Annotated in this window: 66 protein-coding genes and 1 pseudogene (2 of these 67 running past the window's edge); 34 read left to right on the plus strand and 33 right to left on the minus strand. The window is 66.0% G+C overall.

Features of this window, described 5'->3' with window-relative positions; translation table 11 throughout:
• On the minus strand, positions 1 to 172 hold the beginning of the coding sequence (locus IQ458_RS11920) for a serine hydrolase domain-containing protein (protein ID WP_203322938.1). Its footprint begins 1283 nt before the window's first position; 172 of the gene's 1455 nt are visible here — the first part of the coding sequence; the start codon lies at positions 170 to 172; its stop codon lies beyond the left edge, outside the window.
• A gap of 100 nt (positions 173 to 272) precedes the next feature.
• Entirely contained in the window at positions 273 to 1043 is a 771-nt protein-coding gene (locus IQ458_RS11925; RefSeq protein ID WP_183637938.1) for a hypothetical protein, read from the minus strand.
• A 230-nt stretch (positions 1044 to 1273) separates the two neighbouring features.
• Here IQ458_RS11925 and IQ458_RS11930 point away from each other — a divergent pair, with 230 nt between their 5' ends.
• Positions 1274 to 2068 carry a winged helix-turn-helix domain-containing protein gene (locus IQ458_RS11930; RefSeq protein ID WP_203322939.1) on the plus strand — a complete coding sequence of 265 codons (795 nt, stop codon included), beginning with the start codon at positions 1274 to 1276 and terminating at the stop codon, positions 2066 to 2068.
• Positions 2069 to 2169: 101 nt separating this feature from the next.
• Here the strand turns inward: IQ458_RS11930 and IQ458_RS11935 are convergent, their stop codons facing one another.
• Together IQ458_RS11935 and arr are read right to left on the minus strand one after the other, a co-directional pair.
• Positions 2170 to 2619, minus strand: coding sequence for a hypothetical protein (locus IQ458_RS11935; protein ID WP_203322940.1), 450 nt, complete (start codon positions 2617 to 2619; stop codon positions 2170 to 2172).
• Between the two features lie 95 nt (positions 2620 to 2714).
• Positions 2715 to 3116 carry an NAD(+)--rifampin ADP-ribosyltransferase gene (arr, locus tag IQ458_RS11940; RefSeq protein WP_203322941.1) on the minus strand — a complete coding sequence of 134 codons (402 nt, stop codon included), beginning with the start codon at positions 3114 to 3116 and terminating at the stop codon, positions 2715 to 2717.
• Positions 3117 to 3438: 322 nt separating this feature from the next.
• On the opposite strand from arr, the gene IQ458_RS11945 reads away from it, so the two are divergent.
• Positions 3439 to 3921, plus strand: coding sequence for a LuxR family transcriptional regulator (locus tag IQ458_RS11945; protein WP_235996798.1), 483 nt, complete (start codon positions 3439 to 3441; stop codon positions 3919 to 3921).
• 37 nt (positions 3922 to 3958) lie between these two features.
• Here IQ458_RS11945 and IQ458_RS11950 read toward each other — a convergent pair whose 3' ends face one another.
• The 5 genes from IQ458_RS11950 to IQ458_RS11970 all read right to left on the minus strand — a co-directional run bounded on the left by IQ458_RS11950 (position 3959) and on the right by IQ458_RS11970 (position 9041).
• Positions 3959 to 5530: a serine hydrolase domain-containing protein gene (locus IQ458_RS11950; RefSeq protein WP_203322942.1), complete on the minus strand. Its 1572-nt coding sequence runs from the start codon at positions 5528 to 5530 to the stop codon at positions 3959 to 3961.
• Between the two features lie 150 nt (positions 5531 to 5680).
• The gene (locus IQ458_RS11955; protein WP_203322943.1) at positions 5681 to 7213 is read right to left on the minus strand and encodes a M56 family metallopeptidase; all 1533 of its coding nucleotides are present in this window, start codon (positions 7211 to 7213) and stop codon (positions 5681 to 5683) included.
• Positions 7210 to 7602: a BlaI/MecI/CopY family transcriptional regulator gene (locus tag IQ458_RS11960; RefSeq protein ID WP_183637956.1), complete on the minus strand. Its 393-nt coding sequence runs from the start codon at positions 7600 to 7602 to the stop codon at positions 7210 to 7212. The genes IQ458_RS11955 and IQ458_RS11960 overlap by 4 nt, the downstream gene beginning before the upstream one ends.
• 97 nt (positions 7603 to 7699) lie before the next feature.
• Positions 7700 to 8104, minus strand: coding sequence for a VOC family protein (locus IQ458_RS11965; protein ID WP_203322944.1), 405 nt, complete (start codon positions 8102 to 8104; stop codon positions 7700 to 7702).
• Between the two features lie 544 nt (positions 8105 to 8648).
• Entirely contained in the window at positions 8649 to 9041 is a 393-nt protein-coding gene (locus IQ458_RS11970) for a GFA family protein (RefSeq protein ID WP_203322945.1), read from the minus strand.
• Positions 9042 to 9218: 177 nt separating this feature from the next.
• On the opposite strand from IQ458_RS11970, the gene IQ458_RS11975 reads away from it, so the two are divergent.
• From IQ458_RS11975 to IQ458_RS11985, 3 genes are all read left to right on the plus strand, one after another.
• Entirely contained in the window at positions 9219 to 10310 is a 1092-nt protein-coding gene (locus IQ458_RS11975; protein WP_203322946.1) for an alpha/beta hydrolase family protein, read from the plus strand.
• 42 nt (positions 10311 to 10352) lie between these two features.
• Positions 10353 to 10763, plus strand: a complete 411-nt coding sequence (locus IQ458_RS11980; protein ID WP_183637971.1) for a Na+:solute symporter — start codon at positions 10353 to 10355, stop codon at positions 10761 to 10763.
• A 130-nt stretch (positions 10764 to 10893) separates the two neighbouring features.
• On the plus strand, positions 10894 to 11376 hold the full coding sequence (locus IQ458_RS11985; RefSeq protein ID WP_183637974.1) for a hypothetical protein: 483 nt from the start codon (positions 10894 to 10896) through the stop codon (positions 11374 to 11376).
• Between the two features lie 116 nt (positions 11377 to 11492).
• Here IQ458_RS11985 and IQ458_RS11990 read toward each other — a convergent pair whose 3' ends face one another.
• Positions 11493 to 12362 carry a type II toxin-antitoxin system RelE/ParE family toxin gene (locus IQ458_RS11990; protein WP_183637977.1) on the minus strand — a complete coding sequence of 290 codons (870 nt, stop codon included), beginning with the start codon at positions 12360 to 12362 and terminating at the stop codon, positions 11493 to 11495.
• Positions 12363 to 12642: 280 nt separating this feature from the next.
• On the opposite strand from IQ458_RS11990, the gene IQ458_RS19600 reads away from it, so the two are divergent.
• Entirely contained in the window at positions 12643 to 13254 is a 612-nt protein-coding gene (locus IQ458_RS19600) for a DUF1294 domain-containing protein (protein ID WP_235996799.1), read from the plus strand.
• Between the two features lie 84 nt (positions 13255 to 13338).
• On the plus strand, positions 13339 to 14079 hold the full coding sequence (locus tag IQ458_RS12005) for a hypothetical protein (protein ID WP_203322947.1): 741 nt from the start codon (positions 13339 to 13341) through the stop codon (positions 14077 to 14079).
• A gap of 146 nt (positions 14080 to 14225) precedes the next feature.
• Here the strand turns inward: IQ458_RS12005 and IQ458_RS12010 are convergent, their stop codons facing one another.
• On the minus strand, positions 14226 to 15122 hold the full coding sequence (locus IQ458_RS12010; protein ID WP_203322948.1) for an SDR family oxidoreductase: 897 nt from the start codon (positions 15120 to 15122) through the stop codon (positions 14226 to 14228).
• Positions 15123 to 15148: 26 nt separating this feature from the next.
• A complete protein-coding gene (locus IQ458_RS12015) occupies positions 15149 to 15892 on the minus strand; it encodes an SDR family oxidoreductase (protein ID WP_183637989.1) in 744 nt (247 codons plus the stop codon).
• Between the two features lie 106 nt (positions 15893 to 15998).
• Between IQ458_RS12015 and IQ458_RS12020 the strand changes: the two genes are divergently transcribed.
• From IQ458_RS12020 to IQ458_RS12040, 5 genes are all read left to right on the plus strand, one after another.
• Entirely contained in the window at positions 15999 to 16892 is an 894-nt protein-coding gene (locus IQ458_RS12020) for a LysR family transcriptional regulator (protein WP_203322949.1), read from the plus strand.
• A gap of 110 nt (positions 16893 to 17002) precedes the next feature.
• Positions 17003 to 17299 (plus strand): autorepressor SdpR family transcription factor, encoded by a 297-nt coding sequence (locus tag IQ458_RS12025; protein ID WP_183637996.1) that lies wholly within the window; start codon positions 17003 to 17005, stop codon positions 17297 to 17299.
• On the plus strand, positions 17296 to 17670 hold the full coding sequence (locus tag IQ458_RS12030; protein ID WP_183637998.1) for an SdpI family protein: 375 nt from the start codon (positions 17296 to 17298) through the stop codon (positions 17668 to 17670). Before IQ458_RS12025 ends, IQ458_RS12030 begins: the two co-directional genes overlap by 4 nt.
• Positions 17671 to 17716: 46 nt before the next feature.
• Positions 17717 to 18082 (plus strand): cupin domain-containing protein, encoded by a 366-nt coding sequence (locus IQ458_RS12035; protein WP_203322950.1) that lies wholly within the window; start codon positions 17717 to 17719, stop codon positions 18080 to 18082.
• A gap of 115 nt (positions 18083 to 18197) precedes the next feature.
• The gene (locus tag IQ458_RS12040) at positions 18198 to 18692 is read left to right on the plus strand and encodes an SRPBCC family protein (protein WP_203322951.1); all 495 of its coding nucleotides are present in this window, start codon (positions 18198 to 18200) and stop codon (positions 18690 to 18692) included.
• A 39-nt stretch (positions 18693 to 18731) separates the two neighbouring features.
• On the opposite strand, the gene IQ458_RS12045 is transcribed toward IQ458_RS12040, so the two are convergent.
• Genes IQ458_RS12045 through IQ458_RS12055 form a run of 3 tightly spaced genes read right to left on the minus strand, consistent with a single transcriptional unit; the run spans position 18732 to position 21927 of the window.
• The gene (locus IQ458_RS12045) at positions 18732 to 19298 is read right to left on the minus strand and encodes a gluconate 2-dehydrogenase subunit 3 family protein (protein ID WP_203322952.1); all 567 of its coding nucleotides are present in this window, start codon (positions 19296 to 19298) and stop codon (positions 18732 to 18734) included.
• On the minus strand, positions 19295 to 20977 hold the full coding sequence (locus IQ458_RS12050; RefSeq protein WP_203322953.1) for a GMC oxidoreductase: 1683 nt from the start codon (positions 20975 to 20977) through the stop codon (positions 19295 to 19297). Before IQ458_RS12050 ends, IQ458_RS12045 begins: the two co-directional genes overlap by 4 nt.
• Positions 20978 to 20979: 2 nt before the next feature.
• Complete coding sequence (locus IQ458_RS12055; RefSeq protein ID WP_203322954.1) at positions 20980 to 21927, minus strand: 3-keto-disaccharide hydrolase; 948 nt, start codon at positions 21925 to 21927, stop codon at positions 20980 to 20982.
• A 407-nt stretch (positions 21928 to 22334) separates the two neighbouring features.
• On the opposite strand from IQ458_RS12055, the gene IQ458_RS12060 reads away from it, so the two are divergent.
• A complete protein-coding gene (locus IQ458_RS12060; RefSeq protein ID WP_183638016.1) occupies positions 22335 to 22661 on the plus strand; it encodes a YciI family protein in 327 nt (108 codons plus the stop codon).
• A 42-nt stretch (positions 22662 to 22703) separates the two neighbouring features.
• Here the strand turns inward: IQ458_RS12060 and IQ458_RS12065 are convergent, their stop codons facing one another.
• Positions 22704 to 23519 carry a S1 family peptidase gene (locus IQ458_RS12065; RefSeq protein ID WP_203322955.1) on the minus strand — a complete coding sequence of 272 codons (816 nt, stop codon included), beginning with the start codon at positions 23517 to 23519 and terminating at the stop codon, positions 22704 to 22706.
• Positions 23520 to 23847: 328 nt separating this feature from the next.
• Between IQ458_RS12065 and IQ458_RS12070 the strand changes: the two genes are divergently transcribed.
• From IQ458_RS12070 to IQ458_RS12080, 3 genes are read left to right on the plus strand one after another with little or no spacing between them, the layout of a single operon-like run.
• Positions 23848 to 24999, plus strand: coding sequence for an SPFH domain-containing protein (locus IQ458_RS12070; RefSeq protein WP_183638023.1), 1152 nt, complete (start codon positions 23848 to 23850; stop codon positions 24997 to 24999).
• A gap of 21 nt (positions 25000 to 25020) precedes the next feature.
• Entirely contained in the window at positions 25021 to 26337 is a 1317-nt protein-coding gene (locus IQ458_RS12075; RefSeq protein ID WP_203322956.1) for a TFIIB-type zinc ribbon-containing protein, read from the plus strand.
• The gene (locus IQ458_RS12080; protein WP_183638028.1) at positions 26334 to 26585 is read left to right on the plus strand and encodes a hypothetical protein; all 252 of its coding nucleotides are present in this window, start codon (positions 26334 to 26336) and stop codon (positions 26583 to 26585) included. Before IQ458_RS12075 ends, IQ458_RS12080 begins: the two co-directional genes overlap by 4 nt.
• Before the next feature lie 12 nt (positions 26586 to 26597).
• On the opposite strand, the gene IQ458_RS12085 is transcribed toward IQ458_RS12080, so the two are convergent.
• Positions 26598 to 27524 carry an SDR family oxidoreductase gene (locus tag IQ458_RS12085; protein WP_203322957.1) on the minus strand — a complete coding sequence of 309 codons (927 nt, stop codon included), beginning with the start codon at positions 27522 to 27524 and terminating at the stop codon, positions 26598 to 26600.
• Between the two features lie 69 nt (positions 27525 to 27593).
• On the minus strand, positions 27594 to 28427 hold the full coding sequence (locus tag IQ458_RS12090; RefSeq protein ID WP_203322958.1) for an alpha/beta fold hydrolase: 834 nt from the start codon (positions 28425 to 28427) through the stop codon (positions 27594 to 27596).
• Between the two features lie 202 nt (positions 28428 to 28629).
• Here IQ458_RS12090 and IQ458_RS12095 point away from each other — a divergent pair, with 202 nt between their 5' ends.
• Both IQ458_RS12095 and IQ458_RS12100 read left to right on the plus strand, forming a co-directional pair.
• A complete protein-coding gene (locus IQ458_RS12095) occupies positions 28630 to 29070 on the plus strand; it encodes a MerR family transcriptional regulator (RefSeq protein WP_203322959.1) in 441 nt (146 codons plus the stop codon).
• Between the two features lie 150 nt (positions 29071 to 29220).
• A complete protein-coding gene (locus tag IQ458_RS12100; RefSeq protein ID WP_203322960.1) occupies positions 29221 to 29904 on the plus strand; it encodes a type 1 glutamine amidotransferase domain-containing protein in 684 nt (227 codons plus the stop codon).
• 30 nt (positions 29905 to 29934) lie between these two features.
• Here the strand turns inward: IQ458_RS12100 and IQ458_RS12105 are convergent, their stop codons facing one another.
• Positions 29935 to 30231: a hypothetical protein gene (locus tag IQ458_RS12105; protein WP_203322961.1), complete on the minus strand. Its 297-nt coding sequence runs from the start codon at positions 30229 to 30231 to the stop codon at positions 29935 to 29937.
• 187 nt (positions 30232 to 30418) lie between these two features.
• Here IQ458_RS12105 and IQ458_RS12110 point away from each other — a divergent pair, with 187 nt between their 5' ends.
• The 4 genes from IQ458_RS12110 to IQ458_RS12125 are packed head-to-tail and all read left to right on the plus strand — an operon-like array spanning position 30419 to position 31923.
• Complete coding sequence (locus tag IQ458_RS12110; protein ID WP_183638041.1) at positions 30419 to 31081, plus strand: class I SAM-dependent methyltransferase; 663 nt, start codon at positions 30419 to 30421, stop codon at positions 31079 to 31081.
• On the plus strand, positions 31078 to 31398 hold the full coding sequence (locus IQ458_RS12115; protein WP_183638045.1) for a YkgJ family cysteine cluster protein: 321 nt from the start codon (positions 31078 to 31080) through the stop codon (positions 31396 to 31398). The genes IQ458_RS12110 and IQ458_RS12115 overlap by 4 nt, the downstream gene beginning before the upstream one ends.
• Before the next feature lie 9 nt (positions 31399 to 31407).
• A complete protein-coding gene (locus IQ458_RS12120) occupies positions 31408 to 31674 on the plus strand; it encodes a hypothetical protein (protein WP_203322962.1) in 267 nt (88 codons plus the stop codon).
• 18 nt (positions 31675 to 31692) lie between these two features.
• The gene (locus IQ458_RS12125) at positions 31693 to 31923 is read left to right on the plus strand and encodes a hypothetical protein (protein WP_203322999.1); all 231 of its coding nucleotides are present in this window, start codon (positions 31693 to 31695) and stop codon (positions 31921 to 31923) included.
• Between the two features lie 83 nt (positions 31924 to 32006).
• On the opposite strand, the gene IQ458_RS12130 is transcribed toward IQ458_RS12125, so the two are convergent.
• Positions 32007 to 32591, minus strand: coding sequence for a hypothetical protein (locus IQ458_RS12130; RefSeq protein ID WP_235996800.1), 585 nt, complete (start codon positions 32589 to 32591; stop codon positions 32007 to 32009).
• Positions 32592 to 32642: 51 nt separating this feature from the next.
• Between IQ458_RS12130 and IQ458_RS12135 the strand changes: the two genes are divergently transcribed.
• From IQ458_RS12135 to IQ458_RS12155, 5 genes are all read left to right on the plus strand, one after another.
• The gene (locus IQ458_RS12135; protein WP_203322963.1) at positions 32643 to 33044 is read left to right on the plus strand and encodes a winged helix-turn-helix transcriptional regulator; all 402 of its coding nucleotides are present in this window, start codon (positions 32643 to 32645) and stop codon (positions 33042 to 33044) included.
• A 259-nt stretch (positions 33045 to 33303) separates the two neighbouring features.
• Positions 33304 to 34557: a hypothetical protein gene (locus IQ458_RS12140; protein WP_203322964.1), complete on the plus strand. Its 1254-nt coding sequence runs from the start codon at positions 33304 to 33306 to the stop codon at positions 34555 to 34557.
• Positions 34452 to 35171 carry an alpha/beta hydrolase family protein gene (locus tag IQ458_RS12145; protein ID WP_328805167.1) on the plus strand — a complete coding sequence of 240 codons (720 nt, stop codon included), beginning with the start codon at positions 34452 to 34454 and terminating at the stop codon, positions 35169 to 35171. Before IQ458_RS12140 ends, IQ458_RS12145 begins: the two co-directional genes overlap by 106 nt.
• Positions 35168 to 35698, plus strand: a complete 531-nt coding sequence (locus IQ458_RS12150) for a hypothetical protein (protein ID WP_203322966.1) — start codon at positions 35168 to 35170, stop codon at positions 35696 to 35698. Before IQ458_RS12145 ends, IQ458_RS12150 begins: the two co-directional genes overlap by 4 nt.
• Positions 35699 to 35855: 157 nt before the next feature.
• Positions 35856 to 36437 carry a hypothetical protein gene (locus IQ458_RS12155; protein WP_183638060.1) on the plus strand — a complete coding sequence of 194 codons (582 nt, stop codon included), beginning with the start codon at positions 35856 to 35858 and terminating at the stop codon, positions 36435 to 36437.
• 94 nt (positions 36438 to 36531) lie between these two features.
• Here IQ458_RS12155 and IQ458_RS12160 read toward each other — a convergent pair whose 3' ends face one another.
• The 6 genes from IQ458_RS12160 to IQ458_RS12185 form a co-directional block, all read right to left on the minus strand.
• A complete protein-coding gene (locus IQ458_RS12160) occupies positions 36532 to 36846 on the minus strand; it encodes a hypothetical protein (protein WP_203322967.1) in 315 nt (104 codons plus the stop codon).
• Between the two features lie 148 nt (positions 36847 to 36994).
• On the minus strand, positions 36995 to 37396 hold the full coding sequence (locus IQ458_RS12165) for a hypothetical protein (RefSeq protein WP_203322968.1): 402 nt from the start codon (positions 37394 to 37396) through the stop codon (positions 36995 to 36997).
• Positions 37397 to 37428: 32 nt separating this feature from the next.
• Entirely contained in the window at positions 37429 to 37863 is a 435-nt protein-coding gene (locus IQ458_RS12170; RefSeq protein ID WP_203322969.1) for a hypothetical protein, read from the minus strand.
• On the minus strand, positions 37860 to 38468 hold the full coding sequence (locus IQ458_RS12175; RefSeq protein ID WP_183638072.1) for a hypothetical protein: 609 nt from the start codon (positions 38466 to 38468) through the stop codon (positions 37860 to 37862). The genes IQ458_RS12170 and IQ458_RS12175 overlap by 4 nt, the downstream gene beginning before the upstream one ends.
• Before the next feature lie 56 nt (positions 38469 to 38524).
• Positions 38525 to 39019 carry a YybH family protein gene (locus IQ458_RS12180; RefSeq protein ID WP_203322970.1) on the minus strand — a complete coding sequence of 165 codons (495 nt, stop codon included), beginning with the start codon at positions 39017 to 39019 and terminating at the stop codon, positions 38525 to 38527.
• A gap of 94 nt (positions 39020 to 39113) precedes the next feature.
• Positions 39114 to 39458 (minus strand): hypothetical protein, encoded by a 345-nt coding sequence (locus IQ458_RS12185; protein WP_203322971.1) that lies wholly within the window; start codon positions 39456 to 39458, stop codon positions 39114 to 39116.
• 466 nt (positions 39459 to 39924) lie between these two features.
• Here IQ458_RS12185 and IQ458_RS12190 point away from each other — a divergent pair, with 466 nt between their 5' ends.
• Complete coding sequence (locus IQ458_RS12190) at positions 39925 to 40140, plus strand: SymE family type I addiction module toxin (RefSeq protein WP_203322972.1); 216 nt, start codon at positions 39925 to 39927, stop codon at positions 40138 to 40140.
• A 45-nt stretch (positions 40141 to 40185) separates the two neighbouring features.
• Here IQ458_RS12190 and rlmKL read toward each other — a convergent pair whose 3' ends face one another.
• The 4 genes from rlmKL to IQ458_RS12210 all read right to left on the minus strand — a co-directional run bounded on the left by rlmKL (position 40186) and on the right by IQ458_RS12210 (position 45250).
• Complete coding sequence (rlmKL, locus tag IQ458_RS12195) at positions 40186 to 42318, minus strand: bifunctional 23S rRNA (guanine(2069)-N(7))-methyltransferase RlmK/23S rRNA (guanine(2445)-N(2))-methyltransferase RlmL (RefSeq protein ID WP_203322973.1); 2133 nt, start codon at positions 42316 to 42318, stop codon at positions 40186 to 40188.
• A gap of 105 nt (positions 42319 to 42423) precedes the next feature.
• The gene (locus IQ458_RS12200) at positions 42424 to 44037 is read right to left on the minus strand and encodes an ABC-F family ATP-binding cassette domain-containing protein (protein WP_203322974.1); all 1614 of its coding nucleotides are present in this window, start codon (positions 44035 to 44037) and stop codon (positions 42424 to 42426) included.
• Between the two features lie 182 nt (positions 44038 to 44219).
• Positions 44220 to 44762, minus strand: coding sequence for a hypothetical protein (locus IQ458_RS12205; protein ID WP_203322975.1), 543 nt, complete (start codon positions 44760 to 44762; stop codon positions 44220 to 44222).
• A complete protein-coding gene (locus tag IQ458_RS12210) occupies positions 44759 to 45250 on the minus strand; it encodes an MOSC domain-containing protein (protein WP_203322976.1) in 492 nt (163 codons plus the stop codon). Before IQ458_RS12210 ends, IQ458_RS12205 begins: the two co-directional genes overlap by 4 nt.
• An 86-nt stretch (positions 45251 to 45336) precedes the next feature.
• Between IQ458_RS12210 and IQ458_RS12215 the strand changes: the two genes are divergently transcribed.
• The 5 genes from IQ458_RS12215 (at position 45337) to IQ458_RS19900 (ending at position 50810) form a co-directional block, all read left to right on the plus strand.
• Positions 45337 to 45903, plus strand: coding sequence for an N-acetylmuramoyl-L-alanine amidase (locus tag IQ458_RS12215; RefSeq protein WP_203322977.1), 567 nt, complete (start codon positions 45337 to 45339; stop codon positions 45901 to 45903).
• Between the two features lie 276 nt (positions 45904 to 46179).
• The gene (gene tesB, locus IQ458_RS12220) at positions 46180 to 47094 is read left to right on the plus strand and encodes an acyl-CoA thioesterase II (RefSeq protein WP_203322978.1); all 915 of its coding nucleotides are present in this window, start codon (positions 46180 to 46182) and stop codon (positions 47092 to 47094) included.
• Positions 47095 to 47100: 6 nt separating this feature from the next.
• Positions 47101 to 47613, plus strand: coding sequence for a pathogenicity-like protein (locus IQ458_RS12225; RefSeq protein ID WP_203322979.1), 513 nt, complete (start codon positions 47101 to 47103; stop codon positions 47611 to 47613).
• Between the two features lie 68 nt (positions 47614 to 47681).
• Positions 47682 to 48935: an RNA polymerase sigma factor gene (locus IQ458_RS12230; RefSeq protein ID WP_203322980.1), complete on the plus strand. Its 1254-nt coding sequence runs from the start codon at positions 47682 to 47684 to the stop codon at positions 48933 to 48935.
• 729 nt (positions 48936 to 49664) lie between these two features.
• Positions 49665 to 50810, plus strand: a complete 1146-nt coding sequence (locus IQ458_RS19900; RefSeq protein WP_203322981.1) for an RNA polymerase sigma factor — start codon at positions 49665 to 49667, stop codon at positions 50808 to 50810.
• A 651-nt stretch (positions 50811 to 51461) separates the two neighbouring features.
• Here IQ458_RS19900 and IQ458_RS19975 read toward each other — a convergent pair.
• The 3 genes and pseudogenes from IQ458_RS19975 to IQ458_RS19780 form a co-directional block, all read right to left on the minus strand.
• A complete protein-coding gene (locus IQ458_RS19975; RefSeq protein ID WP_425504682.1) occupies positions 51462 to 51578 on the minus strand; it encodes a hypothetical protein in 117 nt (38 codons plus the stop codon).
• A pseudogene (locus tag IQ458_RS12240) lies at positions 51564 to 52178 on the minus strand (EF-hand domain-containing protein); the annotation flags it as partial. The gene IQ458_RS19975 and the pseudogene IQ458_RS12240, both read right to left, overlap by 15 nt.
• A 16-nt stretch (positions 52179 to 52194) precedes the next feature.
• Positions 52195 to 52326: a hypothetical protein gene (locus tag IQ458_RS19780; protein WP_255431451.1), complete on the minus strand. Its 132-nt coding sequence runs from the start codon at positions 52324 to 52326 to the stop codon at positions 52195 to 52197.
• 43 nt (positions 52327 to 52369) lie between these two features.
• Between IQ458_RS19780 and IQ458_RS12245 the strand changes: the two genes are divergently transcribed.
• Positions 52370 to 52513 carry the start of a phosphatase PAP2 family protein gene (locus IQ458_RS12245; protein WP_183638116.1) on the plus strand. The gene runs 399 nt beyond the window's last position, so 144 of the gene's 543 nt are visible here — the first part of the coding sequence; the start codon lies at positions 52370 to 52372; the stop codon falls past the right edge of the window.

Below are 52513 nucleotides of genomic sequence, written 5' to 3' on the forward strand. Positions count from 1 at the left end.
TGCCATCATGCGCGACCAGCAATGCCTGGCCGGCGATGCCGTAGCGCTCGCGGTTGAGCGTCATTTGCCGTTCCAGTGAACGGGACAGCGCGTCGTCGTCGCGCGCGAAGGCGGCACCCGGCAACACGGCAACCAGCACGATCAGCATCGCCATCAACCTTTTGCACTTCATTCCGTCGCTCCTGTTGCCGGGCCCCCACCCAACCTCCCCCGCAGGCGGGGGAGGGGCAGTTTTTTGCTTGCCTTGTGATGCATGCGATCTGGCCAGGCGCTCACTGGACGAAGAAGGCGGTGCGCGCCACGCCCGCATTGTTGCTCGGCCCCATCCAGGCGCGCACTTCCAGCTCATGCAGCCCGGGCTGGTCGGCGGGAATGTCCGCGCCGAACAAGCCGCTGTCCGGATCGAACCGGAGCGGATAGCGGCGCGGCGCGCCGCCGTCGACCGTCACATGCAATTCGACCTCGGTGTCGGCCACGCGCCACGGCCCCTGCGCGGAAATCGTGCAGCCGCACAGCATCGTGACCCCCGCCCGCACCGGCACGTTCGTACCGGTCTTGATCCACTGATAGGCGACCGGGCTGGCCAGATCGACAATCAGGCCCGGCAATTCCAGCAGCCAGCCATCGCCCGCGGTCAGGTGGCGGCCCGGCAGGATCCACTGCGTGCTGGTGGCGGTCGTGATGGCCTGCGGTTGGCCGAGCGGCCCGGTCACGCTCGCGGTGACCCGGCGCGGACCATCCAGATCGAGGGTCGTCCGGAACAGCGCCGAATCGGCGGTGGAAACTTTCCCGCCCGGTTTTCTTCCGGCGTCCATGATGAGCCGGGTATCGCCGGTGCTGCCCGATGTCTGGCCCCGGACCAGGATCTCGCCGGTGTCCGCATCGCTCAGGACCACCCGCACCGGCGCGGTGTAGCCGCCGAGGAACTTGGCGCCCCGCGCCAGTACCCGGACTTCCACGTCCGTCCGTTCCGCATGGGCCGGACCGGCCACGCCGGCGCAGACGAGAAGAAGGCACCACGCAACACGGATGGGAAAATGCATGAACAGGCTCCAGGGGAATGTGGAAAGACGACAGCGACGACCGACCGATATCACCGGCAGGCCGGCCGTCAGGGCGGACTCGCAGGGGGAAACCCTTCCCGACCGGATACCGGCGGCGCGGTCCGGAAAAGCCTGGAGCCATCTGGCAGAATCGGCCACTGACATGTCGTGACATCGGCTGACATGTCGTCACCGCAAGGCTTTCGGGCCACGGGAATCAGGAGAAAGCGATGCTGTGCTTCGATGACGTCCGGCTGGACACCACCACCTTGCAGGCGTTCCGGAACGACGTTCCGCTGGATGCGTCGCCGCAGGTGGTGGAAGTCCTGGCCTACCTGATCGAGCACCGGGATCGGATCGTTCCCCGCCAGGAACTGCTCGAACGGTTCTGGCCACGCGCCGGCACCGGCGGCGACGCCGCCCTCAACACCTGCATCCGCCGCATTCGCACCCTGTTGGAAGACGACGCCGAAGCCCCGCGTTACATCCAGACCCGACCTCGCGCGGGCTATCGCTTCATCGCCACGCTGGCCGGCGAAGTCGATGCGCCGGGACCACCGCCGCCGACCGCGGGTACCCCGAACCGGTGGCCGCTGGCCGGCGGCCTGCTCGCCGTGGCGCTGGGCATCGGCGGCGCGCTCTGGGCGCACGCGGCACTATCCCCGCCCCGGCATCGCATCGCCATCGAACCGGTGCAGGGCCTGTGCGAATACGTGCTGTTCCCGAAATTCAATGCCGGCCTGCGCGAAAGCCTGACCGCGCGGCTCAGCCACCACCTGCCCGCGGGCTACAGCGTGGCCGCCGACAGCCAGGAAGCGGATCTGCATGCGCGCGTCAGCGTCCGGCAGACGCCCCGGCGGACCGTCGTGGTGCTGACCCTGGTCGACAAGCGGGACGGTAAGTTGCTGTGGTCGGACGAATTCACCGGCGACACGGACATGGACGACTACGTGCCCTTGCAGCGCTCGCTGGCCGAGCGCATGGCGGCGGGACTGACCGGCGCGCTGGAAAACAAGCGCTCGTGACCGCAACGATGCGGCCGTGATGGCGCATCGCGACACCGGCTGCGGATGGGCGGCCCGCTGACGTCACCGGGAGCGACGACTCCACACCCGCTTCGCCCGCATCATTGCCCGACCATTCGATACTCCCCGGGCGCGCCGAGGACGGCCTGGAACGTCCGCGCCTCCCGCGAGTACGTATGCGTGGTGTCGATGGTCAGCGTGCTGTTGATCAGCATGCTGTGGGTAGGCGCGTTGTTGGTCAGCGCGATCGCCTTGCCCCCGGGGTTGCACGACCAGAATCCGGTCGAGACCTCGACGAACGGCACGCGGGCCGCCACCCGGGCAGGTTGTCCGGGTTCGGGCAAGCTCATCCATTCGATCCACACCCGGCAACTGACATGTTCGAAACCGACGCTTTCGACCACGACGCGGTAGGTTCCCTCCCGGGCGTCGGCTTTCCAATGTCCGCCGGTGATGGTCGTCGCGGGCGTGGTTGCTTCATCGGGCCAGGCCATGGCCGTGGGCGCGGCGAGCAGGAAGATCGCATACAGCAACGCGGTGGACGTCTTCATGATTGACCCGTGCGATCCCGGGATGCGGCCGATGGAACGTCATTACAGCGCCCGGCGCGCCTCGGCACAACGACGGCACCGAAGCGGCACGCGGTTCACTCCTCGATCGCCTCGATGCCCTGCTGGCGCAGGCTCTCCAGATGCGCACGCATCTCCGCTAGCCGCTCGGGGGCATGCCCCTCCCACGCCGCGACCTCGCCGATGACGCGGAAGGGATGCGAAGAACGGTATGAGCGGGTGGGATTGCCGGGAAACCGCTTGTCGGTGAGGTTGGGGTCGTCTTCGATCGGCCCGGTCGGCGCCACAAGGTAGATCCTGCCCGGTCCGTCCCCCACCGCCAGTTCCGCGCCCCAGATCGCCGCGTCCAGGGTGGCGGACAGGTAGACGAACCGGGACGGTCGGCGACTGCCGTAGTTGGAGGCGCGCCCCGGCGCGATCAAATCACCCGCTTTCAGGTCGGCCTTGGTGCCGTGGTAATAGGTTTGCGAATCCGCCATCGCCTTGTTCCGGTGTCCTGCCGTTTCGACAGGGCGGCGATGCTGACGCATGGGCGGGGCCTTGCCGCAAGTCCCCCGCCGTTATATAAATTTGTGGCGGGAGGCGCGTGGCGTCTCCCGTTTTCGTTTTCACCGCCTTGGTTTGGCCCGGTTCTCACTGGGCGACCGGAAAAACCGTCCGGAGGCCGTTCCCGGCCTTCCCGAAGCAGACTCGACCGTGGTCTCGGGCAGAATGTCGCAATCTGCCAATTACATTCAGCCGGGCCGGCGGTACGCTTGCTTCCTTGCGCCCGTACCTCATCCCTCGCCGTCGGAGATTCCCATGAAGTCGATGTTCGCCATCCTGCTGACCGCGGTCGCACTGCACGCCGCGCCAGTCCTCGCCGACTCGCCGGTATCGTCTCCCTTGACCGGAAAGTGGGCGATCGACGTTGCCAAGTTGCCGATGCCTCCGGAAGCGCGGCCGAAGAGCGTGACCCTGGAGTTCAGCACCCAGGCCGACGGCAAGTGGAACACACAGGTCAAGATCGTCAATCCGGATGGCAGCACAATGCACTCCGATGCCACGCTGCCCCTGGACGGTACGCCGGGTCCGGTCACCGGCGACTACTGGGCCGACGTATCGGCGATGAAGATGCCCGCTCCCAACGTGCTGGTGCTGCAACTGGCCTACAAGGGCACGCCCTCCTCCACCCGCATCTACACCGTCACCGGGGACGGCAAGACGCTGACCGAAACCAAGGCCTTCTTCAGCAAGGAAGGCAGCCCGATGCTGCAGACCACGACGTTCAGTCGCATTCCCTGACAGCCTGGCCGGCGGTAGAGAATCAATATCCGCCGCCCTACCGGGTCGGGCTTGCACCCGCGTCCGGCGACATCGGCGGCGTTGCCTGCCGCCGGTAGTACGCGCGAGCGGTGGGAGTTTCCACGCTCAGCGCCCGCACGACGCCATGAGCGTCGCGATGGAAGCGCAGTTCCGCGTCGTAGCGCGCGGCCAGGAAGCGCACCGGCGTCAGCGGCAGCAGCGGCGATGATTCCTCCGGCTCGTCGGCCGGGCCGACCGTGAAGGCACCATCGGCCCGCTTGACTTCCAGCGCGTCGAATTCGAACCGGTCGGCCAATTCACCACGCAGGTCCATCGGAACAGCCGCATCCAGCCGATAGGTGCCGGCGTAATCGGCGTAGGCCGGCGCGCTGGTATCCAACGCGATCATGCGGACCAGCGGCTTCACGCCGTGTCCCAGCGCATCCGACAGCGCATTGCGGATTTCACCGCGCAGTCCCTTGCTGTTCTTGCCATTGGTCAGGATGACGAAGCCATCGCCGGAGTCGAGATAGCCCTCGAACCCGGCGTGGTAGCTGTCGTTGTCGCCATTGTGGAAGAACCGGCGCGTCGCGCCGGTACCGGACAGTTCCGGGCCCAGCCCGCGCGTGCCCGGTGAAACCTCGCTCATCATCTGTATCGCCGTGTCACGCGGCAGGAAGTCGCTCCGGCCCTGATAACTCTTGATCAGCGCGCCGACGAATGCGCCCATCTCGTTGGCGCTGGTCCACAGGCCCGAGGCGGCCTGCTCCGGAAACGCTTCCCAGCCACGCGGCAATGCGGTTGGCCGGCCCTGTTCGTCGTGTGCCTTGGCGATGTTGCCGCGCCGCGCCGGCAGCGGATTCTCGAAGGTGCTGCGGCGCATGCCGATGCGTTCGAAGACCTGCGCCCGCGCCGCTTCGACGAACGACGTGCCGGTCACGTCCTCGATGACCTGCTGCTCGACCATGACACCGCCGCCGGAATAATCGCTCTCCGTACCCGGTTCGCGCTTCAGGCGGACCGGATCGTTCTTGGCGGGCGGGGTGCCGTCGAGGGTCTGCACCAGCGTGGGCAGCTTCTCGCCGGGCAGATAGTCCTGGAATCCGTGCACGGTCAGCCCGGAGGTATGCGACAGCAGCATGCGCATCGTCACCGTGGGATTGCGGATGCCTGGGGCTTCCGGGATCCGCCACGACGTCATGTAGCGATTGACGTCGCGATCCAGATCGATCCTGTCCTGCGCGACCAGTTGCAGCGACGTCGCCGCCGCGACCACCTTGCTGACCGAGCCCACCGAGAACAGCGTGTCCGCATCCACCGCATCCGGGGTGCCGGCTTCGCGCACGCCGAAGCCGGCGGCGTAAACCACCTCGCCATTCCTCAGCACCGCCACCGCCACGCCGGGCACCTTGTAGTGCGCCATGCGCTCCTGCAATGACCAATGCGGCACGGGTTCGCCCGCCTTGAGCAGACTGGGGCGCAGGCCCTGCGCCAGCGCGGTTTTCAGCGGCGCGGTATCGCCATCGGCCGGCGCCTGCGCGCCCGCCATGCCCATCACGCCCGCCAGCATCAGCGCCGACAGCATGCGGACCGATTTCCTGTTCTTCATCTGCAATCCTCCGTTGATGCGTTGATGCGTTGATGCGTGTTGTCGCGCGGGGCTTCAAGCACGGCGCCGCCCGCGTTGCCGCGCGTTTCGCGGCGACGGCGGTTTTTTCTGCATCCATCGGGTGCCCTCCCGCCCGATGTCGCGCGTTCTTCAACCTCCGGCTTTCGCGCCCTGCTCCAGCAGATAGGCACGCACCGCCGGATCGCGGGTCTGGTTCAGCGGTGTGCGCCAGCGTCCCAGCCAGCCGTCGGCTTCCACGCCCAGATTGACGTCGGCACCGCGTTCGACCAGATAGCGGACGGTCGGAAGATGGCCGGCGCGGGCGGCATTGATCAGCGGCGTTTCGTCATAGGTCACCACGCGGTTGACGTCGGCACCGGCGGCGACCAGGCGCTCCACGATTGGCTGCGCGCCCAGGCCCGAAGCCACGATCAACGGATTGCCTTCGCCGAGCGAGGCCCGGTTCGGATCCGCACCGAGTTCCAGCAGCGCATCAACGGTCCCCACATCCCGCGAGCGGACCGCCTGGATCAGCGCCGTGCCTTCGTCGAGCACGCGCGCATCCACGTCGGCGCCCGCCCGGACGAGTTCGCGCGCCATCTCCCGATCCCCGTCGCGGGCGGCGGCGAGCAAGGCAGTGACCTGCGCATCGGGTTTGGCGGCACATCCCCCGGGCACGTCCAGGCGCGGCGTAGCCGCTACCGCCAGGCCGGTGCACGCCGTCAGCAGGGCGACACTGAGCGCCATCGCGCCACGGCGCCGGGCGAAGCCGGCTCCCGCACCGTCCTGGATCAACCCATCGATGCGCTGCGCGAGATGGCCGCGATGCTCGACCATGCCCACTGCAAGCCACTCGCGCTGTTCGCCCAGATCCAGCATGGCCTCGGCGCTGGCCAGCAACGAGTCGGCGTAGTCGGTCGGCGCATCGCAATCCTGCGCGGCGCGCGCATCGCAGGCCATTTCCCGCGCCAGTTCCAGGCGTGCATTGATGGCGCGCAGGAACGGATTCCACCAGAACAAGGCCAGCAGGCCGCGCAAAGCGGCGGCGAGCCAGAGATCGCCACGCCGGATATGCGCGATCTCGTGCCGCAACACGTCGCGCAGCGCGTCCACCGGCAGGCTCTCCACCAGGCCGCACGGAACCAGAATGCGTGGACGAAGCAGCCCGACGACCATCGGCCCGTCGGCGGCGGTGCTGGCGATGCGCGCGTTCCGGGGCAGGGCCACGCCCAGTGTCGCTTCCAGCGCGGGCGCGGGCTGTGTCACGCGGCGCAGGCGGCGCGTTTCCCGCCATCCCTCGAACAATCGCATCCACTGCCATAGCAGGCCGAGCCCCCACGCCAACACCAGCACCGTCGAGAAGGAGCGCGGAACTTCCAGATACATCGTGTCAGGATGTTGTCCCGCCTCGTACACCGCCTCATCCGCGCGCGCGCCTTCTCCCGGCAGCACGACGACGTGCTCGGGTTCGGTGACCCGCGCCGGCAGCGTGGTCGTCCAGTCCGGCAGGAACGATGCGAACGGCAACGCCACCGCCAGCGCGAACACCCCCAGCAGCAGCCATGAGCGGCGTTCGGCACCCAGCGCGCGCAGGCGCATCAGCCACACCGCGACGCCGAACAGCACGATGCTCAACAGCAGGTGCCGGACCGCGAAAGCCAGCACCATCTCGATGATGTTCATTTGCGTCCCTTGGCCCTGGCCTGGTCGACCTTGTCTTGGAGTGCCTTGATTTCCTTGCGGCCGATGCCTTGGTCCTGCAGCAGATGCTGGGCCAACAGGTTCGGCGACCCTTCGAAGAACTGCGACAGCAGATGGTCCAATGCCTGCTGGCGGGCTTCTTCCCGGGTAATCACGGCCCGGTAGATGAAGGCTCGTCCTTCCTGGCGATAGCTGACAAAGCCCTTCTTGCCAAGAATGTTGAACATCGTCAGCACCGTCGTATAGGCCGCTGGCTTCTGCTTGGACAACTCGTCGGCAACTTCGCGGACGGAAGCCTCGCCGCGGTCCCACAACACCTCGAGGATCGCCTGTTCGGATTTCGTCAGCGTGGGCGAAGCGGGTCTGGCCATGCCGAATCTACTTGTTAATTAGTTGGCGGATGGAATCACGGGCCGGGACGGCTGTCAACTAGTTAATTCGTAGATTCCATTGCCCGGCACCGGGCGGTCAGGCGCCCTTGTTCTTCTCATCCCAGGGCATGGGTTCCCACAACTCAACCTTGTTGCCATCGGGATCCATGATCCAGGCGAACTTGCCGTTCTCGTGCGACTCCGGGCCACCCACGATCTGGACATCCGCCGCGCGCAGCTGGGCGAGCAACTCATCGAGGTTGTCGACGCGGTAATTGATCATGAAGGACGATTCGCTGGGACTGAACCACTGGCTGTCCCGCTGGGCGAGATGCCACACCGTCAGTCCACCGTCCTCGGCCTTGTCGTCCGGCCAGCGCAGGACGGCGCCGCCCCAGGACTCCAACGGCATGCCCAGATGTTTCTCGTACCAGGCGGCCAACGCGGCGCTGTCGCCCTTGCACTTCAGGAAGACGCCGCCGATTCCGGTAATCCTTGCCATCTCCGCCCCCAACCCGTTGAGTTGCCGATGCCGAAAACCAGCCCGCGCGGGCGAATGCTCGGTGGGTCGCCGCCGGGAGTCAATGGGCAACCGGCCACCGCACCCAGGGGTTCACCAGGAATTCGTCAACGCGTGTCCTCATTGGCACAGGCCAGGGCACCCGGAGGCATGAATGGCCCGCCATTTTCGGCGACGTCCTTATCGGTGTATACGCCAGGGGAACACAGATGTTGGCATCCCCCGCCGATGTGTTTGGCACCTCCGCCAAGTTCGCACTGGACCAGGCATTTGTCCGATTTCGTGCTGCATCGCAGCGCTGCATGTTTGACCATGCACCAAGTGCCCCGGGGGTAGTCGCTGGCGTTCAGGGACGAAATGTCGCACTCACTGGAATAGAGCGACCCTGGACGGGAAGCGCACCCCATCGTCACCAGTGCGACGACACATATGCCTATCCTGAAACACCAGACGGCCAATCCTCTGCTACGCATCAAAGTACCCCTGGCCCCGAATGAACGATGTCGCGACCCTACACCATGGCGGGCTATTCCTCGAACCTCCCCCCTTCCTCGCGATCCCGCTCGTATCGCTTCCCCAACGGGAACGCCGGCAGCCATGCCTCCCGGCGGACGGTCCAGCACTCGTAGGTCGGCACCAGCTGACCGGGGACGTCCAGCGCGCCCAGATGCAGTTCGATTTCATCACCACTGCGGGCGAACACCGAAGAGCCGCAACGCGGACAGAAATGTCGTCCGGCGTAGTCGCGGGTTTCGCCCTCGATGGTCACCGCCTCCTGCGGGAACATCGCCGCCGCAAAGAACAGCGCGCCATGATGCTTGCGGCAATCCAGGCAATGGCAGATGCCAACCCGATAGGGACGTCCCGACGCCACCAGCCTGACGTCGCCACACAGGCAGCCGGCAGTGAATCGCTCCATGGGCGCATGTCCTCGTATCGGTCGGTCTGCCCTTTTACAACATCGGTGTTCGGTTCGCATGTCCGGGCACGCGGCTTGGCCGAAGCACGATCCGCCACGCTTTTCCGCATTTGCGGTGTAGTGGAACAGACCGGACGGATGCTATGTTCGCCCGGCCGCCAATCCAGGATGGACGCCATGCCCGCAGTTGCACGACTCGCTCTTCTTCTCGGCATCTCCCTGTTCGCACCGCACGCGCTCGCCGGGGCGCCGGTTTCGGAAACCGGCGAACTCCAGGGCGCCCCGTGGCGCATCGATGTTCCGGACAACTGGAACGGCGAACTCATCATGCTGGCGCATGGATTCGAACCCGTCGGAACGCCACGCCCATCCGCCTGGCCCGCGAACGAGGCCACGCCCGCGCTGCTCGGCGCCGGCTACGCCGTGGCGCAAAGCGGTTACCGCACGCAGGGCTGGGCGGTCGCCGACGCGATCGCGGATACCGAACGCCTGCGCCAGCATTTCATCGCCGGGCACCCGGACACCCGGCGCACCTGGATTCTCGGCTACTCGATGGGCGGCGCGATCGCGGTCGCCAGCCTGGAACGGCAGTCCCGCCATTACGACGGCGGGGTCGCGCTGTGCGGCGCCACCCTCCCCGGCGACACGCTGGCCGGCGACTTGCTGACCACGCTGGTGGCCTTCGACTACTTCTTCCCGAAGGCGGAAGGATTGCCCATGGATGGCCTGGCCTCGCTGGCGGCGGCGGCGCTTCCCCAGATGCAGCTCCACCAGGGCATCGCGGCTGCGCTGCAAACGCAGCCGGAAACGGCGCAACGACTGGCCACCCGCATGGAAGTGACACCCGAGGAACTCGCGGGCGTGATCAGCCTGCATGCGCTGGTGTTCCATGACATGGCCAGGCGATACGGCGGCATGCCGGTCGGAAACCAGGACACGGTCTATGCCGGATTCGGCGATGACGCGGCCTTCAACGCCGGCGTGAAGCGCTACCCGGCGGATCCGGCGGTCAGCGCCAGGTTCACCGACGAACTGGCGCTGACCGGCGCGCTGAAGCGACCGCTGGTGATCCAGTTCAATCACCGCGATCCCACCATCGTGCCGCGCATGCAAGGCGTCTATCCGCAGCTGGCGGCCAAGGCGGGTGCGACGCCACTCCTCACGGTGCTGCCGGCGGCGGGCGAAGGACACTGCGGCTTCTCCGACGAGCAGACCGTCGCCGCATTGAAAGTGCTCGCCGGAAAGGCCGATGCGATACCCGCGCGCTGACCTCCCACGGACGGCCCGCGCCGTTCCCGGCGCCGGTGGCTGATGATCGTTTCCCGCAACGCAGCCCGACTGCTCGGCGTCAGCGCGGTAGCCGCCGTGCTCGCGCAACAGGCGTTCAACAGTTTTTCCTGCTACGACCACTCATTGCTCGACTACCTGCGTGCGGTGGGCGTCTTCCTGCTCCTCCCGCTGCTTCCCGCGCTGGTGTCCCTGTTGACCGCCAATCCGTTGCGCGCGGTGGGCGCATGCCTGCTGCTTTCGCCCTGGTTGTGGTTCGCCTACTACACCGACTGCGTCGCCCCCTACGCCGGCGGCGGGGCATCCCTGATCTACGTGGCCGTGCTGTTGTGGGGGACGCCATGCGCGCTGTTGGGCGCATTGATGACCGGCCCGATACTGCGGCTCGCGGGCGTGAAGGTCGCCGCGACCGGCCGCCGCGACGACGAACGGTGACCTGGGGCGTCGCACCCGCGCGTTTTCCCCAGCGACGGCAGCGATAGCGGCCGTTCCCGCGCGCATCGGCCCGTTCCATCCCGCCGCGAGCGCGCGCGGTCCGCGTACGTCCCGCCACATGGAGCGTGTCATGCCACAGATCACCCGCATCGAACTGCACCTGGAAACCGGCGAGCAAAGCGACGCCGGCACCGACGGAGATGTCTATCTCGGCCTGTGCGGTCGCGAGTTCTACATCGATTCGACGAAAGACGATTTCGAAAGAGATTCGTCGCGAACCTACATCTTCGGTGACAAGAACAGCGATCGGAACGTCCAGCACCCGGATCTCAACGATCCCAACTCGCACTATCTAAGGACCGAGAATATGGAGAAATTCCCGGTCTACATCCGCTTCCAGCCTCATGCGGGAAATCCGCGCGCTGATCGTTGGCAACTGGAACGCGCGGACGTCTATCTGAATGGCTCTGAGGTATACGACTGGACCACGTTCGGCATCGTCCGGGGGGTTGGCATCTGGCTGGGCATACATGCGGGTCTGGTGGTACACATGGCCAGGCACATCGATCCGGTGCCGCCCAAGCCGCCGCTCAAGGGCGAACTGGCCTCCTGACTTTTTCGCGTTTCAGCTGGGGAGGCGACGGGCTTGGCCCTCCCTTTCATGCCAACGACGCTGACACCGCGATCCGCGACACCCGGAGCGTGACCCATGACCACGCTCCGGACCTCTCATCGGTAAGGCCCGGGTCCGTTCCAGACCAGTTCGCCCTGTTTGTAGACCTGCATCATGTTGACGGCCTGGCGGGCGTCGCCGATGGCTTTCATTTCCGGTGCGTCCGGATCCAGCGCGCGGCATTTTCCCGAGCCGCGCTTCAGCGCGATCTCCAGCGGGCAAACCATGTAGTAGCGTGTTCCCGGCAGCGGCAGGAATAGTTCCTTCATGCCCTGGTCGGCCCAGGAGCGCAACTGGACTTCGTTGCGCACGTCGTAATAGACCAGATAACCGCCCAGTTCCATGCTGGGTCCGTTGGCCGTCATGTCGCGGCCGCGTCCGTTGCGGATGGCGGGGCTGTTGGTCATCCCGGCGTTCTCCGGCGCGGCGTCTTCCGCCATCAGGCCCGGCGGCCGTCCCGTCCATGTCTCGGGACGGCGGCGGGCCGACGAGGGCGTGCTGGGCGGTTGTGGCTGCGATTGGCTCTGGCGCGAAACCGTGCTGGGGCTACGTCGCGCATCGCGACTGTCGGAGGGCATCCGCGCCTCGGGCGGTACCGGATCGTCGGCCCGGTCGACCAGCCTGGACGGGATGCGCGACGCCGCGGGCGGCGGCGGGATGGGTTCGGGTGGCCGCGCAGGCGGCGGGCTGGGCGGCGCCTGCACGGGCTGGTCGGACTGGTTGGGTTCGCCGATGAAATCCACCCGGACCCGGCTGCCCCCGGCAGCGCTCTGCGGTGCCGTCACCGTGGGCTTGGAGGAATACAGCAGGATGAACAACATCAACAGATGCAGCAGCGCGCTGAACAGCGCGGCGATCCAGGATTGCGAGCGTTCGACCCTGGGATCGGCTACCCAGGTCTCCACGCGCTTCGAGGCGTTGCTCATGCCGCCAGGGGTGCGTGGGGGATGCGGGCCATCATGGGGGAGATCGACAGTACGCGACGTGGGGAGTTCCGCATGGTAACGCGTCAGGGTGCGGCTTCCGATCCGGAACTTGTATAGGTTCCCCACTTTCCCGTCGCCGGTCCGCGTCTCTTCCCCCCAACTCGACGGGCCGGCGCCCGCGCGGCTTGTGAGCCAGCCACCGGAAACATAGGATCGCCCGCATCAGGGGATGGCGCGCCCACCGGCGCCCACGGACAAATCGCGTGGCCGGAGCACTTCCATGAGGTTCGCAGGACGCATCACCGACTGGAACGGCGAACGGGGCTTCGGTTTTGTCGTCCCCCACGGAGGCGGTGACCGCGCCTTCGTTCACGTCAGCGAATTCCAGCGAGGTTCGCGACCGCCGGTGGTTGGCGATCTGATCTCGTACGAAACCAGGAAAGACGCCAAGGGCCGATTGAACGCAAAGACCATCCGTTTTGCCGGCCAGAAGATTGAAGCCCCCGGGAAGCACCGACGCATTCCACGCCTGGGCATCGCCCTGGCGTTCTTCCTTCTGGTGGCGATTTTCACTCTTTTCGGCAAAGTCCCCGTCATGGTTTCGCTAGCCTACCTGGCCGTCAGTCTGGTTTCCTATGTGCTGTATTGCCTCGACAAGGCAGCGGCGGAAAAGGAATATCGCCGGATTCCGGAAACGACTCTCCATTTCGTCGACCTTCTTTTCGGTTGGCCGGGCGGGCTGGTCGCGCAGCAACAATGCCGGCACAAAACCGCGAAGGATTCATTCCAACGCACTTTCTGGCTGACGGTCCTGTTTAATCTCGCAGGTGCGTTCGTGCTGGTCGCGAGCGGCATCGCCCAGCGGCTTTCCAGCGCCTTGCTCGGGGCCTGACAAGGCGCGTATCCGAAGTCGTTCGACGATCCGGCGCGGTTCGTCGTCCGGTATCACGACATCGTCCATCCGACAGCCCGCGACATGAAACCGATCCGCAGATTCAATCTTTACCTGGCTCCCCTGCTGGACTTTCCGACGATACGAAGCGGTCGGGTCATCGACAGGCTGAATCGCGTCGATAGCACGGAGTGCCCTCTGTTCGTCGCCGCGCTGGAGAGCGGCTTCCTGCACGCGATGCCGAAACTGCGCGAGGTTCACCTGACCTTGCTGGCATCGGACCGGGAGGAGGTGGCGGAAGCGCCATCGGAGCGTCGAGGTTCCGCCCGCGTCACGGTTCGTTTCGACGCGACGTCCGTGCTGGACGCAAGCGACGCCGACCTCGGCTGGCGGCTCTACCGGGCCGGCCTGTTGGGCCTGCTCGCGATATGCGATCACGGAATCCCCGATCACGCATCGCGATCCGCGCTCGGCTCCCTCCACGCATCGATCCCGCTTCCCCGGGCGCATCCCTTCCCGACCGCCACGAAGGAGCAATGGGCGCTCTTCCATGCCTACTCCCTTCATTCGGAGGGGAAAGCATCAGGAAGCCTCACCATCGAACTTGCAGCGCCGGAAGGCAGTCCTCCGGGCTACGACTTCCAGCCCGTCTTCGACCAGCTGACCGCCGCACTCGCCGACAGGAAACTCGGTACTTGGGTGGGAGACAGCGGAAACGACATCGAATTCAAATCGAAAGACCTGAACACCGCGCGGGCTTTGGTGGAGGACCTGCTTGCAGGCAGCTTCGCGGGCAGCTTCAAGATTGGTCTGCTGCACGACTAGCGTCCCGCCAATCGGGCGGCTTCGGGCATCGCCGTCGACGGATCGCGTTCGCCGCCGCACGGTATCGGGCCGGGCAGTGCCCGGCCCAGGCCGAATTCGCATCTTGCGGCTTCGGACGTTCCGCGAAGTCGTTCCAACGGGTTCGCTCAACGCGATACCGGCTTCAGCAGATCCTCCATGCCGAGATTCCGGTACATCTCGCGGCGCACGCGGTCACCCACGGCGTTGACCGTTTCCGCGCCGTCCTGCGAGGGATCCACGTGCACGCGGAAGGGGCGTTGCCCGTGCGGCAGGTCGACCACGCGGGCGATGGCCGCCGCCACGTCGTCCACGTTGGCGTCGGCGGGTTCCAGCGCCTTCAGTCCTTCCAGGATCCGCTCGGGCACGCCGGCATAGGGACCGGTGTCGTACTCGGCCGCACGCGCCGCGTCGGCCGGCTTGCCCGAATGGGCGAAGTGGTTGGTGCCGGCGGTATAGGCGCCCGGTACCACGATGGTGGTTTCGATGCCCCAGCGGGACAGTTCGGTCGAGTAGGACACCGCCAGCGAGTCCATCGCCGCCTTGGCGGCGAAGTACGGCGCCAGATAGGGCGGCGTGCCGCCGCGCGTGCTGCTGGAACCCACCCACACCAGCATTCCCCTGCCCTGTGCGCGCAGGTGCGGCAGCGCCGCGCGGTTGACCCGCTGCGTCCCGACCACATTGACGTCATAGAGTTGCAGGTATTGCTCGGGCGAGAACGCTTCGGCCGGTCCCAGCACCATGTGGCCGGCGTTGTGCACCACCCCGTCGAGGCGGCCGGCATCGGCCAGGATGGCACGCACGGCGGCGTCGGCCGAAGCGTCGGACTGCACGTCCAGTTCCAGCGTGCGCAGGTCCACGCCTTTCTCGCGCGCGTACCGCGCCGCCGCTTCCACCTGCGGCGCGTTGCGCCCGGCGGTGTCGCGCATGCTGGCGTACACCGTGTGTCCCCGGTCCGCCAGATGGCGGGCGGTCAGGGCGCCGAAGCCGGACGAAGCGCCGGTCACCAGGATGATCTTGTTCATTGCGAAGTCTCCGGAAGGAAAAGGGTTCAGACCATGCCGCCGTTGGCGCGGATGACCTGGCCGTTGATCCAGCCGCCCTGCGGGCCGGCGAGGAAGGCCACGACCGCGGCGATGTCCGCCGGCGTACCCAGGCGCTCGAGCGGATTCATCTTCGCCAGGCGTTCGATCAGTTCCGGCGACTTGCCTTCCAGGAACAGATCGGTCGCGGTCGGCCCCGGCGCGACCGCATTGACCGTGATCGCGCGCCCGCGCAGTTCCTTGGACAGGATCGCCGTCATGGTTTCCACCGCCGCCTTGGTCGCGGCGTATACGCCGTAGGTTTCCAGCTTGGTACCGACCAGGCTGGTGGACAGGTTGACGATGCGGCCGCCGTCGCGCAGGCGGCGCGCCGCTTCGCGCATGCCGTTGAAGCTGCCCTTGAGGTTGATGGCGATCAGCCGGTCGAACGCGGCATCGTCCACCTGTGCAAGAGTGGCCTGTTCCAGGATGCCGGCGTTGTTGATTAGCGCATCGACGCCGCCGTAGCGGGCCTCGGCCGCATCGAACAGACGCTGCACCGCGACCGGATCGCTGACGTCGGCCTGCAGGGCGATGGCTTCCGCGCCTCCGGCGACGAGGCGGCTCGCCAGCGCCTCGGCGTCGTCGCGCCGGCCGGCGTAGTTGATGACCACCGCATGGCCATCGGCGGCCAGGCGTTCGGAAATGGCGGCGCCGATGCCGCGGGAACCGCCGGTGACGATGGCGACCGGACGGGAGGTTTGCGTGTTCATGGAGGGGGCTCGTTGGACCGCCCGATTGGCGGTGGAGCTACCTTATTGGCGGAGCTGTTCCGGATAATCTGGCAATATCCGCCAACACTATTCGGGAATCCGGACAATGGACCGCTTCGACGCCCTGCGGGTCTTCGTCAGGATCGTGGAACGCCGCAGCTTCACCCGCGCCGCGGAGGATCTGGCGCTGCCCCGCGCCACCGTGACCGACGCCATCAAGGCGCTGGAATCGCGCCTGGGCGTGCGCCTGCTGCAACGGACCACCCGCCAGGTCAGCCTCACCCTGGAAGGGGAAATCTTCTACGCCCGCTGCCTGCGCCTGATCGCCGACATGGAGGACGCGGAAGGCGCCTTCCGTGATACGCGCCCGAAAGGCCCTCTGCGCATCGAAGTGCATGGCACCCTCGCCCGCCATCTGCTGTTTCCACGGCTTCCGGCGTTCCTGGAGGCCTATCCCGACATCGAACTGGATGTCAGCGAAGGCGACCGCTACGTGGACCTGGTGCGCGAAGGCGTCGACTGCGCGGTGCGCGTCGGCGAACTGCGCGACAGCGATCTCGTCGCGCGCCGCCTGACCCTGCTGCCCGAGGCCACCGCCGCCTCGCCGGCCTACTGCGAGCGGCACGGCATGCCGGCCGACGTGGATGCCCTGGAAACCGGCGGCCACGTGATGGTCGGCTTCAAGTCGACCGCCATCGGCGCGCTGTTGCCGCTGGAGTTCCAGCAGGAAGGACGCGTCCGCCACCTCACCCTGCCCACCCGCGTGCGGGTCAGCGGCGCCGAATCCTACGTGGGCGCGGCCTTCGCCGGATTCGGCATCATCCAGGCGCCGCGCTACCGGCTGGACGGCTATTTCGCCACCGGCGCGCTGGTGCCGCTGCTCGAACGTTTCCCGCCGCTGCCCAGCCCGGTCAATATCGTCTACGCGCGCACCCGCCTGCCGTCGCCACGGCTGCGGGCGTTCATCGATTGGGCGAGCGGGGTTTTCGACGCGGGCTGACTCCGCGCCCGAACGCGGAGGCGGCGCCGGCCGAGCGCCATCCCGAACCAGTCGTCGGCTTCCCGGTCTTTCCACTTGACACAATTAGATATTTAGCTAATTGTCGCAACATGAGCCAGGTATTCAGAGCCCTTTCCGATCCCACCCGCCGCCGGGTCCTGCAACTCCTCCGGCAGGGGCCGCTGAGCGCGGGCGAGCTCAGCGACCAGTTCGATGTCTCCAAGCCCACCATGTCGGCGCATTTCGCCGTGTTGAAGGAAGCCGATCTGGTCCACGCGGAAAAGGCCGGCAAATCCGTGATCTACCACCTGAAGCTCTCGGTGCTCGAGGAAGCGCTGCTGGGCTTTGTCCATTCGTTCGGCGTCGGCGCCGGGTCGCCGAAGTCCAAGAAGGAGACGGCACGATGAACAAAGAACTGATTTCGGATCTCGCGTGGGGCGTCGGCATCGTGCTGCTCGCACTCGGCGCCACCTACGCGCGCAAGCTCGGCTACATCGATGGCGAAACCGTCACCCGTCTGGTCATGGGCGCCATCGGCCTGATGGTCGCCTGGTTCGGCAATCGCATGCCCAAACGCTTCGTTCCGGAGGCCTGGGCGCGCCGGGTCACGCGGGTCGGCGGTTGGTCCCTCGCCCTGAGCGGCCTCGTCTACGCCGGACTCTGGGCATTCGCCCCGATCCAGGTCGCGGCGGCGGGCGGTTCGCTGGCCGTGTTGCTGGGAATAGCCGTGACCATCGGCTATTGCCTGTCGCTGCGTGGCAAGACGAAAGCGTCCTAGCCGATACGGCAGAATCGGGGTCCAACTGTCAGGAAGTCAGGTGCATATGTCGGATACCGCAATCAACCTGCGGGACAAGCTGGCCCGGTTCTCGGACCACTGGTCGCCGCGCGTCATCGCCGAGATGAACGACTACCAGTTCAAGCTCGCCAAGGTGCAGGGCGAATTCGTCTGGCACGCCCACGCGGATACGGACGAAGTGTTCATCGTCCTGGACGGTGAAATGACGATCGAGTTCCGGGACAAGGCCGTGCCGCTCGCCGCCGGGGAGATGTACGTCGTCCCCAAGGGCGTCGAACACCGGCCCGTGGCCGCGCGGGAATGCTGCATCATGCTGGTGGAGCCGCGTGGCGTGGTCAACACGGGGGATGCGGGGGGCGCGTATACCGCGCGGAATGATGTGTGGGTTTAGTGCACGCGCGCTATTCGGGCAAGCGCACTTTATTTCGTGGAGGCGACCCTGCGTCGTCGAAACCTTTGCTCCACGCGACCACGGGTAGCGTGCTCTCCAACATTCAGGAGGTCTCATGGACAAGTCACCATCAGGCGGAAAGGCCATAGCGAGAACCGGCATGCTCATCCGCAAACCCGTAGCAGAAGTATTCGCCGCCTTCATCGATCCCCGCATCACCACCCGATTCTGGTTCACCAAGAGCAGCGGTCCGCTCGAAGCGGGCAAGCCGGTGACCTGGGAATGGGAAATGTACGAAGCATCGACCCACGTCGTACCGAAGGTTATTGAGCCCGAACAACGCATCGTCATCGAGTGGGACGGTTACACCGGACGTACGAACGTGGAATGGGAGTTCGTGCCCATGGGGCCGGACGCCACGTTCGTCGGCATCACGGAATCCGGCTGGACCGGGACCAGCGATGAACTGCTGGAACATGCGACCAACGCCACGCAGGGCTTCACCTGGACGCTGGCGGGCCTCAAGGCATGGCTGGAACACGGCGTGGAACTGAACCTGATTGCGGACCGTTTTCCCAACGGTCCCGAGGATCCCTATCCCACCCGCTAGCCTGCGGATGGTCGCTCCGCTATCCGCAAAAGCCCTTGGTTACGCCCACGCCGGCTGCCCCGGCTCCAGCGGCACACAGCCGTCGTAGCGTCCGGGCACCGGGATATAGCGCAGGGCCTGGGTGAGGCCGACTTCGGAATTGAAATAGGTCTGCAGCGCAAGCGCGCGCACGCTGTTGAACCAGTGTTTGTCCCCAGCCTTCTGCGCCGCCGCATCCAGCTCCGTGAGCAGGCGTTCGCGTTCCGCAACGGGCAGCGAGGCGAAACTGCCGCCGCGCTCGCGGCAGGCGGCGCGAAGGTCCTGCAAGCCCGTGGCGACGCGCTGCTGCGCCTCCGGGCTCTCGCAATCGGCCAGCATCAGCACCATCATCGCGCCGACGCCGGCGGCCCTGGCACCGGGAGATGCAGGCGTCGTCGGCAGCAGCGTATCCGCGATGTCCTCCAGCAAGGTCCGGTCGTCCTGCGCCGGGGACGGCGTCGCGGGAGCGGCCTCGGCGTCGCCGGGCATGCCGGCACCCAGCAACAAGCCGGTCGCAGCCAGCGCACTGCCGGCCAGCGCGGTCTTCAACGCCTCGCGGCGGGTGATCTTTTGCTTGGCATCGCTCACAGGTTCTGCCTCCCCAATTCCTCGACGGCGCGGTTCACCGCGCGCGCGGTCAACGCCATGTAGAGCAGCGACGGCGACTGGTTGCCGGTGGAGGTCATGCAGGCGCCGTCGGTGACGAAGACGTTCGGGCACGTGTGCAGCTGGTTCCATTGGTTGAGCATCGATGTGGCCGGATCGCGCCCCATCCGGCAACCGCCCATCTCGTGGATGTCGCGTCCGGGATACCACTGGGTATCCGCGGTTTCGATGTCACGGCAACCGGCGACTTCCATCATCTCCTTCGCCTGCTCGCGCCAGTCGCGGACCATCTTTTCGTCGTTGTCGTCGTACTCCACCGACGTCACCAGTTGCGGGATGCCCCAGGCATCCTTGAGCGTATCGTGCAGGCGGACGTGGTTGCTTTCCTTGGGAACGGTCTCGCCCTGCATGTACATGTAGACCTTCCACTGTCCCGGTCGCGCCTGCGCATCCTTGTAGACACCGCCCATGCGCGCGGACGAAGGCGCGCCACGCTCGCGGAAGGCGCCGGTGAAGGTGGTGTAACCGCCGACGAAATCCATCTCGTGCCGCTTGAGATTGCGGAAGTTGGGGATGATGCATTCCGAAGGACGGCGTCCGTAGTAGTAGCCGTCCTCGAACCCGTCGATCAGACCGCCGCCGTTGGCACGATAGCTCTGGAAGGCCACGTACTTGCCGAGCAGGCCATTGTCGTTGCCCAGTCCGTGCGGAAAGCGCGCGGAGATCGAGTTCAGCAGGATCAGTACGGAGTTCAGCGCGGATGCATTCACGAACACGATGCGCGCGCGGTATTCGGTGATCTCCCCGGTATGCGCATCGACCACCCGCACGCCCGCCGCGCGACCCTTGCGCTCGTCGTGGATGATCGAGTGCACCACCGCATCGGGCCGGATGGTCAGGTTGCCGGTCTTCGCCGCCCACGGCAGCGTGGACGAGTTGGAACTGAAGTAGGCGCCATAGGGGCAGCCGCGCCAGCACATGTTGCGCGACATGCAGGGACCGCGCCCCTGATCCAGATGGATCTGCTCGGGCTTGGTCAGATGCGCCCAGCGGCCCTGCACCACGTAGCGGTCGCCGTAGTGTTTGCGGATGCGTTCGCTGTAGGCCTTCTCGACGCAGTTGAAATCGAACGGCGGCTGGAACTCGCCATCAGGCATCGAATCCAGGCCGTCCAGGTTGCCGGACACGCCGATGAATTTCTCCACGTGCGAATACCACGGCGCGATGTCGTCATAGCCGATCGGCCAGCCGATGCCGTAGCCGTCACGTTCCGGCGCTTCGAAGTCATAGCGGCTCCAGCGCTGGCAGGCGCGTCCCCACATGATCGATTTCCCGCCGACCTGATAACCGCGAATCCAGTCGAACGGCTTTTCCTGCACGTAGGGATGATCGGCGTCTTTGGTGAAGAAGTGCAGCACGTCCTCGGCGGCGATCCGGGAAGCCACCGGGTTCTCTTCCCGGTACTTGCGCGTCAGCGCCCCGCCATGTGGCAGCTCCCACGGCGACAACCACGCGGTCGGATAGTCCTTGATGTGCTCGACGTTGCGGCCGCGTTCCAGCACCAGCGTCTTCAAGCCCTTCTCGCACAATTCCTTGGCAGCCCAGCCGCCGGAGATCCCGGAACCGATGACAATGGCGTCGTAGGTATTGTCGTCGGCCATGCTCACAACGCCGGGGTCAGGGTGATGTTGCGGAACTCGACGGGGCCATGGTCGCCTTGGAGCATCAGCGGACCCGGCGCGCCTTCGTCGCTGTCCAGCGCGCCGCCGGTGATGCCGGGAATCTCGCGATCGCAGATCACGGTCTTGCCATTGACCGCGACGGTAACCTTGCGCCCGACCAGGGTGATATCCAGCGACTGCCATTCGCTGGGCTTCGCGGAAGCATCCTCGCTGGGCGCCAGAAAACCGTAGATGGCGCCGAGGCTGTCGCTGGCCGGCTCGCCGAAGGTGTCGGCGATCTGCACCTCATGGCGTCCGCGCAGGTACACGCCGCTGTTGCTGCCCTTGGGAAAACGCAATTCCACGTGCAGCTTGAAATCGGTGAAGCGCTGTTCGCTGACCAGGTTGGCGCCGGCCTTGGCATTGCGCAGCACGCCGTCTTGCACGGACCATTGCGAGGACTGGCCGATCGCACGCCAGCCTTCCAGCCCCTTGCCGCCGAGCAGACGGATCGGCTGTCCCCAGCGCGGCGGTTCCGCGCGCTGCAACGACGGCGCGCGCACCGCGCTCCAGTCGTGGCGTTTGCCGTCCGGCAATTGCATCGTCCCGGAGAGCTTGCCATCCCGCAGATGTCCCTGGAACGAAAGGTGGTCGTTGCCTCCCTCCCATTGCGGCGGAATGGCGAAGCGCATTTCGCCGTTGTCCGTTTCCACCCGCGCGATCGGTCGCGCGCTGCCGGCCGCGCCGACGAACTGTCCGACCAGCGCACTCGCGCCGGAGCGGCGGATTTCCAGCCAGGAAGGCACGTCGCCGGTGGGCGTATGCACGGTGATGTCCCAGCGTCCAGTCAGCGCGTCGGCGGGATTTTCCGCAGCCGTCGCGGAAACGGCGGACAGGCTCGCGAGCAGACCAAGCGCGAGCAGTGCTGGCGGGGTTCGGCGAGCGGACATGGCGTTCCCGTTTGCTGGCAGAGGCGACCGACTTTAAATGACAGCGCTGGACAACGCTACGTGCCAGGCCGGACATTTCCACGAATCCAGTGCTGGAGAAGGTATCGGATTGGCATCGGGTTTCCCTTCGCAACGCGCCGCCGGAAAGTGGCCTTTCATTTTGTGCGGTGCGAGAAAATCCGTATCCGGCAGGAGGCGCCCTGTTCAGATAAAGGAAGCTTCGTCCGTCAGGGTCCTGCCGGGACCTCGACGCTTTGATGCGACATCGATTCGGGCATCATGCAATCTCCCTCTCGCCAGGCATAACGGTCCGGAATGGGAGCGACCGGCTCTCTCCGGGAGGCGGAAGGCAGCGGAGCAAGCTCCGCTCTACGCGGCGTTGTTTCCCCAGACAAGACGAGGGCACCATGGCGATGTACCTGATTTCCTTTCCCAGCGCGGCGATGGTCGTGCCCGATGACGAAATGCAGGCGGTGGGCCGTGACGCCAATGCCGTGATCGACGAGGCCAAGGCGGCCGGCGTCTACCTCTTCGCCGGCGGCATCGAGGAAAGCGTGTCCCCCGTACTCGTTTCGGCCAACGGCACCTTCGCCGAAGGTGGCTATTCCTGGGCGCCCCCACTCACTGGCGGCTTCACCGTGCTGGAACTGCCTTCGCGCGAGGAGGCCATCGCATGGGCCGCACGTATCGCGAAGGCTTGTCGCTGCGATCAGGAGTTGCGGGTCATTGTTTGAACCGTAAAGCTGGCGCAGCCAAACCGTCCGTTACATCACCGCCTACGGTTGCCCCGACATCACGCCTTCAATCCACTCGCGGTAATGGCTCACGCGGACATTGCAGCTGATCTGCCCGTAGCGTCCCGGCCGTGCCGTCATGACGTGGCCGTGGACGAATTTCCAGGACGCCAGTCCGGCCAACGCCCGTTGGCCCTCGTTCTGGATCAGCACCGGGCCGCCGCTGTCCCCGTTGCCCAGTATGCCCTCCAGGGGCAGGGCCGCCGGCGGTTCGTCGAATTCGTAGCAGAACCAGCGGTCATGCGCGCTGCTGACTTTGTTGAACGCGCGGCGAAGCTCCGTCCGATGGGGACTTTCCGGAGCGTAACCGCTCGCGCCCGTGCCCGTCGCGCCCTTCCCCACGATCTCTACAATCTGGCCGAACTCCTTGCCGTCCTTGTAGAGCGCGACGGGAGCGACGTCCTCGACAGGCTGTTTCAGCTTGATCAGGGCGACGTCGTCGGAATTGGCAAGGAACACCACGATCAACATCGCCTCTCCGGTGGCCGTGGCCTGCTCGATCAGGTCATGCGGCACCGTCTTGTAGCCGGGATGGGTGACGACGCGTTCGACGCTTCTGGGTACGCCGTTGATGACGACCTGCTCCAGTTTTGAATGCGCGGGAATCGTGTGCGCCGCGGTGATGGCCCACTGGGGAGCAATCAATATTCCGTGCCCTTCACCGGGCATGTCGACGAGGGCAGGAAACTCGGAGGCCGGAATCCGGTACTTCGCATCATCGACGTCATGTCGAATGACGATGGCGCCGGCCGTCGATGACGCGATGAGGAGCGCGGTAAGCAACAAGGTTCGGGTCATGTGCAAGGCCGGGGTCGGAGTGCGTTTTCTGGTGAAGCGGGAAGATACTTGAATCCGTTTCCACGTGCCCGATCTGCGTCCCCCTCATGGCGCACGAAGGTCTTCGCGCAATCCCGGGAGAACCGGAGGAGTGTGCACAGGGCTTGCGACCCCTGCATGACAACCAGCGGCACAACAAGCGGCGGCTCACCGGCCTCGCCACTGCCTAACCCGCGCCCCACGCATCCACCCTTGGACCCGCGCAGCAACCTTTCCCGACCCACCGCACTGGTATAGTGCGGCGAGCATAGGGGCACGGTGCCCGTCCACGAACAGAAGGGAGTTGGTCATGGGTCTTGTACAGGCGGTGGCAGGCGCGGTTGGCGGTGTTCTGGCCGACCAGTGGAAGGATTTCTACACCGTGCCGGAAGGATTGCCGGCGACGGCGGCGCTGTTCGCGGCGGTTCCGCGCGGGACCAATGCCGGGCGGGGTTCGAATACCCGCGGCTCCTCCAACATCATCACCAACGGGTCGAAGATCGTCGTGCCCGAGGGCTACGGACTGCTGCTGTTCCAGGACGGCGCGGTGACCGGCTTCGTCGCCGAACCGGGTGGCTATGAATGGCGCTCGGACGACGTGAACTCGCAGTCGATCTTCGCCGGCGACGGCCTGGTGAGCCCGCTGATCAAGCAAAGCTGGGAGCGCTTCAAGTTCGGCGGCCAGCCGGGTTCCCAGCAGGCCGCGTTCTTCGTTTCGCTGAAGGAACTGCCCGACAACCGCTTCGGCACCCAGTCGGAAATCTACTGGGACGACGGCTTCCTCAATACCCAGGTCGGCGCGGTGACGCGCGGTTCCTACACGCTGAAGATCACCGACCCCATCCTGTTCGTGAAGAATTTCGTGCCGGCGCGCTACCTGCAGCCGGGCGAGGTATTCGATTTCACCGACATGGACAACGCCGCCGCCAGCCAGTTGTTCAATGAAGTGGTGGGTTCGCTGGCGCCGGCCTTCAGCCTGTACACGAACGATCCGGCCAAGGGCAATCGCATCACCAAGCTGCAGCAGGACTCGCTGGGCTTCGCCAAAAGCCTGTCGGACGCGGTCGAGCAGGGCTACCAGTGGAGCTCGCAACGCGGGCTGGCGATCGTCAAGACCGCCATCGTTTCGATCGAGTACGACGCCAACACCCGCGAACTGCTCAAGACCGTGCAGCGCGCCGACGCGCTGTCCGGCGGACGCGGCAACTCCAACCTGCAGGCCAGCGTGGCGCAGGGCATCCAGTCGGCCGGCGAGAACGGCGGCGCCGCCGGGCTGGTCGGACTGGGCATGGCGACCGGCATGGTCGGCGGTGTCGGCAGCCTGCAGCAGCCGGTGGCCCCGGCCGCGCCCGCGGCCGAAGACCCGGTGGCCCGGTTGAAGAAGGCCAAGGAGATGCTGGACCTCGGCCTCATCACCCAGGCCGACTACGACGCGCTCAAGGCCAAGGCATTGGGTCTGTAAGCGAGCAGGCGTTCCGCACCCATGTCCGACCCCAAGACCCCGCCGCCGTTGCCGGCGGCGCCCGTGGCCGGCCCCGGCTCGCCGCGGGACGTGCCGCCCCTGCCCGGCCAGTTTCCGGTCGATCCGGCCACCCTGCCCGGCGCCATCCGCGATGAGCTGGAGGCGCCTGATCCGATGACGCTGGACACGTCCGCCGCCGAACTCAAGGACGGCCTGAACCGCTGTCCGAAATGCGGCGCCACCGATGTCCGCCTCAGGCTCGGCACCGACGTGCTGGTTTGCCAGTACTGCCGCCATGAATGGCACGGCGCGCGCGTGGAAGAGGAATTCGGGCTGGGCGAAGGCCTCGACCAACTGCGCGGCACCGTCATCGCCTCGGGCGCGCGGGACATCGAGGCCGACGCCGCCAGCCTGATGAGCTTCAAATGCACCGGCTGCGGCGCCGAGGTCACCGTCAATACCGAAACCACGATGACGGCACGCTGCCACTGGTGCCGTCACGTGTTCGGCGTCAACGAACAGGTCGCCAACGGCGCGGTGCCCGATGCCGTGCTGCCGTTCCACATCGGCAAGGAGGATGCGGTCGCGCGCATCCGCCAGTTCGTGGACAAACGCCGCCTGTTCGCGCTGAAGGCGTTCAAGGAACAGTTCACGCCCGAGAATGTCGTCGGCGTCTACCTGCCCTACATGATCGTCGATGGCAACGCGAGCGCCGCCGTCACCGGCAAGGGTGAAATCAAGACCCGCGAATACACGCGCGGCAGCGGCGACAAGAAGAAGACCTACTACGACGCCGACGTGTACCAGGTGAACCGCGCGGTGGATTTCACCGTGGACGACCTGCCGCTGGAATCCTCGTCCGATCGCGGCAACCTGGACACCCGCGTCAACACCAACAACATCATCAATACCATCCTGCCGTTCGACACCAAGAACGCGCTGAAGTGGAACGCCTCGTACCTGCTGGGTTTCACCTCGGAGAAACGCAACCTGGACGTCGAGCGGATGCGGCCGAGGCTGGAAGACCAGTTGCTGTCGATCGCGCGCGCGCAGGTCGAAAGCTCCGTGCGCCGCTACGACCGCGGCGTGCGCTGGGAGCGCGAGCAGCTCGAAGTCCACGGCACCCGCTGGGTGTCGATGTACCTGCCGGTGTGGCTGTACTCCTATCACCAGCCCGGCCGCAACGGCGGCATGCTGCACTACATCGCGGTGAACGGCCGTACCGGCGAAACCATGGGCAGCGTGCCCGTGCAGCAATGGAAACTGCTGCTGGCCGCGCTGGCCACCGGCACTTTCATCGAATCCCTGGTCCTTTGGTTCCTGGTGGTGGCGTCATGAGCGACGACGGCGGACTCTGGTTGCTGGCAGCCGGCCCGGTCGGCGCGACGGCGCTCTATTGGGCCCTGTACCGGTACTACCGCAACACCGACAAGTCACACGCCTTCGAGCGCGAGACCACGATCGAGGCCAAGCCGGTGACCGGCTCGGACTCGAAGGTCGATACCGTGACCGGTACGCAGGAGACCCGTATCCGTGGCGACAATGTGCGTGACTATCGGGCGCGGGTGCAGCGGGATGATGGGTGAGCGCGGCCTGTCTCAGCTGCCGCCGTTCCGGATCAAGTCGATCCCCTCGCGATATCTCATCACTTCGAATGCCGGGAATCGGCGCTTGAACTTGCCTGAGTCGAACAAGTTGTCCTGTTCGTAGCGCGGAAGCAGTTCGCGGATTTCCCGCACTTGGCGGGAGAACAACCCCGCGACGGCCAGGCGCCATTTGCCGATGACCTCATACGACACCGGCCTGCCGAACGCCTCGCAGGCCAGGGTGGCGAACTGTCGATACGTCGGCCGTTCGTCACAGCATGGCAGGTGCCAGGTCTGGCCATAGGCATCGGGCGTATTGCCAAGCAAGGCCAGACCCCGACTCGCGTCGGGCGTCCAGATGAGCGTGCGCCGGGTATCGTCGCGTACCGGAACGCGTGGTGACTTTCCTTCCTTCAGGCGATCGGTCACAAGCGCATTGGTGAAGCTCTGGGTCTTGCCGGGGCCATAGAACTCCGGCGCACGGGCAATGAGTACCGGAATGTCACCGCGCGCCATTTCCTCCAGCACCCTCGTGGCCATCTGCGCGCGCACCCGGCCTTTGCGGCCGACAGGTGCGAAAGGTGCATCCTCGGTCAGCAGCCGGTCATCCTGCGGGTACATGTAGGTGTTGTCGAAATAGGCGAACTTCGCGCCCGTCGCCCGACATGCGTCCAGGGCGTTCTCCAGCATCGTGGGGAACTGCCGCTCCCATAGCGCGGTGTCCGGTGGCAGGCCGGCGGTGAAGTACACGATGCGGCTGCCCTCGACTGCCCTGGCGGTCTGTCCGGCATTGAGTAGGTCCGCGGATGCCACGGCATCGGTGTCATTGACCTTGCGTGGATTGCGACTGACCAGTCGCAGATCATGGGTGTGTTTGCGCCGCAATTCGCGCGCAAGTTCCACGGCAATCTGGCCGTTCGCGCCCAGTATCGTCTGCATCATTGCCTCTTGCGTTTCGACACACGCCCCGCGTCCAGCGCGGGGCGTGCGGATCCGTACCAGCGTCGCTCAACCTTCCTGCAGGAAGGCCAGCAGATCCGCGTTGACCTGGTCGGCATGCGTGGTGGGAAGGCCATGCGGCCCGCCCTTGTAGGTGTTGAGCCGGCCGTTCTTCACCAGCTTCGCCGACAGCACGCCCGAGTCATCGTAGGGCACGACCTGATCGTCGTCGCCGTGGATCACCAGCACCGGGATGGAAATGCCTTTCAAATCCTCGGTGAAGTCGGTCTGCGAGAACGCGACGATGCCGTCATAGTGGGCCTTGGCGCCGCCCATCATGCCCTGCCGCCACCAGTTCCAGATCACCGCTTCCGACGGCTTGGCGCCGGGGCGGTTGTAGCCATAGAAGGGACCGGCGGGAACGTCGTAGTAGAACTGCGCACGATTCGCCGCGACCTGCGCCTGGAAGTTGTCGAACACCTCCTTTGGCGTCCCGCCCGGATTGCTCTCGGTCTTGACCATCAGCGGCGGCACGGCGCTGATGAGCACGGCCTTGGACACCTTGTCCTGGCCGTGCCGCGCGATATAGCGCACCACCTGCCCGCCGCCGGTCGAATGCCCGACATGCATCGCGCCGTGGGTGCCGAGCTTCTCGACCACCGCCGCCACGTCGTCGGCGTAGTGATCCATGTCGTGGCCTTCCCAGACCTGGCTGGATCGGCCATGCCCGCGTCGGTCATGCGCGACCACCCGGAAACCCTTGTTCATGAAGAACATCATCTGCGCGTCCCAGTCGTCGGAACTGAGCGGCCAGCCGTGATGGAAATGGATGACCTGCGCATCGCGCGGGCCCCAGTCCTTGTAGAAGATCTCGACGCCGTCTTTCGTCGTTACGTATCCCATGGGTCTTCTCCTGAGCAGTGGGTGGGAGGGAAGTCGCCAGTTGCGAAACGAATGTCCCGGACGCGGTTTGCATGCGCATGACACGCCGGGACGGAGCCGGCCCGGCATCCAACCGCGAGCCGCTCCGAAGCATGCGGTCCGGAGCGTTGCGCCACTGTATGTTTAAAGTAAGCTTCAAGGTCAATGGTTCCGGATGGACGGCATGAAGATTGGCGAACTGGCGAAACTGACGGGCCTTTCCGCCTCGCGCATCCGCTTCTACGAGAGCGCCGGCCTGCTCCAGGCGGTGGCCCGCAAGGCCAACGGCTATCGCGATTACCCGGTCGAGACGGCTGCGGTGCTGGAAATCATCGACAGCGCCCAGCGCGCCGGTTTCTCGCTGGAACAGATCCGCCACCTGCTGCCGCTCGGCAATGGCCGTTGGGACCACGACGAACTGCGGAGGGCGCTAGAGGCCAGGATCATCGAAATCGACGTCTTGATGAAACGTCTGAAGCAGAGCAAGGCGCAGCTGTTGGTCGCCATCGAAAGCATCGAGGATCGACCGGACGGCATCGACTGCGCGGACAACCGGATGCGGGTACTCGACCGGCTGCGCGGCCAGGGCGTGGTGTCATCGCCTCGCAAGGCGCGCGAAACCTGAGACGATGCTTCCCCGGCTTGACCTTCAACCGGGGTTGAATCCTAGTGTGAGGACCGGACTCCCGGAATGATGCGTCGCCGGCATCGTTCCTGTCCCGACCGCTGAACGCACTCGATTGCCCCTGATGCTCCTGTACCGGCCCTATCGCTCATGACCCGCCGCATCCTCCATGTTGTCAGCAACGTTGGGCACTTCGACGACCCGTCCCATCCGACGGGCCTGTGGCTGTCCGAACTGACGCATGCCTACGACCTGTTCGAAGCGAAGGGTTTCGAACAGCGGATCATGAGTCCCCGGGGCGGCGTGTCGCCGCTGGAACCGCGGGCGCTGAAGTGGCCGCTGCTGGACGCCTCCGCCAAGGCATGGCTGGAGAACCGGAACAGGATGGCGCTGCTGGCGGACACGGCCCGTCCCGAGGACATCGACCCGGCGGACTTCGACGCCATCTATTTCACCGGCGGACACGCCGTGATGTGGGACTTCCCGGACAGCGCCGGACTCCAGCGCATCACCCGCGCAATCTTCGAGCGCGGAGGCGTCGTCTCCGCCGTGTGCCACGGTTACTGTGGCCTATTGAATACGAAGCTGTCCGATGGTTCGCTGCTGGTTTCCGGACGCAGGATCACGGGTTTTTCCTGGCGCGAGGAAATGCTGGCCGGCGTTGCCAGGGACATGCCCTACAACGCCGAGCTAGAGATGAAGCTACGCGGCGCGAGATACGAGAAGGCGTTGCTCCCGTTTGTCCCGAAAGCGGTCGTCGACGGCCGTCTGGTGACGGGGCAGAACCCGGCGTCGGCCAAGGTGACGGCGACGCGGGTGATCGAACTGCTTTGATCACCCAACATCGGAAGCGGCCACCCCGCCCTACTCCGCGTCCCCGATGCGCGTATCGACCGCAATCCAGTTGGTTTCCCAGTTGCGTCCGCCGTCGTCCGAATAAGCCTGCTCGAATCGCACCGAATTCGGCGTGATATCCGAGATGACGAAGCGGACGAGGATGGCTTTACCGTCGTGGTCTTCCTGACCACAGAAATCGCAGCGGGCGTTGCGAAAGCCGCCTTGGACCGGTGGTGCAGCCTGTCCCGGCTGCGGAGCGGCAGGAATCGGTCCCTGCGGGCCGCCATCGCCGGAAAGACCGGCAGGGCGGACCGATGACCGCATGGATGGCCGTGTAGACCTCGGGGCTACCGTCCGTCTTGCTCCCTGGTCCGCTTCAGGTTCGCGCACGTCTTATGGCGTACGATGGCGCGGCAACATCGTGCGTCCCGTCCGACCGTCCCACCGTCGCTCGCTGCGCTTTTCTTCACGCGTCACCGTCCTTCCGGCAGACGCACCTCCTGGAGTGCCCATGACGGGCTACCAAGTCCGCGAGACCCGCCACGCCGTGGGTGGTCATGTCTATCGCCTGCGCGTATTGAGCGACAAGCAGCAATTCGCCGACCCCGACGGTCATGGCGCGCGCATCGGCATTTCATCGGCGCAGTGGAGTCTGTTCGGGCAGCTTTGGCCTGCGGGCCGCCTGCTGGCCCAGGCAATGCAGCGTTTTGACATCGCCGGCAAGCGCATCCTGGAGATCGGCTGCGGTATCGGCCTGGCCAGTCTGGTGCTGCAGAAGCGCGGCGCCAACGTGGTCGCATCGGACATGCATCCGCTGGCGGAGGTATTCCTGGCCTACAACGCCGCGCTGAATTGCCTGCCGGCGCTCAACTACCGGCAGCTCCGCTGGGATACCCCGCTGCCGTCACTGGGTCGCTTCGATGCGATCGTCGCCAGCGATGTCCTGTACGAGCGCGACAGTGCGGACGTACTGAGCGCCGTGATCGAACGCCATGCGGAACCCCGTGCGGAGGTGCTGATCACCGATCCCGGGCGCGGCAACAGTGCGCGCTTCAGCCACATGCTGGCGGCGCAGGGGTTCGGGGTGGACGCCACGCCCTGTCCGATGGACGACCGCGACGCCCCTCCGCATCGCGGCCGGCTGCTGCACTACCGGCGGGGACTGGCCGCATGAGCGCCATCCCTGCTTCCGAATTGCCGCTGTGCGCGAGTTGCGATGCCGTGTGCTGCCGCCTGACGGTCGTGTTGCAGCCGGAAGACCGTATTCCCGCGCATCTGACCGAGCACACGCCGGCCGGCCTGACGGTGATGGCGCGCGATGCGGAAGGTTGGTGCGTGGCCATCGACGCGGCACGCATGTGTTGTTCCATCTATGACACACGACCCGATGTGTGTCGCCGCTTCGTCATGTTGGGACCCTACTGCCGCGCGGTGCGCACCGAATATCTGGACAGCACCTCGCGTGGCATCCCCCTGACGCTGTACTCATAGGAGAGCCGCATGTCCCGCCCCCGCAAGCAGATACCGAACGCCGCGACCTCGCCGAAAGGCCATCGCGAAGTCAGCCGGATGTTCGCGCGCCACCCGGGCAGCAGCGACCGCATCCCCCTCACGCACGAAACCCTGGCGGCCGACCTGGTCGCCTTCCACCGCGACGGCGGGACCATCGAAGTACTGGGCACGACGTACACGCGGAGCAAGCCAGGCCAGGACGGCAAGTCCATCCCGCCCGCTGACGGCAGCCCCGCCGCCAAACACCGACGCTGAGCGAACAGGAGTATCTCCTTGCCCGTTACCCCCAACTACGCCTTCGAGAAGCGCCAGCGCGAACTGGCCAAGAAAAAGAAGCTGGAAGAGAAGAAGAGCCGCAAACGCGATGCGGCTGCGTCCGCGCCCGACACACCTCCACCCGATGCGGCGGCGCCCGGTACGGGAAGCGAAACGGATCCGGAGCGCACGCCCGTGACGGCATCGCCGCCGGAGCAGCCACGCATCCATCGCAAGCGTTCCCCTTGACCCGATCGCTACCGCGTTCCCGTCACCGCGCAGGTTCTGGAATGCATTGCCGAAGCGGGCCTTGAGGGTGTGATTCCCCCGCCCTACTCCGCATCCCCGATGCGCGTATCCACCGCAATCCAGTTGGTTTCCCAGTTGCGCCCGCCATCGTCCGAATAAGCCTGCTCGAATCGCGCCGAATGGGGCGTGATGTCGGAGATGACGAAGCGCACGAGGATGGCCTTGCCGTCGAGGTCTTCCTGGCCGTAGAACTCGCCGCGCCCGTTGCGGAAGCTGCCGTGGACCGGACGGGTCAGGGTGCCGCTGCGGGCGCCGGCGTAGTGCAGGCTCCACTGCCCGGCCTGCGGGTTGTACAGGCGCAGACTCACGCCTTCGATGTTTCCGGTCGGGCCCGCCACGCGCAGTTCAACCAGGTTGGCGCGTCCGTCCAGTACTTTGCTGACGACGCTGGTGCCGGCGTACTCCACCCACTCGTGCGAGCCGGACAACGGCTTGGCCAGCCGCCGCAGTTCGGTCTTCCAGGTGCCGATTTCCCAATCGAAGTCGTGCTGGCCGTCGCCCGGCGCGGCGGCGGGAGCGGCCTGCGGTGGCTGTGCCGGCGCGTTCATCGCCAGCAATGCCATGGCCAGGCAGGTGCCGCCGAGCCAGCTTCGCGCGGGGTTTTGCATCGTGTCGTCCCGTCTCCCATGATGCGCGCAGGATAGGAACGCGAGGCCAGCATGAACAAGAAGGTACCTGCGGGTAACCATGCCCGGCCCAATCCGCTAGAAGGCTGCCCGCTGGCGGCCGCCTTCGCGGCCATCGGCGGCAAATGGAAACTGACGATCCTCTACTGGCTGGCGCACGGCGAACTGCACTTCGCCGGCCTGCAACACCGCGTCACCCCGATCTCGAACAAGGTACTCGCCGAACAACTGCGGGAGCTCGAAGCTCATGGCCTGGTCGATCGCACTCCCACCGGCAGCGTGCCTGCGCCGGTGATTTACCAGCTGACGGAGTACGGCAAGACCCTGTTGCCGATTGTGGAAGGGGTGCGGGTGTGGGGGGAAGGCCATTTGCGGCGAGCAGCGGCTGAACCACGATCAGACAGCATGGGATGTGGTGCAGCGGTCCCTGGTTGAAAGCACAACAAACGCGAGCAACAAAATAAAGCACGAATGGACCGATGCGGCGGGCATCTGTCCCAAGCGAAACGTCCTGAGGGGTTGGAAGCCCGATCCCACCCCGGCTAGACTTGCCATGGGGAACATCCAGGCATCCGGGGCAAAGGGAATTCAGAACATGGGGAAGGTTCCATCCACGGTACGCGTTGCTGCTGCCGTGATTTGTTTCGCTTGCGCAGCTCATTCCGGGTCCATACGGGCAGATGAGCCTACCGGTATGTCGCCGGCCTGGCTGGCCTTCCTCAAGCGCCCGACCATCGAGAATGTCCAGATATCGCCGGACGGAACGCGTCTGGCGGTCGCGGAGCGCGCGGATGACCGCACCTTCGTCACCATCCGCGAAACCAAGACGCTGACGTTGCTGACGCGCTTCAATCCAGGCGATGGTGGCGAGATCCATACGCTGCGCTGGCTGGATGATACGCGCTTTCTGGTATCGGCCAACGCGGTGATGGCGCGATACAATCTCGCGATCAACAAGCCGGTCATGGCAATCGTCCAGAGTGACGGCAAGGGTCGCTACATGGTGCCCGCCAACTTCCTGGCCACCATCGACGGCGATCCGGATCATCTGCTGGTCACGCAATGCACCAACTGGGGTGAAGGTGGCTGCTTCGACGCCGTGCACAAGGTGGAGATCGGACACACCAACCGCATCGGCGATGCCATCATCACCGCACCCGATCGCGACTCGGTGCTCTTCCCCGACCGGCGGGGCAACGTGCGATTCGCCACCTCCGTCGACGACAAGGCGGATACCAAGCTCCATGCACACATCGGCGAGGACAAGGGCTGGACGCTAGTCAATGACAGCAAGGAGAGTGGTGTCGACGTCTGGGCCATCGGCGTGGACCGTGACGGCGCCTCTGGTTTCCTGCAGGCGGAAAGGTCCAGCGGTCCGGACGTCATCGAGCGTTACGACTTCGCGACCGGCAAACGTACCGAGGTATATCGCCATGCGACTTCCGACCCCATCCGCTACATCCTCGCGTTCGACAAGTTGACCCCCATCGGGGCGTACTACGGCGCGACCCGGCCGCAGGCGGTGATCTGGAATGCCGCGCATCCCGACGCGCAGGCCATCGCCTCGATCATCGCGGCCTTCCCCGGACGTATCGTCAGTATCACCAGTACCTCCGCCGATGCCGGCAAGGCCATCGTCAGCACCGTTGGCGATCGCGACCCCGGCACCTGGTACCTGTATGACCGCGCGACCCAGAAGGCATCGCTGCTTGCACGCGCGAAATCATGGCTGACGGAAACAAGCCTCCCGAAGAACCGGGAAGTCGTTCTCACCGCGCGCGACGGCATCACGCTCCATGGCATCCTCACCCTGCCCCTCAGGCGCCGGAGACCGGCTTGCCGATGGTCGTCGTGCCCCATGGGGGGCCGCATGGCGTGTACGACTCGGCCATGTATGACAGCGAAGCCGCGCTGCTCGCCAGCCAGGGCTATGCGGTTCTGCGGGTGAATTTCCGGGGCTCCGGCGGTTACGGCCGGCAATTCCAGCAGAGCGGCTGGATGCAATGGGGCCGCGCCATGCAGGACGACATCACCGACGCCACGAAATGGGCCATCGCCGAAGGCATCGCCGCACCGGACCGCATCTGCATCTCCGGCTGGAGTTACGGCGGCTACGCGGCGCTGATGGGCGCGGTTCGCGAGCCGTCGCTGTACCGCTGCGTCGTCGGTGGCGCGGGCCCCTACGATCTCGCCAAGCTGTACAAGTGGGGCAATATCCGCCGCAGCGATTACGGCCTGGAATACCTGGCGAAAGTGGTGGGGAAGGACCAGAAGGTGCTCGCGGAGCGCTCCCCGGTGGGTAACGCGGCCGCGGTCAAGGTGCCGGTGCTGATCGTGCACGGCAAGCTGGATGCCCGCGTCGACATCGCCCACGCCAGGCGCATGACCAAGGCGTTGCGCCAGGCAGGTGTCGAGGTGGAGTCCCACGAGTATACGAATGCGGGACACGGGTTGATGCTCGATGCCGACAAGGTCGATTTCTATACGCGGCTGCTCGCCTTCCTCGCGAAACACACGCAGGCGCGTACGGGTGCGGGTGCCCGTACCGCGGACGCGCAATGAGCGCCGAAGCCCGGATGAGGAAATGGCTATGGATGATGGGGATCACCCAGGTGCTGCTGATTGCAGTCCTGGCGACACTCTGGAGTTCGATGCCAGCAGCGGTACCCGCCGCTGATTCGGACCCTGCCCCCATCTGCTTCAACCGCGTGCCTGGCTCGGACAAACCCTGTCTCACCAGCTTCACCCGACTGGCGACCGCGCCGGGCGAGGTCGCCGGACGCAGAATCATCATCACCGGGTATCTCGCCATGCGCTACGGCATCCCGACGCTCTATGCCAATCAACAGGACTATGAGAATGACATCGCGGTCAACGCCCTGGCCATCGAGGGCGACCACCCGACGCTGGAGCAATTGGTCCAGCAGTTTCCTTACCAGTATGTCGTCATGGAGGGCGTCTTTCGCGAGAACGAACAGAATCTGGCATGGTTGGGGCGACTGACTCCGCCCTTCAAGGTGTCCAAGCCCATCACACCGCTAAGACAGACACACGAGGATGTGCTGGTGCCGGTCGAATTCATGAAGTAGCCGCGCGACAGGTCGGCCCTGATCTTGGCTCAAGATGGCGCCAATGCCAGCCAGCCTCAGGAACCGCGTTCAGAGCGCGGTCTCGTCAGGCAAGTAGAGTACTCTTCCTATTTTTTTGCCGACCCCATTCTTTACTCGCCCGACAGATTTCATACATATGAAGCTTACCGCGCTAGCCACCTTGTTGTTGTCGAGCACTCTGGTTGCGGATGTCAGCAGCACCGCCCCCGAGGCACCGCCCACCGGAGTGTTTTCCACCCCTTACATGACGGTGAGCAGCCCTGCGGGAGGAAATTGGCGGATGCAAAGCGAATCCGATTTCGAGGTGCGGTTTTCCCGTGGCGAGGCGATCAATTCCTTTGTTGCGGCCGTCGCGCTGTTCCGAATGGGACCCGCCAACTCGCCCGAGGAGTATGAGGAGCTGATTAGAAGGTCATCCGCGAGCGACACCGACCCTCAGATGCCTGACCGGTATGAACTGCTGGAACAATCCATCAAGTATTCAAGCGAGCGAGCGTACCCATGCGTACGCTACCGGGCCACTTCAAAGGACCGGGGAGCCAAAGGCGCAAATGGACCGCTACTGTTGGAGCTGGATGGCCTGTATTGCCGCCATCCAGCGGATGAATCCGTAGGCGTATCCATCCTGTATTCGCACCGTGGCCTGACGCGCCACGCGCACCTGAAAACCGACGCGGATGAGTTCATTCAGAACGTCGTCCTGCATGGATCCGAATAGCCTCATGCGTCACCCAGATGCCCCTCTTTCCAGCCACTCTGGAACAGAAAAAGCACGTCCTGTTCCGCAATGACAGTGCTTTGAACCCGGTCTTTTACCAGAACTGCTGTCCCTTTCGCGGTTTTGCGATCAGCTGCCAATCGTCCTCATAAACCACTGAACCCGGTTCCGAAGTCCTGAGTACTTCGACATGGTGGCCATGGCGGTCAAGCAGGTACTTGAGGTGCCACATGCGTCGAATGGCGTCCTCCGCCGCTGGTTTGAACCAGGAGATCGCTCGGCGATGCTCTGGCCGCTCCAGCACCTTGGGCACGAACAGTTCCTCGTTGAACCAGGACAACGCTTCGCGCAATTCCAGATGCTCGTCCGAGGTCAGATCACCTTCAACGCGCAAGGTATGTGCAGCCACCAAGATTCCGCTGGCATAGCCAGAGTCTCGGTCCATTGCAAGCGTGGCGAATCGAATGAGCATTGATAGTGACCGAGAATCCGGCTCTCTTAACAACAAAATACCGTGAACCGACCTTTCCGAAAATGGTATTGGCAAAGCGTGTTGCCTAGGGTATTTCGAAGCGCTGCCTGTGACGATGGATCTCGACCAGTCTGTCGTCGTTAAAAGTCAAGCGGACCGAATTGAAGAACTTGTCCGACCCATCAAGAAGTACGTCCCATTGGTCGTGCGCTTGCAGTTGTTCTATTCGTACCTGCAAAGGCGCGATGCTGAAGTGGTCCCCGGTTCTCGGACCGTAGCTGATATACACGACTGCACGCGGGCGGTCATTGAGGCTTCTGGCCGCCGCCAGCACTTCCTGCCTGGAAGCGCCGATGGTAAATCCGTAGGCCGTGCCGGAGACAACCGTCTCATCAAGATAGGTGGCCCAGAGATAACCCGTGTATCCGGCGACTGCCAGGAGGGGGGCGAGCATGGCAATGACCAGGATTCTTTCCCACGGTCGCATGGCGATATGTCTCCCTGTCCCGATATCGCACTCTAAACGGGCGCTTCCGTAACAACCAATGCTACGGACTCCGCGCCCACCTTGATGCTCAAGCCGCTCATGAACATCGCAGCCACCTGTGTGCATCCCTCTATGGGTTCGTTCCTGGCAAAACCATTCATTTCCTCAACCATGTCGTCCCACATGAATCCGATTGCGCTCAGGCAGTCGTCCTCGGTGTATGGCACGTCCGGATCCCGCTCGCGGACCTTGAACAGGTAAACGCCGGAGAAGGCAAGACGAAGTTCAACGGGATCCGTTGGCTTCACCCATTTACGGGAGCGACGATGCCAGCGCAGTACCAAGGTCCGCTTCGTGAGGTTGTACAGGAACTCAACGAATTCGAAATCGTTATGAAGATCGAAACGCCTCGCATCGCACTGAAGCGAAATGAAATCATCCACGATTGAGAACCCGAGCAACTTCACGAAGCGCTCCCTTTTGAAGGCACTTCCGCAACCAGTAGGCCCGCGAGTTCCGGGAGGGGCAAGTACCCACTGGATTCGGGGCTGGATGGCAATGCCATCACCTCGATGTACTGCACCTGCTCGGCGAGCGCGAGCTCACCGATGGCGCACTCCAGCATGATGAAGGTTCCTGTCAGGAATGCCTGCTCTCGGGCCGCATCGTAGTGTGCGTAGCCCACGCGAACGCCAAGCCCGGTCGGGTCGCTGGCTGATCGGAGTGGCATGAACCATGCCGCTTCCGGGCTGAATGTGATGCCTTCGTAGTCGGTGACGAAGCCGAATCCGCTGCCGGGCTTGAACGCGATGAACCTCCACCCCGGAATCGACGGGGCAGCGGCAACGAGGGTGCGGACCGCTGAGAAGTGGCGCGTGTCGCCTTCCGCCGAGATGATCAGCTCGTTGTGTCCGTCCTCTGCCCTCCCGGTCTCGAACCAGAGATGGGGGCAATACTCGTGCAGGGCGTCCAGCAATTCGTCGAGCAGTTGCTCTTTCTCCGGCACCTCAATGTCACGAAATCTTGCCTCGTTCCGCTCGAACCAGGACCAGAATGTACGTTGTTCTTCCATGCGATACCCACTACCTCATATCTGAATCCCGGGATGTTTGATAGCCGCCCCGCTCTTCAAGGCGTATCCGAAGCACGCCGAGGCTTCGGCGGTGCGTTCTGATTGTCCATGTCCGAGAAGATCAGCCACGGCTGGCCGGGAGTGCGGCGGAGCGTGAGGGTGAACTTGCCGGTGTCGCCGGGTCCATCGCCGTAGCCGTAGGCGCCGACGATGTAGCCGGTCGTGGCTTCGGCGTGAAAGGCGAGCGCGCGTAGCCGCAGCGGGCCGCCGCTTCCGCCTTCATAGGCGGCCTGGATGGCCTTGCGTCCGCGGACGGGCGGACGATTGCTTTGCAGGATGAAGCCGTCCTCCGCGAACAGCGCCGCGAGGGCCGCCGCGTCACCCACTCGCCATGCACGCTCGTAGTCGCGGAGTACTCGATCCAGTTCGGGTGGCAGCGTAACGCTGGGAACTTCTGCGGGCGTGGCTGGCTTCGGGGCGTCCTGGGCAAGCGATGGCCCAGTTGCTGACATCAGGCAAAGGACGGCAACAGCAAGGAAAGGATGGTTCATTGGTCTCCGCCCGATTGAAGTTCAGTGATTGGGGCAATGGAAGAGAGGTGCAACAGGCGGCCGCGGATCGAACTAAACCGTGTAGCCAGAAAATCTATTCTGAACACTGTTTTCCGAACGAATTGTTAGGCGCCGCCACTCGAAGGGGATGTGCCGGATTATCGCGGATAAAGGCCGCGGCGTCGGCCAACCTGTCCGGAAGCGGTGGCCCGAGAGTGCTGCGATAGCTGGAGAAGCGGAAACCGGCTGCAAACAGCACTTTTATCTTTTCCCATTGCTCAAGGTCTTTGGCAGGCGGCGCCTTGAATGAGCGCCCCATTTCTTGGATGTTCCCGCCGCAATTAGGACAAACAGCCGACAAATCTTTTCGGGGAGTTATCTTGAAGCTCTTGCGGCAGTCAAAACAGGCGTGGGCAATCAAATATTGTGGGCTTGGCACGCGATTCACCTGCTAAAGCACCTAACGACTAATAATCGGATCTTCGGGATTCGGCTATCCGACCCATCCATAGCGTACCGTATGCCCCGCCCCCCTTTCATACATGTCGATACTAGGGCTGCTGGCTCCAGCTAAAAAGCCGTAGAACCACCCTGATCTACTGGTCCAGCATAGAGAAGGGTGATGTCCGCTCTAGATCATAAGCAGTCAACCGACAAACAGCGTTATGGCCTTTGGTCTTTGAGGAACCTAGCTTAACCACCGGTGCTCAACACACCCTCCGCTAGCGGCTCATCCCCAATCTAGAGATGGACCAACTCCAAGGCCAGCTTCTGGCCGAGTAGCGCCCAGTCATACAAGACCCGGCTTGCCGGGGAAAGCTGGGGGCCGTCTAGCGGCGGTGTTGAAGTACTCGGTCGCCTCTTTCAACAGGGGGCGCGGTATCAACGAACCGCTAGGAGCCAAGATGGCTGGTCAATCACGGAAGTTTCCCCGGCAGCGCCAACTCAAAATCGGCTACGCCTATTACCCCCACACCGGCAAGGGCCGCCCCACCCCGCCCTTCCCCTCGCTGCGCCTGCAAGGGCGCTGGCTGGAGCAGGCCGGATTCTCGATTGGGCAGACCATCCAGGTGCGCATACGCGCCGGCCGTCTAGTGCTGGAGCCGGTGAAGTCGGATTAGTGGGTATGGCCGCCACCCCGATCTGCGGGGCGGCGGTATCCGGGCTCAGAAGCGGGTGAGCTTCCAGCAGCGGTGGATGCGGGCGTTGCGCTCGAAATCCGGGGGAATGGTCTGCGGGGTGATGTCCTCGCAGCGGGCGAAGGCGGCGATTTCGTTTTCGTCCAGGCGGAAGCGGCGGAAGTTGTTGCTGAAGTACAGCACGCCGTTGGGGGCCAGCCGGGCAACCGCCGCGCGCAGCAGGCGCACGTGTTCCTTCTGGATGTCGAAGTCGTCGGCGCGGGCGGAGTTGGAGAAGGTGGGCGGGTCGCAGAAGATCAGGTCGTATTCGCCCTGCTCGGCTTCCAGCCAGCGCACAGCGTCAGCCTGCACGAGGCGATGCTGGGCGCCGCCGAAGTTATTGCCCGCTAGATTGCGCCCGCACCATTCCAGGTAGGTGCCGGACAGGTCCACGCTGGTGGTGGTGGCCGCGCCGCCGACGGCGGCCTGCACGCTGGCGACGCCGGTGTAGCTGAAGAGGTTGAGGAAGCGTTTGCCGCGCGCTTCCTGGGCCATGCGCCGGCGCAGCGGGCGGTGGTCCAGGAACAGGCCGGTGTCGAGATAGTCGAACAGGTTGACCTGCAGTCGGGCGTTGTTTTCCCGCACCCACAGGGTCTGGTCCTTTTGATCGAAGCGGCCGTACTTGCTGCCGCCCTTGCCACGCGCGCGCGACTTGATCGCCACCCGATCCGGCGGCGCGGCGAAGACTTCGCGCGCGGCGGCCAGCAGTTCGCTGAAACGGCGGCGCACGTCGGTTTCCGGGATGCTGGCCGGGGCGGCGTATTCCTGGATGTGCAGGTAGATGCCGCCGTCGTTCTCGGCCTCGTACACGTCGATGGCGGCGGCGTATTCGGGCAGGTCGGCGTCGTAGGCGCGGTAGCAGGTGACGGCCTCGCGGGCGCGCCAGCTCTTGAGCTTCTTGAGGTTCTTGCGGATGCGGTTGGCGACCATCTGCGCGCCTTCGCTGAGCGGGCGCGGTTCGCTGCGCTCGCGGGCGGGCGCGGCGACGGGATCGCAGACAATCAGCGCGCACTCGATGGCGCCGTTGAACACCTGGTACTTCTTCTGCGCGCGCAGGCCGGTGGCGTGGGCCAGATCGGCGTTGCCGCACAGCAGGCTGGCGCGCCAGCCGGGCACGGCGCGTTGCAGCGCGTCACCGAGCATGCGGTACAGCGCCGCGTCGGCGGCCAGACGCTCGTCGTAGGGCGGATTGCAGACCACCAGGCCGCCGCCTTCGCCGGGGGCTTCCAGTTGGGCGACGTCGCGGGTCTGGAATTGGATCTGTCCGGCCAATCCCGCCAGGGTCGCGTTCTCGCTGGCGGCACGGATGGCGCGTGAATCCAGATCGCTGCCGAAGAAACGCGGTTGCAGCGCGCGGCGGCCCTCGGTCTCGCGGGCGACGGCGTCGGCGAACAGATCGCGCCAGGCCTGCGTGTCGAAGCCCAGCCAGCGCGTCGGCAGCGCGTTGCCGTGGCGTTGCAGGCCCGGGGCGACGTCGGCGGCCATCAGCGCGCCTTCAATCAACAGGGTGCCGCTGCCGCACATGGGATCCAGCAGCGCGCCACCGGCGTGGTACAGCGCCGGCCAGCCGCCGCGCATCAGCACACCGGCGGCGAGGTTTTCCTTCAGCGGCGCCTCGTTCTGTTCGCGGCGCCATCCGCGGCGGTGCATCGGACCACCGCCGAGATCAATCGACAGCGTGGCGCGGCCCTTGCGCAGCGACAGGTTGATGCGCACGTCCGGCTGGTCGACATCCACCGAGGGGCGTTCCAGTCCCTGCTGGCGCAGGCGATCCACCACCGCGTCCTTGATCCGCTGGGCGGCGTAGCGCGCGTGGGTGATGGTCTGGCCGGAGACGTGCGCGTCCACCGCGAGGGTGAGTTCCGGACGCAGGTGGTTTTCCCAGGCGATGGCGGCGGCGCCGTCGTAGAGCGCCTGTTCGTCCGGGCAGTCGTAATCGGCGATGGGCCACAGCACGCGGCTGGCCAGACGCGACCAGAGCACGGCGCGCTGGGCGTCGCCCAGTTCGCCTTCGACGTTGACACCGGCGATGGTGGCGGTGGCGCGGTGGGCGCCCAGCGCCGTCAGCTCGTCGGCGAGCAGGTACTCCAGGCCCTTGGCGCAGGAAACAAAGAACTTCAAGTGGACTCCGGAACTCGGGACGACGGGGCGCGGACGGACGCGGTTTTGCCGGGCAATTTTGCCGGATCGGGGGTGGAAACACACGGAAAACCGGCCCCGTGCGCGTCAGGCGAGCGACAGGGCCCAGCTTTCCCGCGACAGCTCCAGGCGGTGGGTCAGGTCCAGCCGCTCCAGCAGGGCCTCGTCGTGGGAGACCACGGCCAGCGCGCCGCGGTACTGGCGCAGCATGCTTTCCAGCGCGTCCAGCCCGGCCAGATCCAGATGGTTGCCGGGTTCATCCAGCAACAGCAGACCGGCCGGCTGCGCGGCGTACAGCACGCAGGCCAGCGCGGCCTTGAGGCGCTCGCCGCCGCTGAGTTTCGCGCTGGGGCCGTCGATGTGGCCGGCGTCCAGTCCGAGCAGCGCCAGCCGGGTGCGCAGCGCCGCCTCGCCCGCGTCCGGGTTGGCTTCGCGCAACTGCGCCAGCACGCTGGAGGCGGGATCCAGCCCCGCCAGGCGCTGATCCAGCCACGCCACTGGCACGTGCGCGCGGCGGCGCCCCGACAAGGGCGGCACCCGCCCGGCCAGCACCTTCAGCAGCGTGGATTTGCCGCTGCCGTTGGCGCCGGTGATGCCGATGCGCTGGCGGCCGGTGAGAGTGAGGTTCATGCCTTGGGCGGTGGCAGGTACGAACGGCAGCACCGCGTCTTCCAGGCGCAGGGCGATACGGTCCTGCGCGGAGGTCGCATCGGGCGCGAACAGGGCCAGTTCCACCGTCGGCTCCTGCCTGCGCGCGGCCTCGCGCAACTGCGCGCCCAGTTGTTCGCGGGCGGCCTGCTGGCGGGCGGCGAAGCGGCCGGCGCTGTCCTCGCTGCGATCCTTGCGCAAGCCCATCAGGATCGGCGCCTGGTTGGCGTCGCGCGCGTCGCGGTTGCCGCGCGCCTGCCGGCGCTGCTGGCGTTCGCGCTGTTCGCGCAGCGCGCGTTCCTGGCGCTGCACGGCGGCCTTGGTCTGCTCCAGTTCGCGCTGCGCCTGCGCCTGTTCCTCGGCCTTGCGCGCGGCGTAGAAACCGTAGCCGCCGCCGTAGGTCCGCAGGCCGTGCGGCGACAGTTCCTCGATGCGGGCGAAGGTGTCGAGCAGGCGGCGATCATGGCTGATCACCAGCAGGCCGTTCTGCCATTGCGCGAGTTGCGCGTGCAGGCGCTGGCGTTGCGGTGCGTCGAGGTGGTTGCTGGGCTCGTCGAGAATCAGGAAGTCGGCCTCGGACAGGAAGGCACCGGCCAGCGCCACGCGCATCGCCTCGCCGCCGCTGAGGGTGTCGGCGGCGCGATCCGGCGCGAGATCCGGCAGGCCCTGCGCGTCCAATGCCTGCGCGAGTTGCTGGCGGATGTCCCAGCGATCGCCCAATGCATCGAAATCACGCACGTCGGCGCTGCCGGCCTCGATGCGCGCAAGCGCGTCCAGCGGGCCATCGACGCCGGCGAGCGAGGCGACGGTGGCGCCGGGCGGCACGCGGATCTGTTGCGGCAGGTAGTGCACGCGGCCGCTGGCGGCGCGCTTGCCGGCGGTGGGTTCGACCTCTCCGGCCAGCAAGCGCGCAAGCACGCTCTTGCCCACGCCATTGCGCCCCACCAGCCCGGTCGGACGGTCGTCCAGGTGCAGGTCGAGACCGGAGAAAAGGATCCTGCCGTCGGGCAGGGACAGCGACGCGCGGTCGAGCGTCAGGAAAAGATTCGTCATGCGGATTCCATGTGATGCCACGGGAACTCCCTCGGCGCGGGGCCGGCGGGAACCTGGGCCGTCTGAAGCGACGGCGGCATCAATGGCGCATGGGCGTAGGCACCTGGGACGAATCGAGGCCGCGATTCTAGCGGCAGTCGCGCGCCCGCGGCCAGACGCGGGCTGAACGCGGTGCGGAGGCGTTACAGCGAGGCCAGCAGTTGGCCGAAGGCGTCGGCGGAGGCTTCGACGTGCGAAGACAGGCGATGCGCGTCGTCGACCATCAGCAGGCGCGCTCGGCGGGCGTGCGCCCAGTCGACGACAAGCTGCGCGGGAATCAGTTCGTCGTCCCAGCCGTGGATGACCGAAATCGGCACGGGCGCGGCGTCCAGTCCCGGCAGCGGCCCCATGGTGGTGGGCGGCGCCATCAGGAACAGGCCGCGCACCGGCACGTCCAGCGAGATGCGGCCGGCGATGTAGGCGCCGAGGCTGGAGCCTGCCAGCACCAGCGGGCCGCGGCTGGCGGCGGCGAGCGCGAGGCCGCGCAGGCGCTCCAGCCGCGCGGGCACGTCGCCGAGCGAGCTGATCTCGCGGCGCGCGTCCAGATCGGTGTAGTCGGGGCGTTCGTGGGTCCAGCCCAGGCGCTCGGCGACGTCCGCCAGCGCGGTGACCTTGGTGGCGTCGGGGCCGCTTTCGAAACCGTGCGAGAGGATGCAGTGGCCACGAAGCCGGGAGCGCTGGCTCACAGCGCCTCCACGCGATCGCCGATGCGGAACACACCGCCTTCCAGGATGCGCGCGCACAGGCCGCCGTGGCCGCGCATGGCGTTGTAGCCGCCGGGGCCGAGCGCGTCTTCCATACGCGAGCAGGGATCGCATTCGTCGGTGCCTTCCAGCACCACGTCGCCGATGCGGAAGCGGCGCTCCTTCAGCGCGATCAGCGGAATGCCGGAGACCACCACGTTCCGCCGCAGCAGCGCCGGTTGCAGATTCGCACGCGCGGCCAGCGCGGCGATGGCCGGCAGGTGTTCGGCCTGGATGAGGGTGATGCCGCGCTTGCCGCTGCCACCGGCGTAGCGATCGCCGACCAGGCCGACGCCGGTGACGGCTTCGACCTGCTGCACCGGCACCATCGCCACGTCGCGGGCGGGACGCAGGCCGATCCATTCGACCTGGCCGGCGCGCGGCAGGCGGGCCATCAACTGGGCAAGCGGGGAATCGGGAGACAGGGGCATGGGGATCATCCCGCCGCGACGGCCGCGGCGCAGGCCGCCAGTTTACTTGAGCCGCGCGCCGGTATCGGCCTGCTAGCATGCCCGGCATGTCCGACGCGCCCGCCATCCACTCCGCTCCCCTGCCCTATGAAACCCGGCTGGAGCGGCGCCCGCTGGCACAGGTGGATCTGGCGGTGATCCATTGCACCGAGCTGCCGGATCTGGCGACGGCACGGCGGTTTGGCGAGGAGATCCTGTATCCGGGGTCGGGCACGGGCAACAGCGGGCATTTCTACATCGATCGCGACGGCGGCGTGCACCAGTACGTGGCGCTGGATCGGGTGGCGCACCATGTGCGCGGTTACAACCCGCGCGCCATCGGCATCGAGCTGGTGAACATGGGGCGCTATCCGCACTGGCTGGCGAGCGATCACCAGCGGATGGAGGAGCCGTATACCGAAGCGCAGATCGAGGCGTTGATTGCGCTGCTGCGCTGGCTGCCTTCGCAGTTGCCGGCGTTGCAGTGGATTGCCGGGCATGAGGACCTGGATCGGACGCTGGAGCCGGCGAGCGATGACCCGGCGGTGCAGGTGCAGCGGAAGCTGGATCCGGGGCCGATGTTTCCGTGGGAACGGATAATGGCGGCCGTGGGGCTGGCGCGGTTTGAGCCCTGATGGGGTTTTCTTGTGGGAGCGACGTCAGTCGCGACCCGATGGCTTCCGATCGCGACTGACGTCGCTCCTACAGGGTGGTTTTCCGCCAAAAGCAAATCCCCCTCGGTCCCCCTTCTGCGAAGGGGGAGGCAAGAGCGGGGCTGTCCTCGATCTGATGCTCCAATCCCGAATCCCGAATCCCGAATCCCGAATGCCCAATCCCGAATCCCGGCCCTGAGGCCCCAAGCCCCCGCCCCGTATAATCCCCAGCCTCCCGCACCCGCCCTGCGAGCCGCCGTGTCTTCCAATCCCGAACCCGTCGTCAGCGAACTCATCGACCTGCTCTCGCTGGAGCGGCTGGAGGACAACCTGTTCCGGGGCCAGAGCCGCGATATCGGCACCAAGTACGTGTTCGGCGGGCAGGTGCTGGGACAGGCGCTGTCGGCCGCGCAGGCGACGGTGGAAGGCGAAGGCGAGCGCCGCGCGCATTCGCTGCATGCCTACTTCCTGCGCGCCGGCAACATCGAGGCGCCGATTGTCTACGAGGTGGATCGCACGCGCGATGGCGGCAGTTTCTCGGTGCGCCGGGTCACGGCGATCCAGCATGGGCGGGTGATCTTCTTCTGCGCGGCCTCGTTCCAGGGCGAGGAAGCCGGCGCGGAACACCAGTTGTCGATGCCCGAGGTGCCGCAGCCCGAGGACGTGACGCCGGCACCGCCGGTGCCGGCCGAGGTGATGGCGACGCTGCCGATCAAGGTGCAGCGCTGGCTGTCGCGGCGCGGGCCGTTCGAGTTCCGCCACGTGTATCCGCGCGACGAACTGAATCCGCCCAAGCGGCCGCCGTTCCAGCAGGTGTGGTTCCGGCTGAGCGAGAAGGTCGGCGATTCGCCCGAGCTGCATCGCGCCCTGCTGGCCTACGCCTCCGATTTCCAGTTGCTGGGCACGGCGACCTATCCGCACGGCATCAGCTATTACCAGCCGAACGTACAGATGGCCTCGCTGGATCACGCGCTGTGGTTCCACCGTCCGTTCCGCGCCGACGACTGGCTGCTGTATTCGATCGACAGCCCCAGCGCGCAGGGTTCGCGCGGGCTGGCGCGCGGGCAGATCTTCGATCGCCATGGCCGGCTGGTCGCCAGCACCGCGCAGGAAGGCTTGATCCGGGTGGTACCCGACGCCCACGCCGCGGCCGCCGTGCCGGCCAGGGACTGATCACCGATGCGCCAGATTTTCACCAGCCAGCGCCTGGAAACCGTCGAGGGCGTGGCCAAGCTGCTGCGTGACGCCGGCATCGAGGTCCACATCAGCAACGAGCGCTCGTATCGCGGCAAGCGCGGCAGCCAGTTCCGCTATACCGAACCGGTGCCGAAGGGCCTGCAGCCGGCGGTGTGGGTGCGGCATCCGGAAGACCAGCCGCGCGCGCGCCAGATCCTGCGCGACGCCGGGCTACTGGAAACCACCCGGCCCGGCGCGGGTCCGGCGCCGCTGACCTTCACCAGCACCCAGGACGAGCCGCCGAAGCGGAGTTCGTGGGCCTGGCGCATCCGCCTTATCCTGCTGGGCCTGATCGCGGTGGCGGCGGTGTTCACGGTGTTGCGCCACCGCGCGCCGCGCCCGGCCGCACCCGCTCCGGCGCCGGCCACGCCCACGCAGCCGGCACCCGCGCCCGCCAACGAGACCGAGGAAGACGACGCGGTGCGGGTACAGGTGAAGCCGGCCTCCGAAGGCTGATCCGGCTCGGTCACATTTTTCGGGCGGTCTCGTCCCGGGGACCAGGAACCCAACGAAGCCCCGCCCCGATGAATGCCCAGACCCTCGACCTGATGCTGCAGCACGAGCTGCCCGCCGCCGCGCGTGGCAATCAGGATGCCCATGGCCGCATCGTCAGCGCCTGCCAGAACACGGTCACCGCGATCGCCTACGCCATCACCCGCGACGTGCAGGCCAGCGAGGACATCGCGCAGGAAGCCTTCCTGCGCGCCTGGCAGCGGCTGGACCGCCTGAAGAACAGCGCCAGCTTCCTGCCCTGGCTGCGCCAGATCACCCGCAACCTGGCGCGCGACTACCTGCGCACCCAGCACCACAAGCCGATGTCGGGCGAAGCGGCGGAACTGGCGATCACCCTGACCGCCGATCCCTTGCCCTCGCCGGCCGAACGCCTGCTGCGCACCGAGGAGGAAATCGCCGCCGCCGACATCATCTCGTCGCTGCCGGAGGACGCCCGCGAAACCCTGCTGCTGTTCTATCGCGAAGGGCAGAGCTCGCTGCAGGTGGCCGAATTGCTGGGCCTGAGCGACGCGGCGGTGCGCAAGCGCCTGTCGCGTGCGCGTGGCATCGTGCGCGAGGAAATGCTGAAGCGTTTCGGCGAGTTCGCCCGCTCCACCGCGCCCGGCGCGGCCTTCACCGTGCTGGTGGTCAGCGGGCTGATGAGTGCGGCGCCGGTCGCCAGCGCCGCCATCGCCAGCGCCGCCATCGCCATCGGCGCCGGCGCGGTCGGCGTGGGTTCGGCCAGCGCCGGCAAGCTGGGCGCCAGCGGGCTGGGCATTTCATCGCTGTCCGGCGGCACCGCGATGGGCACGCTGATGGGCGCCTACGACACGCTGGCCCACGGCGGCGTCACCGCCGGTTTCTCGCTGGGCGCGGTGATCGGCGGCGTGGTCGGTGGTGCGCTGGGCACGTACTTCGGTGGCCGCCTGCTGCTGAGTTTTGCCGATACCGAGACCGAACGCGCGCAGTTGCGTCGCTTCATCCGCATGAACACCGCTACTGCGGCGGCGGTCGGTGTCAGCATCATGGCCGCCGCCGCCCTCAGCCGCAGCTGGTTGCCGATGACGCTGGCGGCAGCGATCGGCATGGCCGTTATCAACTACCAGTGCCTGGTGCCGCTGCGCCGGATGATGAAGCCCATGGTGGCGCGCGATATCGCCCGGCGTGGACACAAACGCGGCGCGTGGCTGTACGAGAGCATGTACGGCACGACCGGCGTGGTGCTCGCCTCGGTGCTGGCATTGGGCGGGATGATCGTGTCGATGAAGGCGTCGGGGCGGTTTTGAGTTTCAGGGGAGGCTGTACAGGCTTTCGGCCGTCACTACCCTCGCACCGCCGTACCTGCGGGCGCTGACCTTGCCCCCATCCCAACCTTCCCCCGCACGCGGGGGAAGGGGCGAAGTACGCATCAAGTACCTTCCTCCATCTATTGAGGATGGTGGCAGCTTACGGACACGGCTCCCTCCCCCGCTTGCGGGGGAGGGCTGGGGTGGGGGCCAACGCACGCGGCCCACTCCCCGCAAACGTCGATGCATCGCGCTGGATTGACGATGAAGGGGTTTCCGGATTGTCCTGCCCCGTCATTCCGGCGAACGCTGGAACCTTGCCCCCATCCCAACCTTCCCCCGCATACGGGGGAAGGGGCGGAGCAGGCATCAGCTCCTTCAGGAAAATGGCAGCGTTACGGATACCGCTCCCTCCCCCGCTTGCGGGGGAGGGCTGGGGTGGGGGCCAACGCCGCAGCCCGCTCCCGCGAACGTGGATGCATCGCGCCGGAATGACGATGACGGGGTTTCCGGATTGCCCTGCCCCGTCATTCCGGCGAACGCTGGAACCTTGCCCCCCATCCCAACCTTCCCCCGCACGCGGGGGAAGGAGCGGAGCACGCATCAGCCCGGCAGCGTACGGATGCAGCTCCCTCCCCCGCACGCGGGGGAAGGGGCGGAAAAGGCGCCGGGTCACATCGCGTCTCCCCGGGCGTCTGTGCTTCCATAGCCGCCTGGAGCCGAACACCGATGACCGCCGCCACGCTGGAACTGACCCTGCGCCATGAGTTTCCCGCCGCCCAGCGGGGCGACCGCGATGCCTACGGGCGGATCATCGGTGCGTGCCAGAACACCGTCACCGCGATTGCCTACGCAATCACCCGCGACGTGCACGCCAGCGAGGACATCGCCCAGGAAGCCTTCCTGAAGGCCTGGAAGCACCTGGGCAGCCTGAAGAACCCGGACAGCCTGCTGCCGTGGCTGCGCCAGATCACCCGCAACCTGGCCCGCGACCACCTGCGCGCCGGGCAGTACCGGCCGATGACCGGCGAAGTGGCCGACATCGCCATCGAACTGGCCACCGACACCGCGCCAACCCCGGCGGAAATGGTGCTGCAGACCGAGCAGGAACGGGTGGCCGCCGACGTCATCGCCGCGCTGCCGGAAGACAGCCGCGAAGTGTTGTTGCTGTACTACCGCGAGAGCCAGAGTTCGCAGCAGGTCGCGCAGTTGCTGGGACTGACCGACGCGGCGGTGCGCAAGCGCCTGTCGCGGGCGCGTGGCTACGTGCGCGAGGAATTGATGAAGCATTTCGGCGAGTTCGCCCGCAGCAGCGCGCCGGGCGCGGCGTTCGCCAGCATCGTGCTGGGCGCGTTGGCGGTGGGCGCGCCGCCGACCGCCGCCGCGGCGGTACTGGGCACCGGTTCGGCGCTGGCCGGCAAGGGCCTGCTGAAGGTGCTGGGCGCGTCGTTCGGCGCGGTAGCCGTCGGCCTGGTTGGCGGCATCGGCTCGGTCTGGTTCGGCATCCGCAAGCAGTTGCGGGATCCGCTGGATGCGCGGGAACGGCGGGCGCTGATTGCCTACGGCACGGTCAACACGGCGATGATCCTGGCGTTCCTGGCCGGCGCCCTCGCATTGCATAAGGTACCGGGCTGGATTCCGCACCTGCTGCTCACCGCCGCCTATTGCGGCGGCATCATGTGGTCGTGCAGCCGCTGGCTGCCGCGCATCCTGGCGCGCCGACGCGCGCGCGACATGCAACTGGACCCGGTGACCGAAACCGCCGACGCGGCACGCCGGCGCAAGTGGCAGATCATCGGGGTGACCGTGGGACTCGTGCTGGGGTTCGGCGGTCTGTTGTATGGGTTGGTTGCGAGCGGGCGGTTGGTGTTCTGAGCGGGTTGCCTTTGGTGTCTCATTCGTCCGCAAGCAGGCAAGCCTGATCCCATGCGGCTCGGGACGTTTGGGGATGGATTCTGCCCGTACGCGATGTTTCCGGCCGTTTGATACCCCGTCGCGACTGACGTCGCTCCTACAAGGGATTTGCGCGTAGGAGCGACGTAAGTCGCGACCGTGGTCGATGCCGATTGAAGGACGCTCTGCCGGGGATGGATGGACGATCACCCGAAGATTTCCGGCCTTTCTATTTCCCTGTCGCGACTGACGTCGCTCCTACAACGGATTTGCGGGTAGGAGCGACGTAAGTCGCGACCGTGGTCGATGCCGATTGAAGGATGCCCTGCCGGGGATGGATGGCCGATCACCCGAAGATTTCCGGCCTTTCTATTTCCCTGTCGCGGCTGACGTCGCTCCTACAGGGGATTTGCGGGTAGGAGCGACGTCAGTCGCGACCGTGGTCGATGCCGATTGAAGGATGCCCTGCCGGGGATGGATGGCCGGGCGCCCGAAGATTTCCGGCCTTTCTATTTCCCTGTCGCGACTGACGTCGCTCCTACAAATAATCCAGCAACTGCCGGGGAGCGGTCGCGAATGCGACACCGGCCGCGCGTGGCGGCCGGTGTGCGGTGGAACGGTGGACTGCGCGGCTCAGCGCGGCGAACGCGGCTTCAGTTCGTCCTGGCTGAGGAAGCCGTCCTTGTTCGCGTCGAGCTGTTCGAAGCGCTCGGCCAGGCGCGACTTGCCCTTGGCTTCGTCACGGCTGATGCGGCCGTCCTTGTTGGCGTCGGCGGCGGCGAAGCGCTCGGCGCCACGCGCCTGCATGCGCTGCTGGAACTGCGCGCGCCGGTTGGCGTCGGCGGCGTCGATCTCGGCGCGGGTCAGCTTGCCGTCCTTGTCGGTGTCGGCGCCGGCGAACCATTCGTCACGGCGCTGCTTGCCGCGCAGTTCGCGATCCTTGGCGTCGACATAGCCGTCGCCATTCGCATCCATCCTGGCGAAATGCTCGGCGAAGCGCGGCTGCTTGCCGGCCTCGGCCTTGCTGATGCGGCCGTCGCCGTCGGTGTCCAGTTGCTTCATCATGCCGCCTTGACCACGACGGTGGCCGCCGCCGTCCATGCCGTGTCGGCGATGCGGGCGTTCCTCCGCACTGAGCTTGCCGTCCTTGTTCTTGTCGAGCGTGTCGAAACGCTCGGCCAGGCGCGGATGCGCGGCGGCTTCAGCGCGATCCACGACGCCGTCGCCGTTCTTGTCCAGGGCCGGGCGCGAGGCGCCTGCGGCCGGCGCGGACTGGGTGGCGGCGAAGGCGGTGCCGGCGGCGAGCGCGGTCAGCACGGCCACCAGGAGCAGGGTCTTGTTGCGGGTCATGTTCGGGTTCTCCTGATCACGCGGCGCGGTTGCGCCACTGACCGGGAAAACGCCCGGCGGCCGCCACGGTTGACGCGGCGACGAACGGATTCAGCTTCCAGCCGGTCGCATGCGCCGCGACGACGGCCGCGCAGTATGCTGGCCGCATGGTCCACGCCTTCGCCCGCGCCGTTTCCATTCTCGGACACCCGATGCTGGTGCTGCCGGTGGCGGCGCTGTTGCTGGCCACGCGCACCCTGGGCGTGCGCGAGGCGGCATGGATGGCGTTGGGCTTCGCCGGGTTCGCCGCACTGGTGATGGGCTGGTCGGGATGGCAGGTGCGGCGTGGCCGCTGG

The organism is Pseudoxanthomonas beigongshangi, from assembly GCF_016820515.1.
Lineage (GTDB): Bacteria > Pseudomonadota > Gammaproteobacteria > Xanthomonadales > Xanthomonadaceae > Pseudoxanthomonas_A > Pseudoxanthomonas_A beigongshangi.

Excerpts from the sequence above, each read along its gene's own strand:
- IQ458_RS11925 (WP_183637938.1), bottom strand. The coding sequence starts at position 1,043 with ATGCATTTTCCCATCCGTGTTGCGTGGTGCCTTCTTCTCGTCTGCGCC.
- IQ458_RS11930 (WP_203322939.1), top strand. The coding sequence starts at position 1,274 with ATGCTGTGCTTCGATGACGTCCGGCTGGACACCACCACCTTGCAGGCG.
- IQ458_RS11935 (WP_203322940.1), bottom strand. The coding sequence starts at position 2,619 with ATGAAGACGTCCACCGCGTTGCTGTATGCGATCTTCCTGCTCGCCGCG.
- arr (WP_203322941.1), bottom strand. The coding sequence starts at position 3,116 with ATGGCGGATTCGCAAACCTATTACCACGGCACCAAGGCCGACCTGAAA.
- IQ458_RS11945 (WP_235996798.1), top strand. The coding sequence starts at position 3,439 with ATGAAGTCGATGTTCGCCATCCTGCTGACCGCGGTCGCACTGCACGCC.
- IQ458_RS11950 (WP_203322942.1), bottom strand. The coding sequence starts at position 5,530 with ATGAAGAACAGGAAATCGGTCCGCATGCTGTCGGCGCTGATGCTGGCG.
- IQ458_RS11955 (WP_203322943.1), bottom strand. The coding sequence starts at position 7,213 with ATGAACATCATCGAGATGGTGCTGGCTTTCGCGGTCCGGCACCTGCTG.
- IQ458_RS11960 (WP_183637956.1), bottom strand. The coding sequence starts at position 7,602 with ATGGCCAGACCCGCTTCGCCCACGCTGACGAAATCCGAACAGGCGATC.
- IQ458_RS11965 (WP_203322944.1), bottom strand. The coding sequence starts at position 8,104 with ATGGCAAGGATTACCGGAATCGGCGGCGTCTTCCTGAAGTGCAAGGGC.
- IQ458_RS11970 (WP_203322945.1), bottom strand. The coding sequence starts at position 9,041 with ATGGAGCGATTCACTGCCGGCTGCCTGTGTGGCGACGTCAGGCTGGTG.
- IQ458_RS11975 (WP_203322946.1), top strand. The coding sequence starts at position 9,219 with ATGCCCGCAGTTGCACGACTCGCTCTTCTTCTCGGCATCTCCCTGTTC.
- IQ458_RS11980 (WP_183637971.1), top strand. The coding sequence starts at position 10,353 with ATGATCGTTTCCCGCAACGCAGCCCGACTGCTCGGCGTCAGCGCGGTA.
- IQ458_RS11985 (WP_183637974.1), top strand. The coding sequence starts at position 10,894 with ATGCCACAGATCACCCGCATCGAACTGCACCTGGAAACCGGCGAGCAA.
- IQ458_RS11990 (WP_183637977.1), bottom strand. The coding sequence starts at position 12,362 with ATGAGCAACGCCTCGAAGCGCGTGGAGACCTGGGTAGCCGATCCCAGG.
- IQ458_RS19600 (WP_235996799.1), top strand. The coding sequence starts at position 12,643 with ATGAGGTTCGCAGGACGCATCACCGACTGGAACGGCGAACGGGGCTTC.
- IQ458_RS12005 (WP_203322947.1), top strand. The coding sequence starts at position 13,339 with ATGAAACCGATCCGCAGATTCAATCTTTACCTGGCTCCCCTGCTGGAC.
- IQ458_RS12010 (WP_203322948.1), bottom strand. The coding sequence starts at position 15,122 with ATGAACAAGATCATCCTGGTGACCGGCGCTTCGTCCGGCTTCGGCGCC.
- IQ458_RS12015 (WP_183637989.1), bottom strand. The coding sequence starts at position 15,892 with ATGAACACGCAAACCTCCCGTCCGGTCGCCATCGTCACCGGCGGTTCC.
- IQ458_RS12020 (WP_203322949.1), top strand. The coding sequence starts at position 15,999 with ATGGACCGCTTCGACGCCCTGCGGGTCTTCGTCAGGATCGTGGAACGC.
- IQ458_RS12025 (WP_183637996.1), top strand. The coding sequence starts at position 17,003 with ATGAGCCAGGTATTCAGAGCCCTTTCCGATCCCACCCGCCGCCGGGTC.
- IQ458_RS12030 (WP_183637998.1), top strand. The coding sequence starts at position 17,296 with ATGAACAAAGAACTGATTTCGGATCTCGCGTGGGGCGTCGGCATCGTG.
- IQ458_RS12035 (WP_203322950.1), top strand. The coding sequence starts at position 17,717 with ATGTCGGATACCGCAATCAACCTGCGGGACAAGCTGGCCCGGTTCTCG.
- IQ458_RS12040 (WP_203322951.1), top strand. The coding sequence starts at position 18,198 with ATGGACAAGTCACCATCAGGCGGAAAGGCCATAGCGAGAACCGGCATG.
- IQ458_RS12050 (WP_203322953.1), bottom strand. The coding sequence starts at position 20,977 with ATGGCCGACGACAATACCTACGACGCCATTGTCATCGGTTCCGGGATC.
- IQ458_RS12055 (WP_203322954.1), bottom strand. The coding sequence starts at position 21,927 with ATGTCCGCTCGCCGAACCCCGCCAGCACTGCTCGCGCTTGGTCTGCTC.
- IQ458_RS12060 (WP_183638016.1), top strand. The coding sequence starts at position 22,335 with ATGGCGATGTACCTGATTTCCTTTCCCAGCGCGGCGATGGTCGTGCCC.
- IQ458_RS12065 (WP_203322955.1), bottom strand. The coding sequence starts at position 23,519 with ATGACCCGAACCTTGTTGCTTACCGCGCTCCTCATCGCGTCATCGACG.
- IQ458_RS12070 (WP_183638023.1), top strand. The coding sequence starts at position 23,848 with ATGGGTCTTGTACAGGCGGTGGCAGGCGCGGTTGGCGGTGTTCTGGCC.
- IQ458_RS12075 (WP_203322956.1), top strand. The coding sequence starts at position 25,021 with ATGTCCGACCCCAAGACCCCGCCGCCGTTGCCGGCGGCGCCCGTGGCC.
- IQ458_RS12080 (WP_183638028.1), top strand. The coding sequence starts at position 26,334 with ATGAGCGACGACGGCGGACTCTGGTTGCTGGCAGCCGGCCCGGTCGGC.
- IQ458_RS12085 (WP_203322957.1), bottom strand. The coding sequence starts at position 27,524 with ATGCAGACGATACTGGGCGCGAACGGCCAGATTGCCGTGGAACTTGCG.
- IQ458_RS12090 (WP_203322958.1), bottom strand. The coding sequence starts at position 28,427 with ATGGGATACGTAACGACGAAAGACGGCGTCGAGATCTTCTACAAGGAC.
- IQ458_RS12095 (WP_203322959.1), top strand. The coding sequence starts at position 28,630 with ATGAAGATTGGCGAACTGGCGAAACTGACGGGCCTTTCCGCCTCGCGC.
- IQ458_RS12100 (WP_203322960.1), top strand. The coding sequence starts at position 29,221 with ATGACCCGCCGCATCCTCCATGTTGTCAGCAACGTTGGGCACTTCGAC.
- IQ458_RS12105 (WP_203322961.1), bottom strand. The coding sequence starts at position 30,231 with ATGCGGTCATCGGTCCGCCCTGCCGGTCTTTCCGGCGATGGCGGCCCG.
- IQ458_RS12110 (WP_183638041.1), top strand. The coding sequence starts at position 30,419 with ATGACGGGCTACCAAGTCCGCGAGACCCGCCACGCCGTGGGTGGTCAT.
- IQ458_RS12115 (WP_183638045.1), top strand. The coding sequence starts at position 31,078 with ATGAGCGCCATCCCTGCTTCCGAATTGCCGCTGTGCGCGAGTTGCGAT.
- IQ458_RS12120 (WP_203322962.1), top strand. The coding sequence starts at position 31,408 with ATGTCCCGCCCCCGCAAGCAGATACCGAACGCCGCGACCTCGCCGAAA.
- IQ458_RS12130 (WP_235996800.1), bottom strand. The coding sequence starts at position 32,591 with ATGCAAAACCCCGCGCGAAGCTGGCTCGGCGGCACCTGCCTGGCCATG.
- IQ458_RS12135 (WP_203322963.1), top strand. The coding sequence starts at position 32,643 with ATGAACAAGAAGGTACCTGCGGGTAACCATGCCCGGCCCAATCCGCTA.
- IQ458_RS12140 (WP_203322964.1), top strand. The coding sequence starts at position 33,304 with ATGTCGCCGGCCTGGCTGGCCTTCCTCAAGCGCCCGACCATCGAGAAT.
- IQ458_RS12145 (WP_328805167.1), top strand. The coding sequence starts at position 34,452 with ATGGTCGTCGTGCCCCATGGGGGGCCGCATGGCGTGTACGACTCGGCC.
- IQ458_RS12150 (WP_203322966.1), top strand. The coding sequence starts at position 35,168 with ATGAGCGCCGAAGCCCGGATGAGGAAATGGCTATGGATGATGGGGATC.
- IQ458_RS12155 (WP_183638060.1), top strand. The coding sequence starts at position 35,856 with ATGAAGCTTACCGCGCTAGCCACCTTGTTGTTGTCGAGCACTCTGGTT.
- IQ458_RS12165 (WP_203322968.1), bottom strand. The coding sequence starts at position 37,396 with ATGCGACCGTGGGAAAGAATCCTGGTCATTGCCATGCTCGCCCCCCTC.
- IQ458_RS12175 (WP_183638072.1), bottom strand. The coding sequence starts at position 38,468 with ATGGAAGAACAACGTACATTCTGGTCCTGGTTCGAGCGGAACGAGGCA.
- IQ458_RS12180 (WP_203322970.1), bottom strand. The coding sequence starts at position 39,019 with ATGAACCATCCTTTCCTTGCTGTTGCCGTCCTTTGCCTGATGTCAGCA.
- IQ458_RS12190 (WP_203322972.1), top strand. The coding sequence starts at position 39,925 with ATGGCTGGTCAATCACGGAAGTTTCCCCGGCAGCGCCAACTCAAAATC.
- IQ458_RS12200 (WP_203322974.1), bottom strand. The coding sequence starts at position 44,037 with ATGACGAATCTTTTCCTGACGCTCGACCGCGCGTCGCTGTCCCTGCCC.
- IQ458_RS12210 (WP_203322976.1), bottom strand. The coding sequence starts at position 45,250 with ATGCCCCTGTCTCCCGATTCCCCGCTTGCCCAGTTGATGGCCCGCCTG.
- IQ458_RS12215 (WP_203322977.1), top strand. The coding sequence starts at position 45,337 with ATGTCCGACGCGCCCGCCATCCACTCCGCTCCCCTGCCCTATGAAACC.
- IQ458_RS12225 (WP_203322979.1), top strand. The coding sequence starts at position 47,101 with ATGCGCCAGATTTTCACCAGCCAGCGCCTGGAAACCGTCGAGGGCGTG.
- IQ458_RS12230 (WP_203322980.1), top strand. The coding sequence starts at position 47,682 with ATGAATGCCCAGACCCTCGACCTGATGCTGCAGCACGAGCTGCCCGCC.
- IQ458_RS19900 (WP_203322981.1), top strand. The coding sequence starts at position 49,665 with ATGACCGCCGCCACGCTGGAACTGACCCTGCGCCATGAGTTTCCCGCC.
- IQ458_RS19780 (WP_255431451.1), bottom strand. The coding sequence starts at position 52,326 with ATGCGGCCAGCATACTGCGCGGCCGTCGTCGCGGCGCATGCGACCGGC.